Here is a 57,671-nt window from a genome sequence, read left to right on the forward strand (position 1 = left end):
CGAAGCCGATACTATTGGCGGGACTGTACTGCACGCATTTGGCCATATGCCAAGCCGTGGTGAAACGATTGACATAGAAGGTTACCAATTTAAAGTAACCAACGCCGACAATCGTCGTATTTTGCAACTGCAAGTCACCGTTCCTAAGGCTGATGATAACGACAGTGAAGAAACTGCTAACTAGACTTACCCTATTAGCAAAAGATAAAAAAGCATGGCTCGCACTCGTTGCGGGCCTTGTTTTAACTTTTGGCTATGCCCCCTTTGAAATTTGGCCCATCGTATTTGTTAGCCTTGGTGCCATAATTTTTTGCGTTAATCCCAATAATACCGGTAAAGCACACGCAAAAACCGCCGCTAAATATGGCTTTATATTTGGCCTAGGCTGGTTTGGTGCAGGTATAAGCTGGGTACATGTTTCTATTGCCACCTTTGGCGGTATGCCGCTTATAGCGTCGCTCTCGTTAATGGCTTTTTTGTGCGCCTACTTAGCATTATTTCCCGCACTTGCCTTTTGGGCAACTACACGCTTTGCCACTGGTCCTAAAAGCTTTGGCGCATTACTAATTGCCTGCTTTGCAATTAGTGAGTATTTACGTGGCACCGTACTTACCGGTTTCCCGTGGTTAAGTTTTGGCTACACACAAACCGACGGACCTTTAAGGCTGCTTGCCCCTTATATTGGCGAGTTTGGCTTAACCCTCGTGTGTATCGCTATTGGCTTTGCACTATATAAACTTACCCAAAAAGATTTTAAAACCCCGGCGGTTACTGCTACAGCTGTTGCGCTTATTTTTACAGGTGCAAATACCACTGGCAGTATTCATTACACAGATAAAAACATGTCAGTATTGCTCGTACAAGGGAACATACAGCAACACCTACGCTTTGAGCCAAGTGAGTTTTGGACCACAATGAGCAAATACCAAGACATGACCCGCCCACATTGGGATGCCGACTTAATAGTATGGCCAGAAGCCGCAGTGCCTGAAATAGAAATGCTTGCCGATTCCTACCTAGCCAATTTAGACAGTGCCGCCTCGTTTAATAAAACCGCCCTCGTGACCGGTATTGTTGACTACCAGCGAGACACCAAAAACATATTCAATACGCTTATCGTGGTTGGTAATAAAGAACGCAGCGACGAGCATGGGCATTATCATTACCTTGATAAAAACCGCTATCAAAAACACCAGCTATTACCTATTGGCGAATTTGTACCGTTTCAGGATTTACTGCGCCCTATTGCCCCGTTATTCGATTTACCTATGTCGTCGTTTACGCGCGGCGACAAAGTTCAAAACAACTTACGCGCCAATGGCTTTAACCTACTACCCGCTATTTGCTACGAAATAGTATTTGCCGATTTAGTTCGCGGTAATTACAAAAGCGACTCTGACCTACTCTTTACAGTAAGTAACGATGCCTGGTTTGGTGACTCTATTGGGCCTTTGCAACACATGCAAATAGCCCGTATGCGCGCGCTCGAACTACAACGCCCTCTAGTGCGTGTTACTAACAATGGTGTAAGCGCCGTATACGACCCTATAAGCCACACTCAACAAACCATGCCTCAGTTTGAAGCTACAACATTGAAAGCCAACATTAAGCTCATAAAAGGCGACAGCGTGTACAGCCAATACGGCAACATATTTGTGTGGGGATTTGTGTTGTTGATGGGTCTTGGTGGTTTTGGGGTTAGGTTTAGAAGTTAAGCTCGCTATTTAAGATGTAGGGCCTACATATTTAGCTCTACATTTTTAAAGTGTTTAATTAGCTTCTAAAGCCATTTCTTCTAAAGATAACCTTAGTAAGTAGCTACACCATCCCCTTAAATTTAGCAGACTAACTTGGTAGTACTCTCTAGCGTTACTCATTGTATTGCTATCTAATAGTGGTACCACACTGCCTGAATATGAATTATCGACAAACCTAGTTCCTTGGTGAAGGTATCTTGATCTTAAACCGTAATATGAATTAATTATTTTAACTAATGGGTCATTATTGCTATCTTTTCCCACATAACTTCTCACTCTATCTGAGATTGAATGTACTTGTTGACCACAACTATCACACTTTTTACTCTTCGAAGCTCCAATCAACGACGCAACTTCTAATGAAGACATATAAAGTATCATTGCATCTTCACTTGATGATGGATGAAGTTTAGCTGCATTAGAGAATCTTAAATCGCTCTGAAAGTAAGTATTCCCCTCATCACTTGCCTCCCCTATTCTCGGAGTTGGGGAATATGTATCTAAGGTAAATGAATCTAAAGATCTGCCTGATGAAAAATGAGCATAAGAATTCAAGAGTAATTGAATTTCATAAGAGTAAATATCATTACTCAGTATGTAATCAATAAGGAAACAGGTTTTTTCTGAGATTTGAACTAAGCTATCAGCTATTGGTTTAGCATCAATCCAACTTATATCTCTAGAGTATTTATTAATTTCAATACTTGAAAACGATGAATCATTGTCACTTTGAGTATCTCGAATAATCAAACAGTTTGTACTAACAGTTAAAATTTCAATAATCGTTTTAATTTTTTCTGCTGCTTTAGCTTCTGCATCTACAGCATCATAACCATTAATATCAACTATCAATTTAATTGAGCTATTACCTGTTGGTTTTAAAACAAAACTTTTACCTGAGTATGCGGCAATAGAACCCCTAATAACTTCAAGAGAAGTACTAAATCTGAATTTAGAAATCAGTTTTTTATAATCTAAACTATTTTTAACTAGCTCTCTAATAACTTTTAAGTCGCTTATAATTTCATCACTTTCGATATAATCAGAGAACATGACCGCGACTAAATTTCCTTTTTGTTTATACCTGACCGAAACCTCGAAAGAACCTTTAGCTTTATAGTCCATACGTCCTAAAATTATTTGTTTAAAACCTAGCTTTTTATACGGAGAGTAATGCCAAGCACACTTACCTAAGTGATCTCTAATACTTGCCCATAAAGATCTCAAAAAATGATTACTTTCATTTTCATTATTTAATCCTTCAAGTAAGACTTCCAAATAGATATACCTATAGTTTAATTAAATTATGTTAATTGGAGTTAGTCCTTCACTGCTTCTTCTACCGTTTCCACATTTACAACTTGATTCAAGTTACCTTTAATAACCACCGTCGCTGATATTTTATCTTGAATGGCTTGCCTGTTTGGGTCCCAATATATCTGTAAAAAGCCCAATAAGCCCGTTGCAAAGCCTGCACCGTAGCCGCCGTAGCGACCAAAACAATCTAATAAACCTAATGGCTCACCGCTTAGAGCGACAACACGGATATTACAAACCTTTTTACCCGGCGTTTGGCCGCGCCAAAGTAACGAGAACAACGTAAAGTAAACAGCAGCCCAGCCAAAACCTAAGCCCAAGTCTTGAATAATGCCTTTGCTCCACTGCAAAATACTATTTGTGCTTGTTTGTGCAGGTTTTTCTTCTATTAACTGTGCAGGCTTTATTTCGTTATTTTCACTGAGCACTAATAGTTGTAAAAGTACGGTAGCAAGTTGTGGGCTTTGTAGGTCGTCCATTTCTGCTAATTTGGGAACTTGCCCAATTAAATTATCAAACGCGTTTTGTTGGCAAGGTTGCTCACAGCTTTCATCAGCTGTTTGCGCTAAATAAGTATTTACCTGTTGTTTTTCTGTGGCGGTAAGCTGAATTTCATCTTGTATTTTTACGCCCTGAACAGCTAAACCTTGATCAGCGTTATCGTCTTCTAGGTAATCAATGCCAATTGAAAGTACAGTAAGTGCGCTTACAAATAAAATACTTGCTGCCGTTATTTTTAAGATTCTTCGCCACACATTCGACATTTTTGGAAGGTATTGCTGTGCAGTGCCTTTATAAAAGGCCATAGCCGCGACAAATGCTATTAGAGCAGCGCTAAGCTTGGCCGCTAAAAATATCAGTGCAACATCAATAATAATCGCTAGTGCACGCTGAATAGGTGTAGCTAAAGGCAAGCCCAGTAAAGCGCTGTCAATTTTAAAAGCGTAGGGTGTAATAACTTCTCGGGTTTCAGAATTTGATAATTCTAATTGTTCTATTTCTGTGGCTTTCATTTATTTTCTTGTTATTAAAATAGGTAACCCGGTTAACTTACGCGTTTTTTATTTTTTGCTCAAGGTAAAGCTATTAGAATCAATGCACAAAAAAGGGCTGCATAAAATGCAGCCCTTCATGTTTTTACTCAATGTTAATTACTTACTAGCAAGGCTATACCGTTGGATAATCGGTATAGCCTTGCTCTGCACCACCAAACAAAGTGTCGGGGTTGTGACTGTTAAGTGGCTTGCCTTGCTTTAAGCGTGCTGGTAAGTCTGGGTTTGATACAAACGGGCGACCAAAGCCAATCATGTCGGCCCAGCCTTCGCTAAGTGCTTTGTCAGCGCGCTCTTTGGTGTACTTACCTGCGTAAATTAATACACCACTGTAGGCTTTGCGAATAGCGTATTTAAACTCAACACTCATCAAAGGTGCGTCATCCCAATCGGCTTCGGCTATATGCATGTAACCTACACCGGCTTTATTTAATGCCTCAGAAACCGCTAAATAAGTTTCCTCAGGGTTTTCGTCTACAGTGCCATTAAGAGTTGTTAACGGGGCAAGTCTTACGCCTACTTTATTGCTACCAATTTCGTCGCTAACAGCATGTACCACTTCAATTAAAAAGCGTATTCGGTTTTGCACACTGCCACCATATTCATCGGTGCGAGCATTTGACTCTGAGTCTAAAAATTGATTAATAAGGTAACCATTTGCAGCATGAAGCTCTATGCCATCAAACCCTGCATTAACTGCATTTTTAGCTGCTTGGCGAAATTCACCTATGACATGCGTAATATCTTGTTTGCTCATTTCGCGTGGGAGTTGGGTGTCTACAAACCCCGGTGCGCCGTTTGTATCTACAAATACTTTTACGTCTTTTGCGGCAATGCCCGAGGCTGAAATAGGCTGCACGCCACCAGTGTTGTCACTGTGGGTAACACGGCCAACATGCCAAAGCTGAGCAAACATCACGCCACCAGCGCTATGTACTGCGCTTGTTACTTTACTCCAGCCTGCAACTTGCTCATTTGAATAAATACCCGGAGTCCAAGCGTAACCTTTACCAAGCTCACTAATTTGTGTGCCTTCGCTTACAATTAGTCCGGCACTTGCGCGCTGTGCGTAATATGTTGCCATTAAGTCGTTAGCTATATCGCCAGGCTGTGTTGAACGCGAGCGAGTCATTGGGGGCATAACAATACGGTTTTTTAATGTTTTACCTGCAAGTTCTATTGGTTCAAAAAGTAATGTCATAATGCCTCCTAAGTTTGATTGCGCTCATAATAACGTAACCAAGCACATGCAAAAACAACAAAAACTGCAAAATAGTTTTGTTGTATCTGCAATAAAGCCACAAAGTAAAACACATTAACTTTAGGTGAACTAAATGTATTTTATTGACTCATAACAGCACTATTATGTTGAGGATTTGATGTGAATAAAGGGAATGCATGGCCGTGGGTTATCTCGTTTTGTATACACGCTATTGTGTTGTACTTTTTGTTTTCGCAATCTATTAAAGTTGCGCCGCCAAAGGAAAAGGAAAGCGCAATAATACAGGCCTATGTTACAGTTAATTTAGCTAGCCTACCTAGGCCAAGCCCAGTTGTTACAACAACCAATGCGCCTGATATAAAACCTGTAAACACTAAAACTGATGCACCAAATTCAGCAACCTCTAACACTACACCTATAAAAAAAGATTCTACAAAAGCCAAAGTAAGGGTAACTAAAAAAACGCAAGCCAAAACCATCACGTTACCAAAGGCACAAACAGAGCTTAAAAAAGACCCTGTAAAACCTGTTGAACCCCTGGTAGCGGCGCCTTCAGAGCCTACAACAAAAGCTTCTCAAACATTTAAAAAGCTAAATCCATACGCGCCGCTATTTGGCTCTCCTGTAAATAATATGACTCATAAAAAAATGGTCTCCTTTGGTGAAGATAAAAGCTCTGAAAATGATGAGATAAACAATAAGCCCACAATTAAAACACCAGTAAATCTGATAATTCAGAAGTTATTAACCAAAATACAACAGGCACACGACGATTAGAAAAATTTAACGGTAAATGCTATTTAATTGATACTTCAACCGTATTTGGTAGTAATGGCATGCCTCAAGGTAGCGGTAAACCCTGTCCTGAGGATAAAACTGATAAAGAAATTATGTTTGAAAATATCATGAAAAAATGGAGCCGTAAAAATAATTAACTTTAAATAAGTGAACAAATAATATGTTTATCCGTATTGATAAGCTTAAAGTAATTAGGAGTAAGCCATGATCACCAAACAACTATCCTCACTTTTTGTATTTAATTTATTAGTTGTAAGTGCACAAGCTAATGCAAACTAGCGCTGGTACGTTGTTAACGACTCAGTAATGGGCGGTGTATCTAATAGCCAAGTAACACAAACCCAAGAAAGTTTGCTTTTTACAGGCAATGTTTCGCTTGATAATAACGGCGGTTTTGCATCAATACGTACAGAGCTAAGTACACAAAGCCAAAATACTAAAGCTATAGCGCTGCGTGTTAAAGGTGATGGACAAATCTATCAGCTTAGGCTCAGAACTACCAATTACCTTGATGGCGCAGCGTACACTCACTCATTTAAAACAGTAAAAAATGAATGGGTAGATATAAACTTTGCTCCGAGTGATTTTACTTTAACGTATCGCGGCCGCGTGCTTGAGCAACAACCGATTATTGATTTTGACGATATAAAACAGCTAGGCTTTATGATTGCAGGTAAGCAAGAAGGTAAGTTTAAACTTGAAGTGGGTAAAATTGAGTTTAAAAGCTAATCAAGCAGCAAGCTTTGGCATTGAGCGGTGTAATCATGAGCGCGAATGGTTGCGCTACTTTCGGTGTACTATTTAGCCCTACTAGCAAAAAGCCCCACTTTATTAAAGTAGGGCTTATACCAATTTATTAAACTAACTCATTGCTTACTTAGTGCTTTGGTTATCTTGTGAGAGTGCAATAAGTGCAAGCGCCGCATTTAGACGAGTATTTAAATTATTATAAATAGTCATTCCAAACACACCGATAATACAAACTATTAAACCCATTTGTAGGTTAACGCTCATCTCTAGTAAAAAAACAGCTGCAACTAGTAAGCATAGCGCTAATGCATAAATAATAGATTGAAAGGTAAAGTTAATATCACCTTTGGCTATTTTAAGTAATTCATCTTTATTCATAATTTACTTCCTTGTTATTTAATCCCTAAGACTCAATTGCCAGTAACTCTACTTCAAAAATAAGTACTGAGGCAGGAGGAATACTCCCTACACGTTTTTCGCCGTATGCTAATTGGTGCGGTACATAAAAAATGTATTTATCGCCTGGGCTCATCAGTTGTAAGCCCTCAGTCCAGCCTTTAATCACTTGGTGCAAGCCAAAACTAATCGGTGTTTTACGCTCTACTGAGCTGTCAAACACCGTGCCGTCGATTAGTGTGCCGTGGTAATGCACGTTAACCATACTTGTTGGGCTTGGTGTGTTTTCACTCTCACCTTTATGCAGTATTTTGTACTGCAAGCCAGAAGCTGTTTCTACTACACCTTCTACTTTTGCGTTAGCGGCTAAGTAATCGGCCCCTATTTGTGCATTTATGCCTGCTTGTTGTTTTGCTTTTTTACTATTTTGAAATATTAAAAAACAAAAAATGGCGATAACCACCGCCAAAATTATATTGATCATTATTAACCTTTTTCGTTATCTAGTTCTTCGTCTTTTTCGTCATCATTATCGCCATTAACTATGTCGGCAATTTCTTTAAGGCGAGCAAGCGCAATTCCGTTTACTGAGTTTTCTGGATACTGGTCATCAATAATATCGCCAGCTTCTATATCCATTAACAGGTTAAGCGCTTGGTCTACGGTTTCAACTGCGTAAATATTAAATTTACCCGCTTCAACTGCATTAAGTATTTCATCATCAAGCACTAAGTTAACTTGGTTTGATTTAGGAATGATAACGCCTTGCGAACCTGTTAAGCCACGCATTTTACACAGTTTGAAAAAGCCTTCAATTTTTTCGTTTACGCCACCAATAGCCTGTACATCACCATGTTGGTTAATAGAGCCTGTCAGTGCAATTGATTGGCTAATAGGTAGGCTTGTAATAGACGAAATAAGCGCACACAACTCTGCCAAAGATGCACTATCGCCATCTATATAACCGTAGCTTTGCTCAATAGCGATATTAGCGCTAAGCGTTAAGCTAAAGTGCTGCGCGTATTTATTACCTAAATAACCGGTAAGTAGCATTACCCCTTTTGAGTGAATTGCTTTACCAAGCTCGGCTTCACGTTCAACATCTATTACGCCATCGGCGCCAGCATAAACCGTTGCCGTGATACGCGCAGGGGTACCAAATGAGGTATCGCCAATGTGTAATACGGTTAAACCATTTACTTTACCAATGGCTTGGCCGTCGGTTGCAATAAGTGTGTGACCTTCTTTTATATCGCTTAGCATGTTTTCACTAATTTGGCCGGTACGGTATTGCTTACCTTCAATGGCTTCATCAATATGATGCGCATCTACAACAGTTAATTTATCTTGTTTTGCGTAGTAACTTGCCTCTGCAACTAGTTCAAGTACATCAGCAAAGCGCGCAGAAAGCTTATTGTGATGCTCTGCTTGGCGGTAGCTAAACTTAAGTAAACGCACCATAGCTGCTTGTGTGGTACTGCACTTTAATGTTTGCTCGCAGTACTCGGTAACTTTAGTTATAAATTGGTACTGTAATTTATCGCTACTTGGTAAGTAGTAATCAAAGTCAGCTAATACTCTAAATAACTCTGCAAACTCTTCATCGTATTCACCTATGGTGTAATACAGTTCGCGCGAGCCTAATAAAATAATTTTTACATCAAGCGGTATAAGCTGCGGGCGAAGTGTAAAACTACTACCTACTGAGCTATCTTGATACGGTAAGTCGTTTTTAATTTGATGCGTTTTAAGCGAAAGTTTTAAACCATCCCACACTTGAGGGTTAGCCATTACCTTTTCAGCATCCATAATTAAATAACCGCCATTAGCACGGTGCAATGCTCCCGGCTGAATAGAGCGATAACTGGTAATTAAAGACCCTTGCGATGTGGAATACTCAATTTTACCAAATATATTACCAAATGTTGGATTGGGCTCGTACACCACGGGTGCTGCATCGTCTTCTTTAAACTCAACTAAAATATTAGGTGCAAAAAAGTCGGTAAGCATGCCTTTACGATCAAAGTCTTCTTTGCTTTCTTCGCTTTCGTCTTCGTCATCGAGCCACTCAAGTACCGCGTCTATAATTTCAACGCGTATATCTTTTAAATAACGCAGTACACCAATATGAGTTGCATATTTATGTTCTAAGTCTTTTAAAAGCGGTTTTGTGGCCTGCTCTGCAGTCGACTTTTTAAGATTACGCTGTTTTTCTTTTGATTCGCGCTTCCAGCGTGGCAGCTCAATTAACGCTTCTATTAATGCATCTTCTAGCTTTTCAATTTTTTCAAAAAACTCTTCGCGTAACGTTTCTTCAAGTTCGCCAAATTCGCTATCGCTTAATTGTTTACCATCTACAAGCGGTGCAAACCCAACTGAGTTTTTTTCTTCGACTAATGCAACACTTTGCTCAAATGCCGCAATTTCTACTGCAGTAATAGCGCTGTCGTAGGCATCGTTAAATTCACGGTCGATTGATTTTTTTTTGCGTTGGTATCCTGGGTTATCAAATGCAGCAGGAAATGTGTCGAGTACCTCATCTAAAAATGAATCTATGTCGTCACTAAGTTGCTTGCTTTGACCTGCATGCATAAACAGCGCGATAGGCTCTCTGTGATCATCGTAATTATTTACGTATAACCATTCGTTTGGTGTTGGGCGGTCTTTTGCGTGTTGCTTAAGTTTATCTTTAACAAGCGTAAAGCGCCCATGGGCAGCCTCGCCCATTACATAAACGTTGTAACCAGGTAGTTCCATCCCTAAAGAGAAATCTAAGGCACTTTGGGCGCGTTGTTGGCCTATAAATGTTAGTTGCTCGGGGTATGGATTGCTCATACACGTATGTACGTGATTAGTAGAAATACTCGGTGCGAGCTTTGAAACAGATAGTGGCAGCAATTTTTTCGTCATTCTAACTTCTTTTTTTACCAACATATTCGCTGGCCTTTGGGCGTATTAAGTGGCCCGCAGCCACTTAATAATTATATTTAAGGGTGCAGCGCCTTACGACTAAAATAGATTCCATCACATTCAATACACGGTGTAATTTGTGTCGCGTGATAAACATCGTAACTATGGGTGCAATTCTTACATACTAATGTGCCCATGGCTATCCATTCGCCTGCGTGATACACACCATTGTGCTTAAAATCTTGACTAAGAGATTGCCACTCAAGCTGAGTTTTATCTTCTATGTGCGAAAGCTCAAACCATAAGGACTCTTTAAGCTCTTGCCATGCAAGCGAATTATAGTGCGATTCGTTTTCTTGGACATGTTCTATATCGCGCTGTAAATAACTTTTATATAAAGCGTATCTTTCTTGCCCTAAATCTTTAAGTGCCTGCTCAGATTCAACAAATCGAGTAACTGCGTCTTTTACTTCATGATCTTTTACATCTTTTAGCCATTTGGTTAAATCGCCAAGCCATGCTTTATAATCTGCCATTTTTTACTCCTTCAAAATTGCTGTTAAATCACCCTATAACTTAGATAAGTATAGGTTAACCTGAACTGAAGGTTAGAATTTATCAAAACCGCGTTTTTGACGCTGTGAATAGCACTTTATTTGGGGTATCCTAATGGCAATTTTTTATTAGTTTGCAAGAAGTCTGGAACCATAGATGCAAGAGCAATATAACCCGCAAGATATAGAGTCAAAAGTACAAAGCTACTGGGAAGAAAACCAGGTATTTAAAGTCACTGAAGATGAGAGCAAAGAAAAGTATTATTGCCTTTCTATGTTTCCTTATCCGAGTGGTCGACTGCATATGGGTCATGTACGTAACTACACCATTGGTGATGTTGTTTCTCGTTTCCAGCGCCTGCAAGGCAAAAACGTAATGCAACCTATGGGTTGGGATGCGTTTGGTTTACCTGCAGAAAACGCTGCTATTAAAAACAAAACAGCACCTGCTAAGTGGACATACGAAAATATTGACTACATGCGTACACAGCTTAAGCAATTAGGTTTTGGTTATGACTGGGATCGCGAAATTGCGACGTGTCATCCAGAATACTACAAGTGGGAGCAATGGTTTTTCACTAAGCTTTACGAAAAAGGCTTAGTGTATAAAAAAATGTCGACGGTTAACTGGGATCCAGTGGATCAAACAGTATTAGCTAACGAGCAAGTTATTGACGGTCGCGGTTGGCGTTCAGGCGCTGTGGTTGAGCAAAAAGAAATTCCACAGTGGTTTATTAAAATTACCGACTACGCACAAGAACTGCTTGACGATTTAGACAAGTTGGAAGATTGGCCAGAGCAAGTTAAAACAATGCAGCGTAACTGGATTGGCCGCTCTGAAGGGTGTGATATTGAATTTAAACGCACCGATAACGACGAAACTTTTAGCGTATACACAACTCGTCCAGACACCTTTATGGGTGTTACGTATGTTGCTGTTGCTGGTGGTCACCCTATTGCACAAGAAGCCGCTAAAAATAGCGATGCTGTTGCAATGTTTGTTGAAGAATGCAAAAACACCAAAATTGCCGAAGCAGACATGGCAACAATGGAGAAAAAAGGCATAGCAACAGGCTTTTACGCAACTCACCCATTAACGGGCGAGCAAGTACCAATTTGGGTCGCTAACTTTGTATTAATGCATTACGGCTCAGGCGCTGTTATGGCGGTACCTGCACACGACCAACGCGATTTTGAATTTGCAACGGCTTACGGCCTAGATATTAAACAAGTAATTGCACCGGTTGAAGGCTCAGGTCTTGAAGTAAACCTTGAGCAAGAAGCATTTACCGATAAAGGCGTACTTGTAAATTCAGGTGAATTTGATGGTCTTGATTTTGACGCCGCGTTTAAAGCCATTGCCGACAAGCTTGAAGCACTCGGTGTTGGGGAGCGTAAAGTAAACTTCCGTCTACGTGACTGGGGTGTTAGCCGTCAGCGTTATTGGGGCTCTCCAATCCCAATGCTTAGCGACGAAGAAGGCAAAGAACTTGCTGCAACAGAAGATATGCTACCAGTTCGCTTACCAGAAGATGTGGTAATGAATGGTGTAACGTCACCTCTTAAAGCAGACCCTGAATGGGCTAAAACAACAGTAAATGGCGCACCTGCGTTTCACGAAACTGACACGTTTGACACCTTTATGGAATCATCTTGGTACTACGCACGCTACTGTAGCCCACGCTACGACGAAGGCATGCTAGATCCAGCGGCTGCTAACTATTGGTTACCAGTAAACCAATACATTGGTGGTATTGAGCACGCTATTTTACACTTATTGTACTCGCGATTTTTCCATAAATTATTACGTGACTTTGGTTTAGTAAATTCAGACGAGCCGTTCGACCGCTTACTTTGTCAAGGTATGGTGCTTGCTGAAACATTTTATCGTAAAGATGAAAAAGGCGGCGATGTATGGATTTCGCCAAGCGATGTAAATACCGAAACCGACGACAAAGGCCGCGTAACTAAAGCATGGCATAAAGAAGACGGTGAGCCGGTATTCTCATCAGGCATGAGTAAAATGTCGAAGTCTAAAAACAACGGTATAGACCCACAACAAGTAATTGCCCAATACGGTGCAGATACAGTACGTTTATTTATGATGTTTACAGCACCACCAGAGCAAACGCTTGAATGGTCAGACTCAGGTGTTGAAGGCGCACATCGCTTCTTAAAACGTGTATGGAAATACGCAGTAGACGTTAAAACAGTAGGTTACCAAGCACTTGATAAATCAGCGCTCACTAACCCGCAAAAAGTATTACGTCGCGACTTACACAAAGCAATTGCTAAAGTGACTGATGATGTTGAACGTCGTCAAACCTTTAACACCGCTATTGCAGCCATTATGGAGCTTTCTAATAAGTTATTAAAAGCACCACTGAGCGACAAACAAGATGTAGCGATTGCTAACGAAGCACTTGAAGCATTAGTTATTATGCTTGCACCTATTACTCCGCATTTATCACATGAGCTTTGGAAAGAGCTTGGTAAAGAAGGCGAGATTTTAGATGCGCAGTGGCCAAAAGTTGACGAGTCGGCTCTTGTTGAAGATGAAAAACTAATCATCGTACAAGTAAACGGCAAGCTTCGCGCTAAGTTAACAGTGGCAGCCGATGCCACTCAAGAGCAAGTAGAAGCCCTTGCGTTTGCAGAATCTAACGTAACTAAATTTACGGATGGCGCAACTATTCGTAAAATCATTTACGTTCCAGGTAAACTACTCAACGTGGTAGCTAACTAATATGGCTGCATTTAACGCCATTAAAAATGGACTAGCCTTAGTGCTAGTCTGTTTTTTGTTATCAAGCTGTGGCTTTCATTTAAAAAAAGCTTCTAGCTTGCCTGATAACTTAAAACAGCTAACACTTGTAGGCGATGATGAAAAATCGACTTTATTTACTGAGCTTAAAAAAGAGCTTAAAGCGAGTAACGTAGAGCTAGTATCGTCAGCTAAAAATAAAGCCCAATTGTATTTACGCAAAGAAAGTATTGAACGCCAAACTCTTTCGCTGTTTCAAAATGGTCAGGTTGCTGAATACGAACTTGCTTATGGCGTGTCGTATGTAGTTAAACTCCCAGGCGAAAAAGCGATAGAAAAACGTTTTGAGCTTTACCGTAATTACCAAGACGATCCGGATCATGCATTAGCAAAAGCAAAAGAGCTTGAGCTACTCATTAGCGAGATTCGTGAGCAAGCCAGTCGTCGTATTGTTAGAGAGCTGTCGCAACTATAATGCGCTGCTATGCTAATCAACTACCGAGTGAATTAAATAAAGGGCTAAAGCCCTTTTATTTAGTATTTGGTGAAGAGCCTTTTCAAGAAGCGCAGTGCGTACAACAAATTCGCGACTGTGCTAAGCAACAAGGTTTTGATGAAGTAATTAAGTTTACTTTAATGCAAGGATTCGATTGGCAAGAAATCATAGCCCAGTATCAGAGCATGTCGCTGTTTAGCGCCCGCACTATTATTGAGCTTGATTTAAACCAACAAAAGCCAGGCGTTATTGGCAGCAATACCTTTAAAAAAGTAGTTGAGCTGGTTAATCCCGATACTATTTTAATTGTTAAAGGCGCTAAAGCCAGTCAAGAAGTACAACGTGGTGCGTGGTTTAAAGCCCTTGATAAACTAGGCGTGTTCGTACCTTGCTACCCACTTACGGGCTCTCATGTAAAACGATGGCTTGATGAGCAATGCCAACGTTTATCACTTAATATGCAAAGCGACGCCAAAGTAAGCTTAATAAATGCCACTGAAGGCAACTTATTAGCCTGTTTTCAGGAGCTTGAAAAGCTCTCGCTACTACACGGCAATGCATTAATTACTCAGCAACTAGTTATGCAAGGGCTGTTAAATCAAGCCAAGTTTGATATTTTTGATTTAAGCGATGCACTATTAAATGGCCACGCTAAACAAGCTATAAAAGTACTAAACAAACTTGCCAGCGATAACACCGAAGTGGTGAGTATTTTGTGGGCTATAACCAAAGAGCTTAATACACTTATAAGTGTGCAACTTGGTTTATTAAATGGCGAACCCATAGCAAATTTATTTAAACAAAAAGCAATTTGGAAAAACCAACAAGGTCCAGTTCAAAACGCAATTAACCGTTTAAATATGCACACACTGGAACAAATAAACAGTGATGTTGCGTTGTTTGATGCCAGTTACAAGCAAGGTAATTTAATTGCACCTTACCAAGCGCTTGCTCATATTTGTATTAAATTTTGCCAGCCGCTCAACATTCCTATGCCGTGCCACGCGGTTAATTAATAAATAATGGGTGTTAAATGATCGCAATTTTTGGTGGCACTTTCGACCCCGTCCATTTAGGCCATCTAAATATGGCGCAGCAATGCGTTAATGCGTTTAATTTAGATACGCTTTATTTTATGCCCTGTGCACTCCCTGCACATAAAGCAGCTCCGGGAATTAGTACGCAGCACCGTATTAATATGCTAAACGCAGCTATTGCACCTTATCCTCATTTTGAACTCGATTTAAGAGAGCTTAACCGAGCTGGTCCATCGTATTCGCTACTTAGTTTGCAAGAACTTCGTAAAGAGCACCCCACTACACCTATTTTATTTTTAATTGGTATGGACTCGTTTAACAATCTCGATAAGTGGTTTGAGTGGAAGGCAATAACACAGCTTTGCCATATTGTGGTGTACCAGCGCCCAGCTCAACATTGCACTGTAAAAGGTGAGCTCAAAAGCTATATGCAACACGCAAATGCTGGCGAAGTAGCGGCACTTAAACACTCACTTGCAGGTAAACTTTATTTTTTACCGGGCGAAATGCTCGATGCGGCCTCAAGTACAATTCGCAAGCAGCTAAAAAAAAGTAATAAAAAGAATGAACTATTGCCCGATGCAGTGAGTCATTACATAGAAGTGCATCAGCTCTATCAAATTGATGCTTAAAAACTCCTAGCGTGTTAAAATGCGCGCCATTAAATTTTTAAATTGAGACAAAACCTTGGATTCAAAACAACTACTCGCCTTTGCTATGGACAAAATTGACGATATGAAAGCGCGTGACATCGTTCATATTGACGTAACTGAAACATCAGATATTACAGATTACATGGTAATTTGTTCTGGTACTTCTAAACGCCACGTACAGTCAATTGCCGATCACTTAGCAAAAGAAGCGCGTCATGCAGATTCAGAGCCACTAGGTTATGAAGGTGAAGGCGACGGCGAATGGGCACTGGTTGATTTAGGTGATGTGGTTGTACACGTGATGCAAAACGAAGCACGTAGCTATTACGATCTAGAAAAACTGTGGGGCTAAACGCTCACTCATTTTAGACAATGCTTGGAAGTAATACGTGAAAATACAAATGATTGCTGTTGGTACTAAAATGCCAGCATGGGTAGAAACGGGATTTGCAGAATATCAGCGCCGTTTCCCTAAAGATATGGCGCTAGAGTTAATCGAAATTCCAGCCGGTAAACGTGGTAAAAATGCAGATATAAAGCGTATTTTACACATTGAAGGTGAAAAAACATTAGCGGCTATTCCAAAAGGCAATCGTATTGTAACGTTAGAGGTAACAGGGAAAGCACTCGATACTCACCAACTTGCTAAAAATATGGAAAAATGGCAACTCGATGGCCGCGATGTAAGTTTACTTATTGGCGGACCTGAAGGACTTGCTCCAGAGTGTATTGCAGCGTCTGAGCAAAAATGGTCGTTATCTAATTTAACATTGCCGCATCCTTTGGTGCGTATAATTGTTGCAGAGAGCCTTTACCGAGGCTGGAGCTTAAATAACAACCATCCTTATCATCGCGAGTAACCCCTTGCCATGCTAAAACATAGACCCACTATTCGTGACCACTCCGCAGAAGCAAACTTATTTGCTAGGCGAGCATTCGTGGGTTTTGTTTTTGTATTAGGATTAGTCGCAGTATTGCTTTCTAATCTTTATACTATTCAGGTCGAAGATCACCAAGACTACCAAACCCGCTCCAACGATAATCGTATTAAAGTTATTCCTATTGCACCCAACCGTGGTTTAATTTACGACCGTAACGGTGTGCTACTTGCTGAAAACAAACCTGTTTACAACCTTGAGGTCATCCCCGAAGAGGTAGACGACCTTGACGAATCGCTTGATCAAATAAGTAAAATAATTGCGATTACAGAGCAAGACAAACAAGACTTTTTAAAAGATATAAAACACACCCGTCGTTTTAAATCACAAGTATTAAAAGCTCGCTTAGACGAAACAGAGGTGGCGAAACTTTCGGTTAATCAACATAAATTCCCTGGTTTTAGCATTGAGGCACGCCTTGCACGCTACTACCCATTTGGCGACACACTAACGCATGCGCTCGGTTACGTTGCCAAGCTTAATAGAAAAGAGCTAAACCAATTAGAACAAGAAGACCGTGCAACCAATTACCGCGCCACACATGATATTGGCAAACTCGGCATAGAAAAATATTACGAAGAAACACTGCACGGTAAAGTAGGCTCACAACGGGTAGAAGTTAATAACCGTGGCCGTGTAATACGCACCCTGAGCATGACCCAACCGCAACCTGGTAGCGACCTAGTACTTACTTTAGACGTGGGCTTGCAACAAATAGCACAACATGCGCTTAAAGATATGCGTGGCGCTGTTGTAGTTATGGACGCCAAAGATGGCGGCGTGCTGGCACTTTATTCAAACCCAAGTTACGATCCAAACTTATTTGTACACGGCATTAGCAGCAAAAATTATAAAGCGCTGCTTAACCAAGACCGGCCATTAATAAACCGTACTACGCAAGGTCGTTATGCGCCGGCCTCTACTGTAAAGCCCTTAATGGCTGTATTAGCGCTTGAAGAAAATATAGTAAATGAAACAACATCAATGTGGGATCCAGGCTTTTTTGAAATACGAAACGTAGAGCATAAATGGCGTGACTGGAAACGTTGGGGCCATGGTCATGTAGATGTATACAAAGCCATTGAAGAGTCGTGCGATACCTATTTTTACGATGCGGCTTATCGATTAGGCATTACTAAAATAAGCGATTTTATGGCCCGTTTTGGCTACGGTGATTTGTCAGGTATTGATATTCACGAAGAAACTACTGCTATTCTACCTTCAAAAGAATGGAAAGAAGGACGCTTTAAAGAGTCTTGGTGGCCTGGTGATACTATTTCGGTAGGCATTGGCCAAGGTTACTGGACTGCCACACCAATTCAAATTGCAAATGCAACTAACATATTAGTTAATCGTGGTATTAATCATCCCCCTCATTTGGTGCAAGTAATAAAAAAAGATAACGACATAACGCAAATTAACAACGAAGAAAAACCTCCTGTTATTTTAAAAGATCCGCGCCATTGGCAAGTATCGTTAGATGCAATGCATAATACAGTACAAAAAATATCAGGCACAGCCCACAAAGCATTTAAAGGGACTAACTACGACTCGGCTGGTAAAACCGGTACCGCGCAAGTAGTTAGTATTGCCCAAGGTGAGCGTTACGATGCAGAATCTCTTAAAGAGCGCCAACGCGATAATACAATTTATGTAGGCTTTGCACCTTATAGCGATCCTAAAATTGTGGTTTCTGTTGTGTTAGAAAACAACCACGGCGGTATTCAAATAGCTCGCCAACTTATGGATTACTACTTTGCAGCCAACCCTGTTAATCTTGCAAGGAACGAGACACCATGACCGCTTTGCACGATAAACGCTCTATTTGGATGCGTATGCACCTAGACCTACCGCTGCTTATTGCACTACTTATAATGATGGCTGGCAGCATAATGGTTGTTTACAGCGCAAGCGGGCAAGAGTCTTCTATGATGATCAGGCACATGACCCGCATGGGCGGTGCGATTTTTGCTATGATTGTTTTAGCCCAGTTTTCGCCTGCCACGTTAAAGCGGCTAGTGATCCCACTTTATTGTGTTGGGTTATTAATGCTAGTCGGTGTACTTTTATTTGGTGTAAGCTCAAAAGGTGCGCAGCGTTGGCTCAATTTAGGGGTGACACGGTTTCAACCTGCAGAATTAATGAAGTTGGCTGTCCCGATGATGGTAGCTTGGTATATAGGTAGAAACCACTTACCACCTCGCCCGCTACACTTAATTATTGGTTTTATGATTGTAATGCTCCCTACATTATTAATTAAAGAACAACCCGATTTAGGTACCGCTATACTTATTGCAAGCTCAGGTATATTTGTATTATTTTTGTCTGGTTTGAGTTGGCGTTTAATAGGCTTTTTAAGCTCGATTGTAGCGCTTGCTGCATGGCCATTTTGGCACTACGGTATGCACGATTATCAAAAACAACGTGTACTCACCTTTTTAGATCCTGAGAGCGATCCGCTTGGTTCGGGTTATCATATTATTCAATCGAAAATTGCTATTGGATCTGGCGGCATAGAAGGTAAAGGCTGGTTGCTTGGTACACAATCGCAATTAGAGTTTTTGCCAGAGCGCCACACCGACTTTATATTTTCGGTTTTAAGCGAAGAATTTGGCTTATTCGGCGTATGTGTTTTACTTAGCCTGTACTTATTTATTATTGGTCGTGGTTTATACATTGCTGTTAATGCACAAGATGCATTTGGTAAATTGCTCGCAGGCGCACTCACCCTCACCTTTTTTGTATATGTATTCGTAAACATAGGCATGGTATCGGGTTTATTACCTGTTGTAGGCGTACCTTTACCACTGATTAGTTATGGTGGTACATCGATGGTGACGTTAATGGCAGGCTTTGGCATTATTATGTCAATCGCGACAGATAAAAGGATGCTTTTAAAATAATGCGACACACGAATCAGTTTATATTTACTACATTATTAATTTTACTTTTAAGTGCTTGTAGTAGTGGGCCAAGTAGCCGTTATAGTATGCGTCATGATGCAGCGCCATTAAGAGCTCCAACTACACTTGAGATGCAAGACGCTATAGTTACCGAAACCACTAAAAGTGCTAGCGCTAGCCGCCCATACACAGTGCTTGGTAAAAGCTATTCGCCCATGCTTGATGAGACGGGTTATAGTGAGGAAGGCATTGCCTCTTGGTATGGTCGTAAATTTCATGGTTATCACACCTCAAATGGTGAAACGTATGATATGTTTGCCATGACCGCAGCGCATAAAACGCTGCCACTACCTAGCTTTGTTAAAGTAACCAATACAGCAAATGGTAAATCGGTAATCGTACGCGTGAACGACCGTGGCCCATTTCATGACGATAGAATAATTGATCTTTCGTACGCAGCCGCTTATAAGCTTGGCTACTACACCCATGGTACAGCAAAGGTTAAGCTAGAGGCCGTTACGCTTGCGGGCGCAACTGCGCGTCAAACCTATATTCAGGTAGCTGCAGGTAGTACACTTGCTAATATTGAAGCACTTGCCAGCACATTGCGAGAGCAATACAAATTACCAACAAATATTGTGCAAAAAGACGATATTTACAGACTGCATTTAGGGCCAATAAAAGATACCCCTCATGCAAACGAAGTATTAAAAAAATTAAAAGAAAATCAATTTCAAAACGCGTTCTTGCTTTACACTCAGTAAGACTAATACCCAAACTATCCCAAGATGCAGAATTCAGCGTTGCACTGGGGCTTAATATCTAGGCGTTACTTTGTAGAAATGGTAATCCCTTTTAAAAAGTAACAACACAGAGAGTAAGCTCCAGTGAAACGCCCTAAGGGTTGGTTTAAAAACGATTTATACTGCGTTATTGATTTGAACAATAGAGTAACTATTATTTGCAATCAATGCCTTGCCTAAATCGTTTTTAACTCCAACGACGCTCGCATCTCGGGGTAGTTTGGGTATAGAATGGCGTAACGCGAATCTTTAACTTTAACCATTAATGAGTATGATGAAATCTATTAAACATAAAATCCTCAAAGGTGTATGCGGCCTAGTTTGTACAGCCGCCGTATTCTCAGCCAGCGCCCAAATTATTCCGGCACCACCTCAAGTTAATGCGAAAGGTTATTTTTTAGTCGACTTTACAACTGGTAAAGTTATTGCTGAAGGTGAAGCCGATACACAGCTAGCACCTGCAAGTTTAACTAAAATGATGACCAGTTATGTAATTGGTACTGAAATTAAAGCAGGTAATATTGCCACTACCGATATGGTAACGGTAAGCGAAAAAGCATGGGCTAAAAACTTTCCAGAATCTTCAAAGATGTTTATTGAAGTAGGTAAACAAATTAGTGTTGATGAGCTTAACCACGGTATTATTATTCAATCAGGTAATGATGCATGTGTAGCAATGGCTGAGCATATTGCTGGAAGCGAAAGCGCATTTGCTGATTTAATGAATGCCCATGCTGCTAAATTAGGTATGAGCAACAGTCACTTTATCAACAGCCACGGCCTTGATACTGACGAGCACTTCACAACTCCACGCGATATGGCGACACTTGGTGCTGCTCTTATTCGTGATGTGCCAGATGAATATGCACTTTATAAGCAAAAGTCATTTACTTATAACGGCATTAAGCAATATAACCGTAACTCATTATTATGGGATGAAAGCTTAGATGTTGACGGCATTAAAACAGGGCATACATCAGAAGCTGGTTACAGCCTAGTTACCTCAGCTACTAAAAATGATATGCGTTTAATTGCTGTTGTTATGGGTACTTCAAGCGAACGAGCTCGTAAAGTAGAAAGTAAAAAGCTACTTAACTATGGTTTTCGTTTTTATGAAACAATTACTCCGTACAAAGCAGGCGATAGCTTTGCAGAACAACGTATTTGGATGGGTAACAAAGAGAACGTATCTTTAGGTATTTTAGAAGATACACCAATTACTATCCCACGTGGTCAGCATAAAAACCTTAAAGCTAACTTTGAGCTAGATAATACGCTTGAAGCACCACTTGCTAAAGGTACTAAAGTAGGTACGTTATTCTTACAACTAGAGGGCGAAGATATTGCTCAATACCCACTAGTTACACTTGAAGAAGTGGAAGAAGGCAGCTTCTTTAGCAAAATTTATGATTACTTACGCTTACAGATCATGCAGTAATTTATATCTCCCCTATTAACTAGGTAACTAATTTAAACGTCTCCACTGTGAGGCGTTTTTTTTTGCTTGAAAAATGTTAGAATGCGCCCCATATAAGCAAGACTGCTAATTGCCTATCTGTATTAAGCTTCAAGCTTGCATAGAGTCCACACTTTTGTATGAGGAGTCACCGTCGTGGTTCAACCTGTTAAAGATACTAAATTTGATGAGTACCTAGAGTACCCTTGCCCATTTACATTCAGAATAATGGGTTTAGCTAACGTAAACTTAACTGATCAAATTTTAGCTAAGTTACAACCAATAGCACCTGGCGATTACGCCCCTAAAGTAAAACCAAGCAGCAAAGGTAATTACGAGTCAGTAAGCCTTGTAGCAACAGTTACTAGTGGCAAACACATTGAAGAAATTTACAACGTGATCAGCAATATTGATGACGTACGCCACATGCTTTAATCCATAGTTGAGATTTGTTGTGAACGAAAACACTTTGATCGTACGCCAACTGGGTCGTCAGCGTTATATGCCAATTTGGCAAAAAATGCAGGACTTTACCGACACCCGTGATGAAAATACGCCAGATGAAATTTGGCTTGTAGAGCACGAGAGTGTATTCACCCAAGGTCAGGCTGGTAAGGACGAACACTTACTAGCTCCTGGCGACATTGAGGTGATTAAAGTTGACCGTGGCGGGCAAGTAACTTACCACGGCCCAGGCCAGCAAATGATGTATGTATTATTTAATCTACGTCGTTTAAAGATTGGTGTACGTGAACTGGTTACTTGGCTTGAAGAGTGCATTATTGAATCACTCGCCGAGTATGGTATTGAAGCTTATGCTAAAGCTGATGCACCAGGTGTATACGTTAATGACAGTAAAATTGCATCCCTTGGTTTAAGGGTTCGTCGTGGTTGCTCGTTTCATGGCTTAGCATTAAATGTTAACATGGACCTAAGTCCATTTTTACGCATTAACCCATGTGGTTATGCGGGCATGAATATGGTGCAAACTAAAGAATTAGATGGTCCTCAAAACCTAGAAAGTGCGGGTGAAGGATTGGTGAAACACATGATCAAGAAGCTTAATGCAACACAGGTTAAGCATACTGAAGGGTTTGAAAACGAATGAATAAACCAGTCAAAATGGAACCAGGTGTAAAACTACGCGACGCAGAAAAAATGGCGTTGATCCCAGTAAAAGTTTTACCTACAGAAAAAACTGAAATGTTGCGTAAGCCAGAATGGTTAAAAATTCGCTTACCTAAATCAACCGATCGTATTGACGGTATTAAAAAAGCGCTACGTAAGCATGGCTTACACTCGGTATGTGAAGAAGCTTCGTGCCCTAACCTATCTGAATGTTTTAACCACGGTACAGCTACCTTTATGATTTTAGGTGCTATTTGTACTCGTCGTTGCCCATTTTGTGATGTTGCTCACGGTCGCCCATTAAAACCTGATGCCACTGAACCTGAAAAGCTAGCACTTACTATTAAAGATATGAAGCTAAGCTACGTTGTAATCACTTCAGTTGACCGTGATGATTTACGTGATGGTGGTGCACAGCATTTTGCCGATTGTATTCGCGAGATTCGTAAACATAATCCAACTATTACTATCGAAATTTTAGTACCTGATTTTCGTGGTCGTATGGACCGCGCACTAGAGATATTAATCGAGACGCCACCAGATGTGTTTAACCACAATCTTGAAACTGCGCCACGTTTATACAAACTAGCTCGTCCAGGCGCTGACTATAAATGGTCATTAGAATTACTTCGTCGCTTTAAAGAAGCTCACCCAGAAGTAAAAACTAAATCAGGCTTAATGGTTGGTTTAGGTGAAGAAATTAGCGAAATTGAAGAAGTACTTCGCGATTTACGTGCTCACAACGTTGACATGCTAACTGTAGGCCAGTACCTACAACCTTCTAAGCATCACTTACCGGTTAAGCGCTACGTGCCACCAGTAGAGTTTGACGGCTTAAAAGCGTATGCTGACGAAATTGGCTTTACTCACGCCGCTTCTGGCCCGTTTGTACGTTCAAGCTACCATGCTGATCAACAAGCAGCGGGTAAAGAAGTGAAATAATCACATTTATCAAAAAATTAAAAAAGCCGTTAATGATGCATAATCATTAACGGCTTTTTCATGCTAATTGATAAAATAGCTTACTGCGCTATCTTACCTCTTGTGATAGAAAAATCAGCAAACCTAACACGTTCTTCATCAACTCGAAGGCTGTCGGTTTCAACAATCGAGCGGTATATTCCCCACTTAGGACGAGCAAAATCATCATCATTAAAGCCGCGCCACATATCTATGTTTTGCTCGCTTATATTAAATATCTCTGCATTATCGCTTAAGCGCGTTAACGTCATATCAAACTTGCCATTTTCACTAAATGTAGCTTGTACAAATACCTCGACCCATTCATCTGTAATGAGTGACCAGTCGGTTTCAATGAGGTTTTTATCAAGACCCGTGCTGTTGCCGTTTTCATCAAACCCTGCGCTATATCGCACTTGCAGCTGATTACCTGTACTGTTTTTTTGTGCTCCAGAGAGCGTAATAACAGGCTGGTCGTCGTTGCCATTAGTATTATCGTTGCTGTCATTTCGAGCTTTTATTTGAAAAAAATGGCTAAACTTACTCGTAAGCTCAAGCTCGCTGCTTACTTTAAATTTCCAGCTATATTGAAATGTCTCACCCTCAAACGCCAGTGTTTCTTGTGGTGATTTATCGTAGGTTTTTATTTCGTTACGTTGTCTATCACTTACGCCTTTGTCTTTATCTTGGTCATCATCTCGGTGAGCTAAAAAGACAAAATGGTTACCAATTATCGTATCGGTATCTTCAATAATATGGACAACACTTTGATGATTGCCAGCATATAAGTCTGGAGATTCAATTGACCCTTCGCCGAAGGCATTTTCAATAAGCGTGTATGCGTCAAGCCCCGAATTAACGCCATCTGATCGCAATAAAACGTGTGATATTTTCTCAAAGCCATCAGCTTGAGCTATTGGTGCACCTACAATTGTTATGATAATTTGTGCGCTGGTACCATCTACAGAGTTTACTGTTATTGTATCTTGTAGTGTTTCACCTTCACTTAAAGATGTTATTGAAGCGTTTAAATCGTCAAGTGTGTATGACCAATCTCCACCAGCATTTAAGCTAAAAAAACCATAGCTTGTAGCGCTATTTTCTTGTGCTACAAAAGCAGCTTCACCTGATTGTTGATCCGTAATAGTTAACGAGCCTGTTATTGCATCATTACTATCGCTAATAACTTCACCTAGAGTGTTACCACCAATTGTTGCAGGAGTTTGTGAAGAAATCGCTTCATTATTTTGCACCGTAGGATCAGAGCCTGAGCTGCCACAACCAGTAACTAAACAAGATAGAAGTATAGCTGTAACTGTATTACAGGGTTTAAGGGTATATTTAGACATGAGTAGTTCTGCGGTTAATAGTAAGTTAATTAAATATGAATTTACCAATTTATTGTACAAATAACCACAACTCAATTACCAATTAACATTACCAATTTACTGATATTTTAAATTTAATTATAAAATCTATTATTTTCATAGTGATACAAAAAATTATTTCTATAGAGTGTTTATTTATATTTGTTTTAAAATAAAATTAGGTTAAACCTGAGTTACTTGAGATAATTAATACTGACATAATTATTTAGGTTCATTATGAAACTATTAGTTCGTAACTTGTCTCGTGCTACCACTGAGCATGAGCTTCGTACTTTATTTGCAGAGCACGGTAAAGTGACTACTTGTAACTTGGTACTTGATAAAGAAACTGGCCAATCTAAAGGTTTTGCCTTTGTAGAAATGCCAAACGACATAGAAAGTAAAAGCGCAATTACTGCACTTAACCAATCTACTGTTGATAAAAGTAAGATCCGCGTAAAACTTGCAGACGCATAAAGCTAACTGCAACCTATGCAAAAAAACCAGCTAATGCTGGTTTTTTGCTTTTAGTGCCCAGTATTATAAAAGAAGCAGACAGCACAAAAAATGTCTCCTGCTCAGCTAATATTGCAGCAGCAAAAAATGCAATGCCACTAGCTATAAATACCCACTTTTTTACATTGGCCCATTATGTGCTCCTTTAGATTGTTCGTTATTTATACGCCTTATAATATCAATCTGCAATTGAATGAAAAGTTCTCTATAAAAATTCGACATCGCTGCGGTGCTTCCTTTATATTGAAAGCCTAATTAAATAACAATATGAAGACTATGGCATCTACTCTTTTAAAAAGCGCTAGCCTAAGCTTGCTAGTTGCACTCTTTGGCTGCTCAGAGCCTGCAAGCGAACAAACTCCATTAGAAAATACAGCAGGTGTAAGCCTTAGCAATATTAAACAGCATATTAAAACGCTAGCCTCTGATGACTTTGAAGGCCGAGGCCCGCTTACTCATGGTGAAGTAAAAACCGTAGGCTACTTAAGCGAGCAATATAAAGCGCTGGGTTTAACCGGTGCTTATAAAGGTAAATACTTACAGCCTGTAAAAATGGCAATGGTGACAGCTAATCAGGATATGCAGTTAAAGGTAGGTGATTTAAGCTTTGAATCAGGTAAAGACTTTACCGCACGTACCGAGCAACTTCAGCCATTAATTGATGTACGCAATTCTGACGTTGTATTTGCGGGCTATGGTATTAATGCACCAGAATATAACTGGAATGACTATAAAAATATTGATGTAACTGGTAAAACTGTGGTTGTGCTAGTTAACGATCCAGGCTTTGCTACTCAAAACGACGCCCTTTTTACTGGTAATGCAATGACCTACTACGGTCGTTGGACTTATAAATATGAAGAAGCCGCTCGCCAAGGTGCAAAGGCTGTATTTATTGTTCATGAAACCGCGCCTGCGGCATATCCTTGGGGCGTAGTTGAAAGTTCAAACACCGGCACTAAATACACGTTAATGGATAACAATTTAAACGCGTCTAAATTACCGGTTATGGGCTGGCTAACACTTGATGCGACCGAGCAAATGTTTAACGCCGCAAAGCTTAACTATCAAGATTTAAAACAAGCAGCATTAAATAATGACTTTAAAGCGACGCCACTTAACTTAAAAGCAAACCTTGCCTTTAAAAACGAAGTATCACATGCCAAATCGCATAACGTAGTTGCACAAATTACAGGTAGCGAATCACCTGACGAATACGTTGTTATTAGCGCTCACTGGGACCACTTTGGTACTAAACAAACTGATACTGGCCCTAAGATTTATAATGGCGCAGTAGATAACGCTTCAGGCACTGCAGCCACGCTTGAAATAGCACGTATAATGAGCGAAATGAACAAGCAAAAACCATTTAAACGCTCAATTATTTTTGCTAACTTTACAGCAGAAGAAACAGGGTTAATTGGTTCTGAAGAGTTTGCATCGGGTGCGGTTGTACCTACAAAACAAATGGTCGGTTTATTAAATATTGATGGCATGAACGTGCTTGATGGCACTGACTACATTTTACAATACGGTAAAGATTTATCGACAATGGAAAACTACTTATCAAAGGCTGCAAAATCACAAGGCCGTGTTGTTAAAATGGATCCTCGCCCGCAAAATGGTTTGTTTTTTAGATCAGATCATTTCTCGCTTTCTAAGCAAGGCGTGCCTAGTTTATTATTTATGAGTCTGGGTGATACCGATCCTGAGTACATTGCGCATAAATACCATAAAGAAGCAGACGACTACTCAGCTGGTTGGTCGTTAGGTGGTGTTAAGCAAGATATAGATCTTATTGTTGATATAGCCACACAGCTTGCAAATAATGGCGATTGGCCAAAGTGGACGAGCGAGTCTGACTTTAAAGCCAAACGCGCGCAAGATAAGCAATAAATAGCTATTAAATAGTTATGTAATATAAAAATCCTCCTACTTGGAGGATTTTTGTTTTTAACGAGCGCGCATTAATAGCGTTTCGGCCTTTGCCCCTAAATAAACATAAATAGCCAGTGCAATTAAAAGCCCTACCACTGCCAGCATCATCGCTATGGCAGGCATTAAATATTCCGATTGCCCCAACGCCGCTTTAAACATAGTTAACAGCGCCTCAATTGATATAGCAATCAACACAGTAGAGATAAACCGTGTAATAGTGCGCCGCGTAGACGAGTGCCTAAAAATATCCTTATGCATCAGGATTTCTTCTTCGAGTATTGTTTTACCTAAATCAAATACTGCCAATGCCAAGGTGATGTAAATAATGATACTAAAGGGTTCAAGTGGGTCTGATGAGGTATCTACATGAGTTAATAGAGCGTATATATCACTAAAAACGATATTTAGTAAAAATAATACTAAGCAAAATAAGCACGCCACAATAATACCGTAACCCGCCTTGAAGTAAGGCGACATATTAGCGCGCGCAGTATCACCCATTACAAACTCAATAAGCTGCGTTAAGCTCACATCAACAACCAAGTAATGTTGATTATTAATTGGTTTTTTTAGCTCTTTAATCGCCGATATACATAAATGGTTAGTCGCTATAGAAATATAGGGATCAGTAAAGCACACTTTATCACTTGCTTTAGCGTTCAAAAAATAGGGTCGCTCACTTAAATCTTGTTGATTACCACTTTCACCTAATTTTTTGCTGTATGCGCGTTTAAAGCAGACGTTATTACCCTGCTGCAAACCTTCTGCATTTAAACAATATTGTAATTCTAAAAATGGGTACTGCTTAATCAGATAGCGAGTATCACGTTCTTTAGTTAATCCGTCCTCAATACTCATTAAAATAGATTCAAGTAAACTGTGTATTACATGCTCATATTCGTGGTAGCGCTCAACACTACTGATATAACTCATTCGCGCCATTTTAAATACTCATTAACCTAAGTTATAAATAGATTTGCAAGTTTAAAACCAACAATAAAATAACTTAACAATCAGTAACTTGACACTATTCAAACTCAAGTTTTGCACTACTTTGGTGACTAAATAGTAATATATTAAATTAAATGCACAAAAAAGCAGCTAAGTATTAATTACTTAGCTGCTTTGTGAGTATGACTGGTAAGGTTCTACATAGAGCTTATTACTGAACCTTCGAAAACTCTTCTTTAGATAACTCGCCATTACCATCTGTATCTAATTGATCAAAAAGCTGTACTAGTTGCGAGTTTACTTGGGCTTCTGTTTTGCTAATTACGCCGTCGCCATCTGTATCAAAAGAATCAAAATCTACCGCAGCAAACGCCGCTGAAGAAGAAGCTAGGGCTACAAGAGCTAAAGTTTTGTGTAATGTTTTCATAATCGTTTCCTTAGGCTTTGAGCCTGATTAGGGGTAAGAAGTCCTTTTCAAAGATCCTTTAGGAGTAAAGTGTCTATAAATTAATATTCAAAAAAATCATTTTCTGTCGGACCACCGCTACTTTGAACATTCAGCTCGTCAAATTGCTCTATCACTTGCGCCGATTCTTCAGAGCGACTAATTGAAGCGTTGTCGTCTGCATCGCGTGTTTCAAAGTCTGTGTTTGCAAATACTACTGACGAAGAAACAATAGCCATAAGTACAAATGTTGATTGTAGCTTTTTCATAATTTAATCCTTCAAAAGTATGCGGTGTCCTAAATAAATTTGCTCTATAGTGCTCTCTAGTCACTTCCTGGTTATTCTTTTTAGTAGGCTCCCTTGCCTACTTAGGTTGTCTTTGGCAACTCAGAATTTAGATAACATCACAGAGCATTAACTGCTTAAGGCTTTAATTTTAGGCCTTAGAAAACTCATCTTCAGATAGCTCACCATCTTGGTTTGTATCGAGTTCTTCAAATTTGCTTAAAAGCTCAGCATCTACTGAAGCTTCGGCTTGGCTGATTGCGCCATTACCATCTACGTCTAGCGTATCAAAATCTGTTGCTGCAAAAGCCGCTGATGAAGAAGCTAGCGCCATTAGTACTAATGTTGATTGAAATGTTTTCATAATAGTATTCCTTCATTGGGTTGTTGCGATTAAGGCCTTTGGCTTTCATCACGTTTTGCTTAATACACTCTAGGTATTACAACTTCGGTGCCACTTTTTATTTATTATTTAAAAACAATGAGTTAAATGATATAAAGCGAGAAAAGCTTAATTTGGGGAGGTGTTATTGTTGCTATTTAGCAACAGCCATTTAACTAAAAATAATAAACCATTATAAATCAATTGGTTAAGTTTAATTAAAAAGACACACTTTTGCTAAAAAGCCAATAAGGGGGGCGTTTAGGTTAGCCTTCAAAATAAACTGAATATGAACATGAAAATTACATCGGATTTATTTTCGGCTATTAAATAATTAATTTATTTATAATCAGTAAGTTATATTGTTTTTGAAATTTATTATAAAAATTTTGGAAAGATATTTTGAAATTAACTATTTTGTTGCCAAATGGCGAATTTATCTAGTAAGGTTTCAATGCTAAAGCTAAGTTGTAGCATTAAACTCATAATTTAATGCGCTGTAAAGCATAGGTTTGCTTAAATTAAGCAAACCTACATCGTGTGCCAGCCAGCTATTGGAGTGAGGTAAATTATATAGATTTAAACTACTTCCACCCTTGCAGCCACTTTTGGTTATCTTTTAAATCTCGCCAACTAATTGGATATTGATTTTTTGACATAACAGCCTCAGTAATACATTCAATTACATTGCCGTCTTCATCAAATTCCACCTCAACAATAATGAAGTGTTTTTCTTTATTTATAGAAGGTGTTGCGGTCCATTTACTATTCAATAATTTTTTAGGGTTTAGTTTATTCATTTAATGTAACCACTCTTACTCATAGCTTATATAAGGCAACTATACGACCCCAACACCTACTTAGTTCAGACTACTCTGCAACTAGCTTGCCTTTGTGCATTTGCATTTGGCAATGAAAGTCATATTCACCGGCTTCAAGCGCAGGTAGTTTAACCGTATTGCCATCACCCATTGCCAGCGTTTTACTTATATCAAGCTGTGGAAATACCACTGTTTCGGCGCACGGCGCGCTGTCTTTTCTATCAAAGGTAAGTACAACCTCTTTGTTGGCTGCCACTTTAATGTGTCCTGGCTTATAAACACCGTTATCAACGACTATCGTTTCTTTGTTGTCATCACTTTGTGTTTGCTCTGGTTTGTATAGCCAAAACCAATAAATAATTGCAGCTATTAACAGTGCACCACCTATATTAATCATCAACATAATGTACTCCTTTGCTTAAATTACGATTTATTTGGTTTGAAAAAACGTAAGCGATTAGCGTTACTTACCACTGTAAGCGATGAAAGTGCCATAGCTGCACCTGCAACAACAGGGTTAAGTAGGATGCCAAAAAATGGATACAACACGCCGGCTGCAATCGGAATACCCGCCACGTTATAAATAAAGGCACCAAATAGGTTTTGTTTAATATTTGAAATAGTTGCATTACTCACTGCAATTGCATCAGCAAGGCCATGTAATGAACCACGCATTAAGGTAATGTCTGCACTTTCTATTGCAACATCGGTACCTGTACCAATTGCAAATCCTACGTCGGCTTGTGCAAGTGCGGGAGCATCGTTAATACCATCACCTGTCATACCCACTATTTCACCATTTGCTTGGCGTTTTGTTACTTCGTTTACTTTATCATCGGGCATTACTTCTGCAATAAAGTCATCAATACCAACTTGTTTAGCAACGGCTTGTGCAGTGGCTTTGTTGTCACCTGTTAGTATAACTAGGTGGATACCTTTATCTTGCAGGCGTTTAATAGCTTCAACTGAATCCTCTTTAATTGGATCGGCTACTGCAATAATAGCGTGGAGCTTATTATTACTTGCAAAATACATGGGCGTTTTAGCATCACTGGCAAGTGTTTGAGCTTGCTCGATTGCATCATCAACGGCCACGTTGTATTTATCCATTAGCGCTTTATTGCCAAACAACAATGTTTGCCCGTCAACACTGCCAGTGACACCTTTACCTGTAATTGCATTAAAGTCGGCTACTTTACTTAAAGCTAAGCCCTGCTTTTTAGCGTGTGCCGTAATTGCTTGGGCTAGTGGATGCTCTGAGCTACTTTCAAGGCTTGCAACAAGTTGCATTACTGTATTTTCATCACTGTTATTAAAGGTAACTACATCAGTAACTTGCGGTGTGCCTTGAGTAATAGTGCCTGTTTTATCTAAAATCATGGTGGTGATTTTAGATGTTGTTTGCAGCGACTCACCATTTCGAATTAATATTCCTGACTCTGCAGCTTTACCAATACCCACCATAACCGACATAGGGGTTGCGAGTCCTAGCGCACAAGGACAAGCAATAATAAGTACAGTGGTAACCGCAACAACGGCATAAGCAATTGATGGCTCAGGTCCAAAGTTTAACCATGCAAGGCCTGCAAGCACCGCAATAATCATGACTGTTGGTACAAATATTCCTGATATAACATCAGCTAAGCGCCCTATTGATGGCTTTGAGTTTTGTGCACGCTTTACCATATTGATAATATTGGCAAGTGTGGTTTCGCTACCAATGTGCGTGGCTTTAAATAATAAAGTGCCACTTTTATTAATACTTCCGGCAACGACTTTGTCGCCCGTTTTTTTGCTTACAGCCATTGGCTCACCAGTAAGCATTGACTCATCAACCGTACTGCTGCCTTCAATAACATCGCCATCCACAGGGATTTTTTCACCCGGGCGTACGCGTACTTCATCATTTTTTACAACATCACTAATGTCGATGTCTTGCTCTTGACCATCGCGAATAACGCGTGCAGTTTTTGGTTGCAGGCCAATTAAGCGTTTAATTGCTTGTGAGGTGCGCCCACGTGCTCTTACTTCAAAAGCGAGCCCTAAACTAATTAAACCGATGATCATCGATGATGCTTCAAAATATACGTGCCTTGCGACTTGTGGTAATAAGTTTGGTGCTATTACTACGAACATTGAATACAACCACGCAGTACCTGTACCAAGCGCTATTAATGTATCCATATTGGCAGCATGGTTTTTAAATGCCTGCCAAGCACCGTTGTAAAATTGCTTACCTGATATAGCCATAACCACAAGCGTGACTATACCCACTAAAAACCAGGCTATTCGTTGTGTGTCGGTGGTCACACTCATATCAAAAATAAGCCCGTATATCATTAACGGTGCACCGACTCCTAACGCTAATATCATATTACGCATTAGCTTTTTGTAATGTGCCTCATCCGATTTTGCTTTTTCATCAAGTGCATCTTGATCAGACTCGTTACTCATTGGCTTAGCTGAATAACCAATGTTTTCGACTGCTTTAATAAGCGTGCTTTCGCGGGCTTTACCTTCTACACGGACAGTACGCTGTGCAAAGTTCATTTCTACATTTTGCGCACCTTGCACGCTATTAAGGGCTTTTTCAATTTTAGCCACACAACTGCCGCAATTAGCACCTTCAATAATAAAGTTTTGCGCGGTGTCTTTTGTATTAGTCGTCATTACGCTGCTCCTTATTTGCAGAATCGTTTATTGGATCAACAAAAGATTCTATTAAACTACATACGTCACTGGCATTTGCACCATCGGCTGATGTATCCCATTGCGCCAGAGCTGCATGCATTCTGTTTCGTAATTTTAATGTTTCTTGAAATAGTGCTTCGGTTTCTTCTAGGCGTTTAGTAATGAGTTTACGCGTTAACGGACAAGGACAATTCCCCTGCTCAGACTCGCCTATAATGTGTTGAATATCTTTGAGAGAAAAACCAAGTTGACGAGAGCTAATAATAAACTTTAAACGCTGCTGGTCTTGCTTTGTATATTCTTGATAACCATTTTCTTCACTGCGTATTGGATGAAGTAACCCAATTCGTGTGTAATGACGAACAGTATCTGCAGTCACGCCCATTAACTTGGCAAGTTGTTTAACATACATAATTTAACTCCGTCATGTTTCAATAGCTTCATAATAAACCTAGGTGCAACACATAGGTCAATGGCTATTTTAAAACTAACAAAATAATACTAATTGGCTTAATTAAGTGCTCTATTTAAGACAATAAATCGAGTGGATAACAAGGCAAAGGTTTCGTTATTTAGTTGTTATTATTAATTGCCCCTGCATTCATGCCGTCGTATATAAAAAATGTTTATGCAGTTAGCGCCGTACTTAATCCCTCAAATTGATTAAGTATTGTTGCTCATTGGCATAATGACACAAACATAATTAACTTAAGCTGATATTGGCCGTGTATTATCTGAAGGGGATGTAATTTAGCAGAGAAGCGCCTAAGTAAGGCGCGTATTAATCTAAGGGCGTGTTAATCATTGGTGATTTAATTTATGCAGACTGTTTGGTCTTTAGGCAAGGCAGAGCCTATGTAGTGTGGTTACCCCCCATAAACAGGCGATAACGCAGCATAAATACCAAACATGCGCTGCCCTAGTTTGATTCGCTACGGCTTTGCTCTAATTCGTCGCTTAGTTGCTGCGCTAAAGTTTGTATTTTAGGCATAGCATCTTTCATTAAGCTTTGTGACATTTGCATAGACTCTTGCATTACAACAGGCATTTTTTCGAGTATTTTTTGCCCTGTATCTGTTTTATAAAACGCTAACATATCGGCAATCTCTTGCTCACTAAAATGCTTGTCGTATACATTGACCATCATTGGCTGCATTTTAGCCCAGCTCATTTCGGTTTTTAATACCTTCGTCATGTCGCCGTAGTACTTATCAAAAATAGCTTGCTCAGAAGGCTTAACACCCATTTGGTCTGACATGCCTTTCATCATACCTTCAACCTGGCCGTACATAGAATCAACCATTGAATCTAAATTCATTACACTAATGAGTTCATCTATTTTTTGCTGCTTAGTATTTTGTTCAGCATATAAACTACTAGAAAAAATCAGTAATGATAAAAGTAGTACCTTACCCATAATAATATCCTTTCATATAAATAATTAATTTATAGTCACATGAATAGTTTGTATTGTAAAGGGTACAAGCAATCATTAAAAAGGCCGAATAAAATGAATTTATTCGGCCTTTTATAAATTACTTTTTGCGTTAGTCGTCTTCTACATTATCTAGGCCTTTAGTGCCTTCTTTGGCTTTTAGCTTATGATGAATAGCTGACTTTATTAGCATGTAACCACTAATCGGTGCTGTAATTAGTAAAAATATAGTAATGAGTATTTCTTTAACACTTAGGCCATGCTCTGAACTTGCAAAATAAACCATAGCCGCAATTAACATACTCGCCATGCCTAACGTGGTTGCTTTAGTTGGTCCATGCAAACGCATAAAAAAGTCAGGTAGTTTAATTAAACCTATTGAGCCAATTAAAATAAACGTACCACCAAATAACAATAATATTGATACAACCCATTCGCTGATCATGTTTTCACCTTATTCAATTATATCGCCACGTAGTAAATACTTACACACTGCAACCGTACTTATAAAGCCGAGCATGGCAATGAGCAGTGCAGCTTCAAAATAAAGCCCTGTATCCATACTAATGCTGTATAAAATAATCAGTGCGATGACGTTAATGTACATAGTATCGAGCGCTAAAACACGGTCAGGCACTGACGGACCGATGATCAATCGCCATAAATTAAGCAATAATGATAAGCCAATCATCGAAAAAACAATGAGTAATACAGTATCTAACATTGAAATATCTCCTTTAGTGGAGCTTCGTAGCGTTGTTTTATTTGTTTGATAAGTGCTTCTTCATCTTTAAGATCAAGCACATGTATCAGTAAGTAGCGTTGCGTTGGCTCTTCACCTTCAGGTAACGACTCAGCAATTGGATAAACCTCTGCACTCACAGTACCAGGTGTAAGCGATACACAACTAGCCAATATAGTAATTGGCATGTCGTGTGTTAAATCTATAGGAACTTTTATAAAGGCCGGACGCAATTTGTTTGATGGTCCAAGTATAAGTAAAGCCACTTGTAAATTTGCAACAACAATATCGTATAGCACTATAAGTAACTGCTTAAGCGCCAAGCCTGGCTTTAAAATCAGTGGCTGAGGGTCTCGAAACGAAAAACTCAATATAGGGATAAGTATCGCAAAAATAGTCGCTAATACTAAGTGCCCTACCGATACGCTATTGTTTAACAATAACCAAACCATAAACAAAAATAAGCTACGAAATGGCGTTGGTAACCAACGAAAACGGGCTTGTAATCTCATCACATGCCTCCTTTAAGTACAGCATTAATACCGCCGCTTAGATCATGTAACTGAGTAGCAGCATTTAGCATATATTCACTTATTGGTCCGCCCAAAATAACTAGCAATGGCGAACATGCAAGTAAAGCTATAATTACAGTTACCTGCAACGGGTGTGCACTTGCACAATCGGCATTTTCGCTACTTTTGCTTCTATGCTCCCAGAACAAAGTTGTGCCAGCGCGCGAAAGCGCTACTAACAACGCAAAACTTGTTACTAAATATACTGGCCAAAATAGTAAAGCTTGCTCACTGTTTAATGTCGCTTTAAGTATCCAAATTTTACCTACAAAGCCTGACAGTGGTGGCATACCAACTACCGTTAAAGACGCAATAATAAAGCACACACCTAATAAAAATGGCTGTTTTACAGAGCGACCTGCTACTAGTCTATCGCCAACTTTACCGCGCTGGATTGAAACTAAGTCTGCTAGTAAAAATAGTGCGGCGCTAACAAGTGTTGAATGCACTAAATAATATAAAAGTGCAGCAGTGGCATTTACATTTTGCAATGCTATTAGCGCAACCAGCGTACCTACCGATACTAATACTAAGTTAGAGGTGAGTTTACGTAAGTCTTGTGCTGCCATCACACCAATTGCACCTACTATAATGGTCGCAATTGCTAAGCCCCAAAGCCAAGGCTGCGCCATGTGTTCAAGCGCTCCGGCTTGTTCACCAAATATCACCGTATAAACACGAAGCATAGCGTAAACGCCTACTTTAGTCATAATCGCAAACAATGCAGCAACCACAGGTTTAGCACTTGCGTAAGTATTTGGAAGCCATAAATGCAGAGGTAATAGTGCGCCTTTTAAAGCAAATACTATTAATAGCAGTAAGCCGCCTGCTTTTGCTAGATATACATCATCACCTGTAAGTAGTGATACCTTTTGCGTCATGTCTGCAATATTAAGCGTACCAAGCACACCGTACAAAATACCCAAACCAATTAAAAATACGCTTGAGCCAACTAAATTCAATATTACATATTGCAATGCCGCGCGAGTATTTTGTTTATCACCTGCGTGCATTAACAATGCATAAGATGCAATCAGTAGCACTTCAAAAAATACAAATAGGTTAAATAAATCGCCAGTTAAAAACGCGCCATTTACACCTAATATCAAAAAGTGAACAAGTGGGTGATAAAAGCTGCCTTTTTCATCATCGCCAGCACTACCATATAAAATAGCGCCCAAACCTAAAAATGAAGTTAACGTAACCAATAAGGTAGACAACATATCGGCTACTAAGACTATTCCAAATGGTGCAGACCAATTACCAATAGCGTAAACGTTAATACCTGTATTATTAACATGTACAAGTAAAAGCACACTAATGGCAAAAGTAGCTATTGCCATTACAATTGAAACTAAGCGGCGAATTTTAACGCTTTTACCACATGGTGGCAGCAATAAAATAACAGCCGTCAGCATAGGTAATAAAATAGGGAGCGAAGCTAAATGTTGGATCATTTTTGCTCCTTATTATCTGCAGAGGTGTTGGGCACATAACCATCAACATGGTCGCTACCTAAATCGGCGCGTCCACGTATTGCCAAAATAACCACGAATGCGGTCATCGCAAAACCAATAACAATAGCTGTAAGCACTAAAGCTTGAGGTAGAGGATCGGCGTATTCTGTACCAGTACCAAGCACTACCGCTTTATTAATAGTAAGACGACCTGCTGAAAACAAAAATAAGTTAACAGCATATGAAATCATAGTAAGCCCAAGTACTACAGGGAACGTACGAGCTCTTAGCAGTAAAAACACACCGCAACTGACCAATACTCCAACGCAAGATGCGTACAATAATTCCATTAAATATTTACCTCTTTTTTCTGGGTATCTGCCGTCATATTACCTAAGCTTGCCAAAATCATTAGCGTAGCGCCTACAACCGTTAAGTAAACACCTAGGTCAAATGCAATCGCGCTGGCAAGCTCTGTTTTACCGACAAACGGAATATCAAAGTAGTCAAACCAAGTTGTTAAAAATGGCTTATCAAAGAACCAGCTACCCACACCAGTGAACAGTGAAATACCAATGCCTGAAGCTATGATTTTACGATAATTAACATCAAAACGTCCGTTTATCCATGCTGTACCATGCGCCATGTATTGCAAAATAAACGCGATTGACGTTACCAGTCCAGCAATAAAGCCACCGCCAGGTAAGTTATGTCCGCGTAAGAAAATATATGCAGAAACCAATAACGCAAGCGGTAATAAACTTTGTGAAATACTCGCCAGTAAGATTGGATGGCGCTCTCGTGCCCATGGGCGCCCTTCGCTGTCACTTGCTGGCATAAATAATGGGATTCGAGAAAGTACTTTAAATATACCTAATGCGGCAATGCCTAATACGGTAATTTCACCAAGCGTATCAAAGCCCCTAAAGTCGACTAAAATAACGTTAACTACATTAGTACCACCGCCACCAATTTTAGCGTTAGCAATAAAGAAGTCTGAGATTGAATCTAATGGACGTGTAAGTAATGCATAACAGATACTCGCTATAACTACACCTAACGTAGAGGCAATTCCTAAATCTCGAAGTACGCGTAATGAACTTGATTCTTTTGGCGTATGCTGGGGCAAGAAAAACAATGCCAGCATAAGTAAAATAATAGTAACAACCTCAACAGTTAACTGTGTAAGTGCTAAATCAGGAGCAGAAAAGCGTGTGAATACAACCGATACCATTAACCCTACGATTGAGAGCATTAACAACGATACCATTCGAGAGCGATGCCAAATAACGGTAGCAAGAGCACCAATAATCAATAAGCCCGCACCAATTGCATTGTGCACATCAACAGGGGTAAGTGGCATGCTGCCAGCAAGTTGTTGCATTTCAAATAATGGCCAACCGGCACACAGTAAGACTACCGCTAACATAATTACTAGGTAGCGCTGCAGCGATCCATTTTCGATACTGCTTACCTTTGACTGACACCAGGCAACAACACTTAAAATTACACGTTCAAACGTTTTTTTAGCATTTAAAGGTGGTAATGATGCTTGAAACTGAAATAGATATTTACGATTAATATAAATAAATAAACCGCCAGCAATCGCCATTGCACTCATTAGTAGAGGCAAGTTAAACCCGTGCCAAATAGCCAATTCGTAAACTGGCATTTCTTTTCCAAGTACAGCTAAAGAGGCCGCAGATAAAATGCCATCAATTGTAAAGTGTGGGAACATACCCACTAGCAAACAGATCACAACTAATATTTCTATTGGTACACGCATATAACGTGGCGGTTCGTGCGGCGTGCGAGGTAAATCAATTGGTTCACCATTAAAGAACACGTCATGAATAAAGCGTGCGGAGTACGCAACAGCTAATGCACCTGCAACCGTTGCCAGTACTGGAATTAACCACGACATAGAACCAAGCACTTGCTGATGCAGCGTTTCTGCAAAAAACATCTCTTTAGACAAGAAACCATTAAGCAATGGAACCCCTGCCATTGCAGCCGCCGCGACCATTGCAAGCGTTGCAGTGTATGGTAAGTATCGCCACATACCATTTAATTTACGCATATCGCGCGTGCCTGTTTCATGATCGATAATACCAACGGCCATAAATAACGACGCTTTAAACGTTGCATGGTTAATTATATGAAATATAGCAGCAACAGTCGCAAGCTCAGTATCAAGCCCGAGTAATAGCGTTATTAAACCCAAATGGCTTATTGTTGAGTAAGCTAACAATCCTTTTAAATCGTGTTTGAATAATGCTATATAAGCACCAAACAACAGCGTAGCTAAACCTGTTAACCCAACAAGTAAGAACCACGTATCGGTGCCAGCTAAAGCCGGATGAAAACGTGCTAACAAAAATATACCGGCTTTTACCATGGTTGCAGAATGTAAATACGCGCTCACTGGCGTAGGCGCTGCCATTGCATGAGGAAGCCAAAAATGAAATGGAAATTGTGCCGATTTAGTAAACGCACCCAATAGCACCAATACTAATGCTACTTCGTATAAATCGTGAGATTGAATTATCGCTTTACTCGCTAGGATAACATCTAGGTCATAACTACCAACAATATCACCTAATAGCATTAAGCCTGCAAGTAACGCTAAGCCGCCCGCCCCTGTTACAGCAAGAGCCATACGAGCACCCTTTCGCGCTTCAGACTTATGCCACCAAAAACTAATTAATAAAAATGAGCTGATGCTCGTTAATTCCCAAAACAACCACAGCTGAATAACATTGTTAGACATAACAATGCCAAGCATTGCGGTCATAAACAGCATTAAATAACTATATAACTTAGCCATTGAGTCGTTGGCACTGAGGTAGTAACGCGTGTAGAGGATAACGAGCAAGCCTATGCCTAAAATCATAAACATAAACAATAAACTGAGGCCGTCTAACCGCAGAGATAGGTCGAGCCCTATTGACGGGATCCAAGCGAAAGAGTAACGAATGGTTTCGCCCGCTAAAACTGCAGGTGCATGGTATAAAGTTATTCCCAAAGCCGTTAAAGGCGCAAGAGCCGTTAAACTAGTGCTTAAATTGCGGGATAACTTACCTGTGCATGCAGAAATAACACTGCCAATTAAGGATAACAAGGGTATCCAGAGCAAAGTCATAATGTAGGGCCTTTTATAATCATAAGTTTATCAGGGCATCTCTTTTTAATACTAAGGGATGCTTTTACTGCCTGTTTTTAAACGACATTAATGACTATAGTTATACTGAAAAACACTGATTTTGTCTATAAAAAGCGGTTCTGTATTGGTGTTTTTTAAACATGAACTAACAATTTATTAAGCCTACAAAAACAATTAATTAATAGTGATAATTGTTAATTTAATATGGCCTTATTTGCAAATGTAAGCGCGCTGGAGTGGCGATAAGAATTACCATTGGTCATATCTAAATGCTTCAACCAAATCTCTCTATACTGCGCCGAGAGCCCTAACTGCTGATATTGCATAATAGACCAATTTTCACTAGGTTTATATGCAACACCACCTATCTGGCAACTCTTTGCTTTATGCCAGCCTATTGGGGGCGACTCATCATGAGAAATAAATAAATTAGGTGCCACAAAACCTGTTTTTGCACACAACCATGCTTGTTTAGTTTTAGGCAAAGCATATTCATCTTCAAAACCGTTAAAATGCATCAACTCATGCAAAAACACACTGTATTTTGCTTTTGAGTTTATTAGCATTGTTCCTTTAGTAACATTAGCCGTTCCATCTTTTTGCATCATTACTATAAAATCAAAATTGTTAGGAAGCTGGTTATTGAGTTTAGCTGATTGCCAGTCACACTTTGCTATTTGATTAGTGCTACTTTTACACTCAAGCATACCTGCAACGTAAACAGGTTTTGAAAAGCAAAAAATATTTTCACGGGGCTCTGGCTGCTTATTATAAGCATTAATAAACTCGGTGAGTTTATATAAGCCACTGCGATGATCGCTCATAGTCAGCACGTTAAACATACATTGCTTATTAGGTTTACTTATATTTATTAAAGATGAAAAACCGAGAGCGTGGATAAACTCACTAGATACTTTACTCTGTGGTGTTTTTAACTGAAGCTTTAGATGATTTAGCACATCCCCAGCTGGTAATTTTTTTTTACTAGCGAGTAACTTTAAATCGCTCCAACGTGAGTGCTCAAGTAACTTTGCTGCTAATATTTTACGCTCTGGGATTGTTAAATCATTTAATGCTCTGAGCCAAAATTGTTTTGCAGTATCGCTCTGACTGTTTTTAATAAGCTTAAGAGAATACATATATTGGGCTGAAGAAATTTTACTGCGGGCTAGTATAGCTAAAGAGGTATTTGGTAACTGCTCTAAGTGATCAGAAAAATAACCAGGTGATTTCCAATAACTTTGTAGCACATTAGCTTTTGCGTTTAAAACATGCCAAAAGCCAATAGCGCCTAGGTGATTACTCGAGCCTGTAACTAACAAACAACATAGTAATACACCTATTAATTTAAAACGCTTAACTTGCGTCAACACCTTGCATCAACTCAAGCTCTAAACGCGCATATTTGTACTCAATAAACTCGTGTACATTAGTTGCTAGCGCAAGCCTAAAGTAGTCTGATGCTAAATACAGCTCACCTGCTGCTTGATGCATTTTAGCTAAATAAAAATAAGCTTCGCATAAACGCTGCGCATATTCTTGCTCAGTTCTAACACCATCACTAATGCCAGATAAAAATGCATGTTCACTCATATCCCCCGTATAAAGAGAAATTAACTGGTACGCCCATTGTGACTCATCAAGCGCAGTGGCATTTTGTTTAAGTGCATCAAGCGCAACGGCTTTATCCTCTTGTGCTTGTGCTAAATAAACCCATAAAACTCGGTACGGATCTTTTGGAGAGCGAGCTAAAAATTCATTAAAATCATTTTTAGCAAGGCCTGCTCTGTCGCCGTAATACAGTGCGATACCACGATTTAAATAGGCGTATTCATGCTCTTCATCAAGTTCTAGGGCAGAATCGAAAAACTCATAAGCTTTTTCATACTGCTGCATAAGCGTATGTTGAATACCTAAAAAATTATACACTTCAGCTAAATCAGGCTTAAGCTTTACTGCGCGATTAAAATCAATACGCGAAAGAGTTGTCATACCTAGACTATCAAAAAGTACACCACGGTCGTAATAAAGCTTAGCTTGTTGTTCTTCGCTTAAGTCGGCTCTATTTAATAGCTCTGAGTAGCGTGCAATAGCAATTTCACTTCTAAAGTCAGAAGCTAAAGGTGCAGTAAATGGCACATTAACAATCGGGGTTGGTTCTGATTCTGTTGTAGTTTGGCAAGCGCTTAAAGACAAAATAGCAAAAGATGCCAAAGCTAAATGTTTGAGTATCATTAAAATCCTTAATACCAAGATATATCGCGATTAATATAAGACAGACCTTGTCCAATAAGGTTTCATTAAAGCATAAAAAAAGGGGCTAAACAGCCCCTTTTTTACTATCTAGCTAATATAACTAGATTAATAAGTTAGCAATTACGCGTCAGTTGGCGCGTCAGCTGCAGGTGCTGCTGATTCCATTGCTTCTTTAATACTTAGACGTACACGGCCTTGGCGATCTACTTCTAGTACTTTAACTTTAACTTCTTGACCTTCAGAAAGGTGATCAGCCACGTTATTAACGCGCTCAGTACTAATTTGAGAAATGTGTACTAGACCATCTTTACCAGGAAGAATGTTTACAAACGCACCGAAGTCTACGATACGTACAACTTTACCTTCGTAGATAGTACCTACTTCAAGTTCAGCTGTTAATTGCTCAATACGGCTAATTGCATTAGCTGCACTTTCGCCATCTGTAGCGGCAATTTTAATTGTACCGTCGTCACCGATTTCAATCGTTGTACCAGTTTCTTCAGTAAGCTGACGAATAGTTGCGCCACCTTTACCAATAACTTCAGCGATTTTCTTCTGTGGGATTTTCATTGTGTATATGCGAGGAGCAAACATTGATAGCTCTTCAGAAGGAGCAGAAATCGCTTCATCCATCACTTCTAAGATATGTAAACGTGCAGCTTTTGCTTGTTTAAGCGCAATTTGCATGATTTCTTGAGTGATACCTTCGATTTTGATATCCATTTGAAGTGCAGTAATACCTGCAGCAGTACCGGCAACTTTAAAGTCCATGTCACCTAAGTGATCTTCATCACCTAAGATGTCAGAAAGAACAACGAATTTATCGTCTTCTTTAACTAGACCCATCGCAATACCGGCAACAGATGCTTTAATTGGTACACCCGCGTTCATAAGTGCTAGAGAAGTACCACAAACAGACGCCATTGAAGAAGAACCGTTTGATTCAGTAATTTCAGATACTACACGGATTGAGTAAGGGAACTCAGTAAGTGTAGGCATTACAGCTGAAATACCACGCTTAGCAAGGTTACCATGGCCGATTTCACGACGCTTAGGAGAACCAACAAAACCAGTTTCACCTACACAGAATGGAGGGAAGTTGTAGTTAAGCATAAAGTGGTTTTTATGAGTACCAGTTAAATCGTCGATTAACTGTGAATCACGTTCTGTACCAAGTGTCGCTGTTACTAACGCTTGAGTTTCACCACGTGTAAAGATAGCAGAACCGTGAGTACGCGGTAATACGCCAGTCATTACGTCTAGTGCACGAATCATATCTGGTTCACGACCATCGATACGTTTTTCGCCAGCAGCTATACGGCCACGAACGATTTTCTTCTCAAGTGAACCGAAGATTTTGCCAATTTCTTGTTTGTCTAAAGACTCGCCTTCAGCAAGTTCAGCTGTTAATACTGCAACAACTTCATCTTTAGCTTCACCAAGAGCTTCTTTACGCGCTACTTTATCAGTGATTAAGTAAGCTGCGCCTACTTTTTCAGCAGCAATAGTTGCTACTTTATCTTCTAGTGCAACATCTTTCTCAGGTGCAGTCCAATCCCAAGTAGGCTTGCCTGCTTGCGCTTTAAATTCTTCGATTGCAGTAATGATCGCTTGAGATTGCTCATGACCATATACAACAGCGCCAAGCATTACGTCTTCTGCAAGTACGTTAGCTTCTGATTCAACCATAAGTACCGCTTTATCAGTACCGGCTACCACTAAATCAAGTTGGCTTTCTTCAAGCTCTTTTAATGTAGGGTTAAGTACGTATTCGCCGTTGATGTAACCAACGCGAGATGCACCAATTGGACCACTGAATGGGATACCAGAGATAGCAAGTGCTGCTGAAGTACCAATCATCGCAACCATATCAGGTTGGATTTCAGGGTTAACAGAAACAACAGTAGCAATAACTTGTACTTCGTTTACAAAGCCGCTTGGGAAAAGTGGACGAATTGGACGGTCAATAAGACGTGCAATAAGAGTTTCGCCATCGTTAGGACGACCTTCACGCTTTAAGAAACCACCAGGGATACGACCAGCAGCGTACATACGCTCTTGGTAGTTAACTGTTAGTGGGAAAAAGTCTTGACCAGGTTGTGCTTCACGCTTACCAACAACAGTTACTAAAACTGAAGTGTCGCCAATGCTTGCAAGTACAGCGCCGTCTGCTTGACGAGCGATTGCACCAGTTTCTAGAGTCACTGTATGTTGACCTAGTTTGAATTCTTTAATAATTGCTTGCACTTAAAATATTCCTTAAATGTATTCTAATAAGTTGTCATCAAAGTACCAATTACAGTACATAATTGTATTCAGTTGGAAATCAATTAAGTACTACAATTGGCAATGATGTGAATAATTGCAGATAAACCTTTTTACCTACGCGCATAGTATATACCAAAGCTACTTCAAAATGCGAGTCTAGGGTGTGTTGATCTTTGTGGATTGGAATTTGTTCAATCTAGGGGCGATTTAATCACGGCGCGAGATTTGTAACCTAGTGGGCTAAGTAAAAATCGAGTAACAAAGAGTTAATCGCCCCTAGGATGAACCCGCAGGGCAGCGCATGTTTGGCATTAATACTGCGTTATCGCCTATTTATGGCGAATAACCACACTACATAGGCGCTGCCTTGCCTAAAGACCAAACATACAGCTGCAAAATTAATCACGAAAGGTCAACACACACTAGCTACTAGATTTAAGCTGGGCTAATGAGTGGGTAAATACAACGATGCTTGATAAGCTATGAAATAGGAGTTTTACAATATAATTCAATAAGTTTATAAATTTGTTTTATTTTCAAACACAAATTTTAGGCACAAAAAAAGGAGCTAAAAAGCTCCCATTTCTATAATCTAGTTCTTAACGACGTAGGCCAAGTTCTTTGATTAGTGCAGTATAACTAGTGATATCTTTACCTTTAAGGTAATCAAGTAGTTTACGGCGAGTGCTTACTTTACGAAGCAGACCACGACGTGAGTGGAAGTCATGCTTGTGATCAGCAAAGTGACCTTGAAGCTTGTTGATATCATAAGTAAGTAATGCTACTTGTACTTCTGATGAACCTGTATCGCCTTCTGCACGTGCAAATTTAGCAATGATATCGATTTTTTCTTGATTGCTTAGTGACATAGTAACTCCAAAAATTAAATTTAAAAGGTGTCTTAGCCGATCACTAATTCAGCCAAAACGATTAAGCCGGCGTATTCTACCAACTGTGGGAATAACTACAAGTTAATTATTCCCATCTACAACTAATAAGCCACTGCTGGGCACACTAATTGCTTATTCAGGCTTTACGTAATCATCTTGCTGGCTAGCAAGACCACGTTTAACCTTTAAATGGCCACTTGAGTTGCGCTCGCCAGTACCAATAAACACACCATCCGCAACAACTTTAATTGCCCCCTCAGGTAAAGCTTCAGGTAACTCGACTGCTTGCCCATGACTAAATACTTTGCCCTGCTCTTTCGAAATTTCAATAACAGGTAAATCAGTTAAAGCAGTGTCTATAGGTAATAACAACGAGTCTAAATAAGTAGAAGGCGCAAGCTCTTCTGCTTTCGCTTTAGCAAGCAACGCTTCAATTTCATCAAGCGAAACCATTTTATCTGCCGGATACTGACCAACAGCAGTTCTGTGAAGCATTATAACGTGTGCGCCACACCCTAGGTTTTCGCCCAAATCATCAACGATTGTACGAATATACGTCCCTTTTGATACATGAGCCGTCATTTGCAATACGTTGTTTTGTTCATCAAATTCGTCAAACGATAAGCTAAACACATTTATTTTTCTGCATTTACGAGGGACTTCAATACCCTCTCGTGCGTACTTATATAATGGTCTACCTTGATACTTAAGTGCTGAGTACATTGATGGATATTGATCTGACTCTCCAACAAAAGCTGCAATTTCTTTTGTTAACTGCTCACGCGTCACATTCACATCTTTCGTGCTTACGATTTCGCCATCAGAATCTGATGTTGTTGTACGCTCACCCAGTTTTGCACGAACGATATAGGTTTTATCTGTATCGAGTAAAAACTGCGTAAACTTAGTCGCCTCACCAAAACAAATTGGCAGCATACCTGTAGCAAGCGGGTCTAAAGCCCCAGTGTGGCCAGCTTTTTGTGCAAAATAAACACCTTTCGCTTGCTGCAGAGCTTTATTTGATGAAATGCCTTGCGGTTTGTTTAACAACAAAATACCGTCAACTGCACGGCCTTTACTGCGCTTTGCCATCTGTATCAGTGCCTTCTTCGCTATCTGTATCTTCTACGTGCTTAGTACTTTGTTCACTATCTGAAATATCAGCATCAACACTTTCTACATCTTCATCGACATGCTTTGCGTTATCTTCGCGGATAATAGAATCCACTAAATTAGAAATACGCATACCTTCCATCAGTGAATTATCAACTACAAACTTTAACTCAGGCATTATACGAGCACGAATACGCTTACCAAGTAACGAGCGAATATAACCCGTTGCTTCATTAAGTACTTTAGCGCTTTGCTTAGCTGCATCTTCATCTTGTGTGTTAAACACAGTGATGAAAATTTTGGCATAAGATAAATCACGCGATACTTCTACCGCTGACACTGTCACCATACCTAAGCGTGGATCTTTAATTTCGCGTTGTAAAATTACAGCAATTTCTTTTTGGATTTGCTGTGCAACACGATCAGTGCGAGAAAATTCTCTCATTGCATTTGTCCTAAAATCATAACTTATTGAAATTTAATAATAAGCTAATTAAATAATGGATACACAAATGGGGGCTAAGCCCCCATTTATTAGTTTAGCGAGCTAACAATTAAAGAGTACGTTGTACTTCAACTGTTTCAAATACTTCGATTTGGTCACCAACACGTACGTCATTGTAGTTCTTAACGCCGATACCACATTCCATGCCGTTACGAACATCAGCAACATCGTCTTTAAAGCGACGAAGTGACTCAAGTTCACCTTCATAGATAACCACGTTTTCACGTAGTACACGGATTGGAGCGCTACGTTTAATAACACCTTCAGTAACCATACAACCAGCAATTGCGCCAATTTTTGGAGACTTGAATACGTCACGAACTTGCGCAAGACCAATGATTTCTTGTTTAAACTCAGGTGCTAGCATGCCTGACATTGCTTGCTTAACTTCTTCGATTAAGGCATAAATTACGCTGTAATAACGAAGGTCTAAGTTTTCAGTATCAATCACTTTACGAGCAGAAGCATCAGCACGAACGTTAAAGCCAACTACAATTGCGTTAGACGCTGCAGCTAGTGTCGCATCAGTCTCAGTAATACCACCAACACCAGAACCTACAATCTTCACTTTCACTTCATCAGTAGAAAGTTTAGTTAGTGAATCAGAGATTGCTTCGATAGAACCTTGAACGTCTGCTTTAAGTACCACGTTAACTTCAGAAACATCACCTTCAGTCATGTTAGTAAACATGTTTTCAAGCTTAGCTTTTTGTTGACGTGCTAGTTTAACATCTCGGAACTTACCTTGACGGTATAAAGCAACTTCACGCGCTTTACGCTCGTCTTTAACAACAGTTGCTTCGTCGCCCGCAGCTGGAATACCAGAAAGACCTAAAATTTCCACTGGAATAGATGGACCTGCCGACTTGATGTCTTTACCGTTTTCATCGCGCATTGCACGAACACGGCCATACTCAAGACCACATAATACAATGTCACCTTGGTTAAGCGTACCAGATTGAACAAGTACTGATGCAACTGGACCGCGGCCTTTATCAAGACGAGATTCAATTACAACACCTGCAGCCATACCTTCGGTAGGGGCAGAAAGCTCTAAAAGCTCAGATTGCATAAGTACGGCTTCAAGAAGGTCATCAATACCTAGACCAGTTTTAGCTGAGATATGAACGTACTGCGTATCGCCGCCCCATTCTTCAGGGATAACGTCTAGCTGAGCTAGTTCGTTTTTAACGCGATCTGGATCTGCGCCTTCTTTATCCATTTTGTTTACAGCAATGATTAAAGGAACGCCAGCTGCACGTGCGTGCTGTACCGCTTCTTTAGTTTGTGGCATAACACCATCATCTGCTGCAACCACTAAGATTACGATATCTGTCGCTTTAGCACCACGAGCACGCATTGATGTAAATGCAGCATGTCCTGGAGTATCTAAGAAGGTAATCATATTGCCATTTACATCAACATGGTATGCACCAATATGCTGTGTAATACCACCGGCTTCGCCAGAAGCAACCTTCGCAGAACGAATGTAATCTAGAGTCGATGTTTTACCATGGTCAACGTGACCCATTACAGTTACTACTGGAGCACGAGGCTCTGACTTACCATCTTCATGGCGGTCGTTAAGTACTGTTTGCTCTAATTCGTTTTCTTTAACAATGATAACCTTGTGACCCATTTCTTCTGCAACTAGTTGTGCAGCTTCTTGGTCGATCACTTGGTTAATAGTAACCATGTCACCCATTTTCATCATTGTTTTAACAACTTCAGCGCCTTTAACAGCCATGCGTGATGCAAGCTCAGCTACTGTAATTGTTTCGCTAATACGCACTTCATTTTTAACATCAACAGTTGGTTTTTGGAAACCATGCTGCAGCGATGCTGGTGCTTTTAATTTAGACTTGTTACGGCCTCTTGACGCTGCAAATTTATCTTTTGCTGGCGCTTTTTTCTTTTTCTTAGCACGGCGAGTGCCTTGCTCATCACGAGCATCGGCAACATCTTCTGCTTCACGTGCATAAGTTGAAGTCGTAAGATGATGATCCGCTGTTTCTTCGCGTTTCTTACGTTCTTCTTCTTCTTTCTTCCAGCGTGCTGAATTCTCTTCAGCTAGCTTTCTTGCCTCTTCTGCTTGACGTTTCGCTTCTTCTTCAGCTTTCTTCAATGCGGCCTCTTCTGCTTCTTTTTGCAGACGCTCAGCTTCTATGCGATCTTTCTCAGACTTAGCACTTTGCTCTGGGGTCATCTGCTTTTGTTTCGCTTTACGCTCTGCATCAGCTTTGCGTTTAGCTTCTTCTTTGGCTTTACGGTCAGCTTCTTCTTTCGCTTTACGTTCTGCCTCTTGTTTCGCTTTTAATTCTGCGGCTTCTTGTTCAGCTTTTTGTTGCTGTTCAAGACGGGCTTTTTCTTCAGCGGCTAAGCGTGCTTGCTCTTGTTCTTGTTCCATTGCGCTTTTCTTCACGTAGGTACGTGTTTTGCGAACTTCAACTTGAACATCTTTAGCTTTACCCGTAGAACCAGTCACACTTAATGTGCTTTTGCTCTTACGTTGTAAAGTCATACGCGCTGGGCCATCTGAACCTGTACCACCATGATGCTTACTTAAATGATCAAGTAACGTTGCTTTTTCAGCTTCTGTTACGTTATCAGTTGCTTGCTTAGTGATACCTGCTTGTGAAAACTGCTGTAGCAATTTATCAACAGTTGTACCTATATCGCCGGCTAGTTTTTCAACATTTACTTCTGCCATAGTGTGTAATACCTCCGTTAATAAATTACTCGTCTGCAAACCAACAAATGTTTCGTGCAGCCATAATCAGTTCACCCGCTTTTTCAGATGAAAGTTCTGTGATATCAACTAATTCGTCAATACCTTGCTCTGCCAAGTCTTCAAGTGTAACAACACCTTTGCTTGCCATAACAAATGCTAAGTGACGCTCTAAGCCTTCAAGCGCAAGTAAGTCTTCAGCTGGCTCTGCGCCATCTAAGCTTTCTTCCGTTTTAAGTGCTTTAGTTGTCAATGCATCTTTTGCGCGTGAACGCAATAAATCTACAGTCTCTTCATCAAGACCATCAATTTCTAAAAATTCAGACGCAGGTACATACGCCACTTCTTCAAGTGTCGAGAAACCTTCGTTAATAAGTAATGATGCAAACTCATCATCTATATCTAAATTTTCAGTGAATAAGTTAAGTAACTTATCAGATTCAGCTTCATTTTTGGTACGCATGTCTTCAACAGTCATTACGTTTAGTTCCCAGCCAGTTAATTGGCTTGCTAAACGAACATTCTGACCATTACGACCAATTGCTTGTGCTAGGTTATCGGCTTCTACAGCGATATCCATTGAGTGAGTGTCTTCATCCATTACGATTGAAGCAACTTCTGCTGGCGCCATTGCATTGATAACAAATTGTGCTGGGTTGTCATCGTAAAGTACGATATCAACACGTTCACCACCAAGCTCAGACGATACAGCTTGAACTCGTGCGCCACGCATACCAACACATGCACCAATTGGATCAATGCGTTTGTCGTTAGATTTAACAGCAATTTTAGCGCGTGAACCTGGATCACGTGCAGCTGCACGTAACTCAATCATCTCTTCGCCAATTTCTGGCACCTCAATGCGGAATAATTCCATTAGCATTTCAGGTTTAGAGCGCGTTACAAATAATTGTGCACCGCGTGCTTCAGGTTTAACTTCATATAAAAGACCACGGATTCGATCACCCGGGCGGAAGTTTTCACGTGGCAACATGTCATCACGGTAAATTACCGCTTCTGCGTTGTTACCTAAATCAAGTACGATTGCATCGCGATTTGCTTTTTTAACAACACCCGTTACCAGCTCGCCTTCTTGATCTTTGTATGCTTCAACAACTAAAGCGCGCTCAGCTTCACGTACTTTTTGTACGATAACTTGCTTAGCCATTTGTGTTGTAATACGGTCAAATTTGATTGAGTCGATTTGCTCTTCAACATAATCACCCATTTGCAAATCAGGTTCTTCAACCTGTGCTGCTTCTAGAGTGATTTCGCTGTATGGGTTCTCTAAAGAACCATCTTCTAATACAGCGGCAATTTGCCAGCGACGGAACGTATCGTAATCACCGGTTTTACGGTCAATTGCTACACGTACTTCAATTTCGCCATCGTGTTTTTTCTTTGTCGCTGTCGCTAGAGCGAACTCTAGAGCTTCAAAAATCTTTTCTTTTGGAACCGCTTTCTCATTGGAAACGGCTTCAGCAACCAATAATATCTCTTTTGCCATGGGTAATGCCTCGCTTGCCCTATTCCTTCGCACTCGAATTTAAAACTTCGCGATTAAATTCGCACGTTCGATGTTACTAAGCATGATCAGATGCTCTGCACCATCGCTAGATAGTGTGATCATATCGCTGCTAACTGCTACTAAGTCGCCTTTAAAATTACGACGACCATCCTGTGGAAGTTTAGTACGCACGCGTACTTCCTCTCCTTGCGCCTGCTCGTAGTGATCTTGTTTGAATAATAGACGATCAACACCAGGAGACGATACTTCCAAATCATATTCATTTGTAATTGGGTCTTCGACGTCTAAAATCGCACTAATTTGGCGACTGGCATCCGCACAGTTATCAACTGAGATCCCATCCTCATGAGCAATATATACTCTTAAGGTAGAATGGCGACCCGCTTGTACAAATTCAAGACCATGCAACTCAAAGCCTAACATTTCTACCGCAGGCGTTAACATGGTTACTAAATCTTGTTCAAGTTTTGTCACGAAAATCCTCCATACAAACAAAAAAAGGGCTTATAGCCCTAAAATACTGAGTTTAAATTTTAATTTGATAGCAATTGCCACAAATCGTAAGGTGCAGATACAACAACGCCCCGAACCAAGCGGGGCGTCACACCAATAAAGCATAAAACTGTGTGGCCGAGGGCCAAGCTTGGTTGCGAGTCAGTAAACTGACCTAATTAAACTACATAGCCTAAAACGCAAAACGCGCATTACTTAGAATGCGCGATATAAATTAGTAAGGTAATACCTACTAGTAGAATTGGTTGCGGGAGCCGGATTTGAACCGACGACCTTCGGGTTATGAGCCCGACGAGCTACCAGACTGCTCCATCCCGCGCCAATAGATATCAAACCTTAAATTTAATATCGCTGTTAGCTGTTATACAACACGCTAAACAATGGCCGCTATTATAAGGATGTACAGGATAATTAGCAACTATAATACGCAATTAGTTTATAAAATTTGCAATTCGTCAAGATGCTAATTTAATGTATATGTAAGTAACATAAGTAATCAGCCAACTTTATAAAATTCCCATACTTGAGTCATAAAATGTAGTAGCTTATTATTTCAGGATAAAAATCAGATAAACTGAAGTTTAATAACTCTTAAAATACGTTTTAAAGGCTCACTAATTACCAGAAAGTAAATAGATATAACAAAAAGCCATACTTTCACACTAAAAAAACGTGCAGAATTTGAACTGCCCGCTATAATCAACTTTATTCCTACTTGATAATAATAGTTATTACTCACTGCAACGAGATAAAAATGAATCAACAACAATCAGCATTATTAAATAACTTAACAATTATTAAGCCTAACTTTCATGCGTTTACGGCTAAGTTTCATAGTAAATTAGCCCAATCTAGTATTGAGATGAATTACCCGACGGCCTTACAGTTTAACGAAAAGAGCTTTACCCTCTTTTGCGTGTTAGAACGAATTGTTAAACATTTAGATAAACCAGCATCGGTAGCTCCTTTTTTAGCTCACCATTTAATGTATCTAAAAAAAAGCGGCGCTTCACACAGTGACATTGCCCTTTTATCTAACGCTTTTTACGAAACCCTTGAAGAGCACCTTGGTAAGCATTTTACTACTGAGAGTCAACTCGCTTGGAAAAAAGCGCTTAGGTACTTTGAAAGCTTTGCAAGCAATGTTCTTTTCAACGTTACCAACGTGGTTTCGTTACAACAAAGAATGCAGCAAAAGCAAAGTAATAAAATTTAGATATTCAATTGGGGGGAGACTTAATTTACTTAATCTCCCCTTAATTATGCTCATTTTAACACCATGGTCAAAAACGCCTTGATATGCGGTTAAACTTTTTTGCCCTATTGCTAACAGCACAATGTATTGTGTTATTTAACGCTTCTATTCGTTTTACTAATCCATTATTAAACTCAAGAAACAACTAATCCCCAGCATTGAAAACAGCAAACTATTGTCGTTATGCACTTAATTACTCCTATTTGCTTGTTATAAAATATTAAAACGATCGTTTAATTAACTATGTCCGTATAAAAAAATTTGGCTTTACTATGACCTATCATAAAACACTTAGATTAATATTAGGCGATCAGCTAAACCCATCTCATTCATGGTATAAACAAAAAGACGACGACACGCTTTATCTCATCGCAGAATTAAAACAAGAAACCAACTACGTTAAGCATCACATTCAAAAACTGTGTGCTTTTTTTAATGCTATGGAAAACTTTGCAACTGCATTAAAAACGGCAGGATTTAATGTTTTGCATTTAACACTTGACGATACAGCTGACGACAAAGATTTAATTGAATTACTCAAGCGAATTGCTGATAAATACCAATGCGAAACTATTGAATATCAATATCCTGATGAGTTTAGGCTTAAGTCTCAATTAGCTAAGTTTAAAAGTGATGGCTCATTTGATGTAATTGCCACAGATACTGAACATTTTTTATTACCGTTCACCGATATAAAAACACGCTTTACAAAAAACAAGCATGTGACAATGGAGCACTTCTATCGTGCTATGCGTAAGCAGTTTAATATATTAATTGATGATACTAAGCCAACCGGTGGCAAATGGAATTTTGACAGTAATAATCGTAATAAATTTTCCAAAGCTGACTTAGCGTGTATACCAAAACCTAAGCTATTCAATAATGATGTTAAGAACATCATTTCTCGCTTAAATAAGCACAAGATCGTTTACTTTGGCGAAATAGCCGATCAGAAACTAGAGTGGCCAACAACGCGTAAACAAGCCATTGAATCTCTCGAATACTTTTGCGAGCATTTACTTAGTTGCTTTGGTCACTTTCAAGATGCGATGACAGATCAAAGTAAAAATAATACCAGCTTGTACCATAGCCGATTATCGTTTGCCCTAAACGCAAAAATACTCCACCCGTTATATGTAATCAAACGTGTAATAAGAGAATACGAACAAAGACCAAGTGAAATATCCCTCTCGCAAGTAGAGGGCTTTACTAGGCAAATATTAGGTTGGAGAGAATATGTACGTGCCATTTATTGGATTAACATGCCCGACTACGCTGTTAAAAATCAATTACAAGCCAAAAACACACTACCATCTTATTTTTGGAACAGCTCAACAAAAATGAATTGCCTAAGCCACTCATTAAAACAAAGCCTTGAAACCGCTTATGCCCACCATATTCAACGCCTAATGGTTATTGGAAACTTTTGCATGCTTACAGGAATAAACCCTGATAACGTAGATAACTGGTACCTAGGTGTTTATATTGATGCCATAGAGTGGGTAGAGATGCCCAACACCCGAGGAATGAGCCAGTTTGCCGATGATGGAATAATTGCGACTAAACCTTATGCTGCAAGCGGTAACTACATTAATAAGATGAGCGATTACTGCAAAAGCTGTCAGTACGATGTTAAACAAAAAGTAGGTGATAAAGCTTGCCCGCTAAATAGCCTGTACTGGCATTTCATGAATAAACACAGAGACAGGCTAGAAAAGAACCCACGTATTGGTATGGTATATAAAAATTGGGATAAACAAGAAAAAACACTCCAAGAACAAACGCTGCAACAAGCAACCTACTACCTTAATAATTTAGAAGCGCTGTAAACAAAAAAGCCGCCTCGAATGAGGCGGCTAAGTAATCAGGGGAATATGTACTTTAGAAGATTATTTACCTTCTATTAGATTGCTATTACCAATTTCAATTTTACGTGGTTTTAGCGCTTCAGGGATTTCACGTTCTAAGTCAATACTTAGTAAGCCATTGGCTAAATCTGCGCCAAGTACTTTTACATGATCTCCTAACTGGAATTTACGTTCAAAGTTACGCTCAGCAATACCTTGATGAATAAATTTACGCTCTGCGTTTTCATCTTTATTTGCTTTAGTACCTGTAACTTTTAATGTGTTATTTTCTGACTCAATGGTTAATTCGTTATCGCTAAAACCGGCAACGGCCATAGTGATTCTGTATTTGTCTTTATCGAGTGCTTCTATGTTGTAAGGAGGAAAACTTGGCTGCTTATCTGTATTAGCTGCCGCATCCATAAGTGATGCTAAATGTTCGAAGCCGATAAATGAACGATAAAGTGGTGATAAGTCTACTGTACGCATAATAATATCCTCATATTTAAGCGATATTTTGCATGTGCTCTTCTATTGAACAAGCTCAAGCAAAGTTTAATTAATAGTATAAATTTCAATTGTTTAAGTTTAATTAAGGACCCATCAGGCGTCCTACTTAACTATATATGGACGGTAAAATTGTTTTCAAGAGATTAATTTAAAAAAATTAAAAATAAATAAAAAAAGCACTAAAAAGTGCCTTTTGAAACCATGAAAATGAATGTTATTTAATAAATGTGCCTCGGATTGGATAGTCGTTTTCTCTAGAAAACTTAATTCCACCTAGCAGTTGCTCTAAATCAGGACGAACAAATGGGCTGTTTGATATATCGACCATTTGAAGCTGATTTTTTTCATTAAGTACAAAAATGCCTGGCTCAGCAAATGGATGATCAGTTTCTGCATCACTGCGAGGCTCGCTAATATGTAGCCCTAAATCGGTCATTTGTTCGATTGTTAAACCATAGTAAATTGGGAAGTTAATATCTATTTTTTCAAGATGTTTATTAAGCTGCTCATGGCTATCACCACTTACTGCAACCACTTCAACACCAGCATCTTTAAAGTCTTTATGAACTTTAGCAAGCTCGTTAAGTTGCGCAGTACATTTAGGGCAGTGCTGGCCTCGATAAACAACAATCATTTTCCAGGGAGAGTCACTTACTCTATCAACTAAATCTACCTTATTCTCATCAACATCTCTCACTACTAGTGATGGCATAATATCCGCAGGTTTTAAACTAGTGTTACTCATTGCGATCTCCTTTTACTGTTTCAGATTAAAAATTAATTTGCTCTTACCCATAGAGCTTAGGGTAACTTTTATTAATTCAACCTGAAAAGTGTAATTAAAAATCGATTATAACTTTAAGACCATCCCTTTATTTTTCTATAAATGGTAGATGCACTAACCCCTAGATAAGCAGCAGCAAGAGGAATATTGTCTTCACAACTTTTAATTGCATTTTCAATCGCCCTTTTTTCAACTTGCCACAAAGGTTCTATATCGTGAACAGACATAGGCGATAATTGAACACTCTGCTCGTTTGTATTGTGAACTGACTTAGCGGATATCGAGTGCTTCACAGCCCCTAACCCAAATGAGCTTGGTAGCATGTCTTTTTCAATTACATCGCCATCATTAATAACAACGGTGTTTTCAATTACATTTTGTAGTTCGCGAATATTTCCTGGCCAATCGTAATTACAAAAAAGCGCCTTAACTTCATCAGAAAAACCAGTAAAATGCTTTGCATTATTATCGCTTTTTTGTTTCAAAATATACTCAGCAAGCAGTAATATATCGCCTCCGCGTTCTCTTAAAGGGGGGAGCTTTACGGGGATAACATTTAAACGGTAATATAAATCTTCTCTAAAACGCCCTTCTGCAACCTCTATGATAGGGTTTCTGTTTGTTGCACAGACTAAACGAACATCGCTGTGTAATACTTCACTACTACCCACCTTACTAAAAATGCCTGTTTGTAAAAAGCGTAATAACTTTGCTTGTAAGTTAAGTTCCATTTCACATAATTCATCTAAAAATAAGGTACCGCCGTTGGCCACTTCAACAGCCCCTTTTCGATCGCTTAATGCCCCACTAAAC

55 protein-coding genes, 1 tRNA gene and 1 pseudogene (2 of these 57 only partly in view) are annotated in these 57,671 nt (G+C 39.6%); 21 read left to right on the plus strand and 36 right to left on the minus strand.

Annotated features, from left to right (window positions below):
- On the plus strand, positions 1-184 hold the final stretch of the coding sequence (gene corC, locus H5161_RS08530) for a CNNM family magnesium/cobalt transport protein CorC (RefSeq protein ID WP_002958541.1). 701 nt of this gene lie to the left of the window's left edge; the window shows 184 of its 885 coding nt (coding positions 702-885); its start codon lies off the left edge, out of view; the stop codon is at positions 182-184.
- Positions 165-1,715, plus strand: coding sequence for an apolipoprotein N-acyltransferase (gene lnt, locus H5161_RS08535; protein ID WP_182769088.1), 1,551 nt, complete (start codon positions 165-167; stop codon positions 1,713-1,715). The genes corC and lnt overlap by 20 nt, the downstream gene beginning before the upstream one ends.
- Before the next feature lie 54 nt (positions 1,716-1,769).
- Here the strand turns inward: lnt and H5161_RS08540 are convergent, their stop codons facing one another.
- The 3 genes from H5161_RS08540 to H5161_RS08550 all read right to left on the minus strand — a co-directional run bounded on the left by H5161_RS08540 (position 1,770) and on the right by H5161_RS08550 (position 5,327).
- Positions 1,770-3,035, minus strand: a complete 1,266-nt coding sequence (locus H5161_RS08540; protein ID WP_182769089.1) for a hypothetical protein — start codon at positions 3,033-3,035, stop codon at positions 1,770-1,772.
- Between the two features lie 41 nt (positions 3,036-3,076).
- Positions 3,077-4,087, minus strand: coding sequence for an RDD family protein (locus tag H5161_RS08545; protein WP_182769090.1), 1,011 nt, complete (start codon positions 4,085-4,087; stop codon positions 3,077-3,079).
- A 154-nt stretch (positions 4,088-4,241) separates the two neighbouring features.
- On the minus strand, positions 4,242-5,327 hold the full coding sequence (locus H5161_RS08550; protein ID WP_182769091.1) for an alkene reductase: 1,086 nt from the start codon (positions 5,325-5,327) through the stop codon (positions 4,242-4,244).
- Positions 5,328-5,507: 180 nt separating this feature from the next.
- On the opposite strand from H5161_RS08550, the gene H5161_RS08555 reads away from it, so the two are divergent.
- Positions 5,508-6,125 carry a hypothetical protein gene (locus H5161_RS08555; protein ID WP_259398684.1) on the plus strand — a complete coding sequence of 206 codons (618 nt, stop codon included), beginning with the start codon at positions 5,508-5,510 and terminating at the stop codon, positions 6,123-6,125.
- A 225-nt stretch (positions 6,126-6,350) separates the two neighbouring features.
- Positions 6,351-6,875: pseudogene (locus tag H5161_RS08560) on the plus strand (CIA30 family protein).
- Between the two features lie 144 nt (positions 6,876-7,019).
- Here H5161_RS08560 and H5161_RS08565 read toward each other — a convergent pair.
- The 4 genes from H5161_RS08565 to H5161_RS08580 all read right to left on the minus strand — a co-directional run bounded on the left by H5161_RS08565 (position 7,020) and on the right by H5161_RS08580 (position 10,738).
- Positions 7,020-7,274 (minus strand): hypothetical protein, encoded by a 255-nt coding sequence (locus H5161_RS08565; RefSeq protein ID WP_002958531.1) that lies wholly within the window; start codon positions 7,272-7,274, stop codon positions 7,020-7,022.
- A gap of 25 nt (positions 7,275-7,299) precedes the next feature.
- Complete coding sequence (locus H5161_RS08570; RefSeq protein WP_182769092.1) at positions 7,300-7,776, minus strand: FKBP-type peptidyl-prolyl cis-trans isomerase; 477 nt, start codon at positions 7,774-7,776, stop codon at positions 7,300-7,302.
- A 2-nt stretch (positions 7,777-7,778) separates the two neighbouring features.
- On the minus strand, positions 7,779-10,202 hold the full coding sequence (locus H5161_RS08575; protein ID WP_259398685.1) for a Lon protease family protein: 2,424 nt from the start codon (positions 10,200-10,202) through the stop codon (positions 7,779-7,781).
- Between the two features lie 77 nt (positions 10,203-10,279).
- The gene (locus H5161_RS08580) at positions 10,280-10,738 is read right to left on the minus strand and encodes a zinc ribbon-containing protein (protein WP_002958528.1); all 459 of its coding nucleotides are present in this window, start codon (positions 10,736-10,738) and stop codon (positions 10,280-10,282) included.
- A 175-nt stretch (positions 10,739-10,913) separates the two neighbouring features.
- Between H5161_RS08580 and leuS the strand changes: the two genes are divergently transcribed.
- From leuS to lipA, 13 genes are all read left to right on the plus strand, one after another.
- Positions 10,914-13,502: a leucine--tRNA ligase gene (gene leuS / locus H5161_RS08585; RefSeq protein WP_024594703.1), complete on the plus strand. Its 2,589-nt coding sequence runs from the start codon at positions 10,914-10,916 to the stop codon at positions 13,500-13,502.
- A gap of 1 nt (position 13,503) precedes the next feature.
- The gene (gene lptE / locus H5161_RS08590; protein WP_182769094.1) at positions 13,504-13,995 is read left to right on the plus strand and encodes an LPS assembly lipoprotein LptE; all 492 of its coding nucleotides are present in this window, start codon (positions 13,504-13,506) and stop codon (positions 13,993-13,995) included.
- Positions 13,995-15,032, plus strand: a complete 1,038-nt coding sequence (gene holA, locus H5161_RS08595) for a DNA polymerase III subunit delta (RefSeq protein WP_002958525.1) — start codon at positions 13,995-13,997, stop codon at positions 15,030-15,032. The genes lptE and holA overlap by 1 nt, the downstream gene beginning before the upstream one ends.
- 17 nt (positions 15,033-15,049) lie before the next feature.
- The gene (gene nadD / locus H5161_RS08600; RefSeq protein WP_024594705.1) at positions 15,050-15,685 is read left to right on the plus strand and encodes a nicotinate-nucleotide adenylyltransferase; all 636 of its coding nucleotides are present in this window, start codon (positions 15,050-15,052) and stop codon (positions 15,683-15,685) included.
- Between the two features lie 55 nt (positions 15,686-15,740).
- A complete protein-coding gene (rsfS, locus tag H5161_RS08605; protein WP_002958523.1) occupies positions 15,741-16,058 on the plus strand; it encodes a ribosome silencing factor in 318 nt (105 codons plus the stop codon).
- Between the two features lie 37 nt (positions 16,059-16,095).
- The gene (gene rlmH, locus H5161_RS08610) at positions 16,096-16,566 is read left to right on the plus strand and encodes a 23S rRNA (pseudouridine(1915)-N(3))-methyltransferase RlmH (protein ID WP_002958522.1); all 471 of its coding nucleotides are present in this window, start codon (positions 16,096-16,098) and stop codon (positions 16,564-16,566) included.
- 9 nt (positions 16,567-16,575) lie between these two features.
- Positions 16,576-18,444 (plus strand): penicillin-binding protein 2, encoded by a 1,869-nt coding sequence (gene mrdA, locus H5161_RS08615; protein ID WP_182769095.1) that lies wholly within the window; start codon positions 16,576-16,578, stop codon positions 18,442-18,444.
- Entirely contained in the window at positions 18,441-19,547 is a 1,107-nt protein-coding gene (rodA, locus tag H5161_RS08620; protein ID WP_039489315.1) for a rod shape-determining protein RodA, read from the plus strand. The genes mrdA and rodA overlap by 4 nt, the downstream gene beginning before the upstream one ends.
- A complete protein-coding gene (locus H5161_RS08625) occupies positions 19,547-20,311 on the plus strand; it encodes a septal ring lytic transglycosylase RlpA family protein (RefSeq protein WP_024603580.1) in 765 nt (254 codons plus the stop codon). The genes rodA and H5161_RS08625 overlap by 1 nt, the downstream gene beginning before the upstream one ends.
- Positions 20,312-20,624: 313 nt before the next feature.
- Positions 20,625-21,788: a serine hydrolase gene (locus H5161_RS08630; protein WP_002958518.1), complete on the plus strand. Its 1,164-nt coding sequence runs from the start codon at positions 20,625-20,627 to the stop codon at positions 21,786-21,788.
- Between the two features lie 174 nt (positions 21,789-21,962).
- Positions 21,963-22,241: a DUF493 family protein YbeD gene (ybeD, locus tag H5161_RS08635; RefSeq protein ID WP_002958517.1), complete on the plus strand. Its 279-nt coding sequence runs from the start codon at positions 21,963-21,965 to the stop codon at positions 22,239-22,241.
- Between the two features lie 19 nt (positions 22,242-22,260).
- On the plus strand, positions 22,261-22,914 hold the full coding sequence (lipB, locus tag H5161_RS08640; RefSeq protein ID WP_010554695.1) for a lipoyl(octanoyl) transferase LipB: 654 nt from the start codon (positions 22,261-22,263) through the stop codon (positions 22,912-22,914).
- Positions 22,911-23,876, plus strand: a complete 966-nt coding sequence (gene lipA / locus H5161_RS08645) for a lipoyl synthase (RefSeq protein ID WP_002958515.1) — start codon at positions 22,911-22,913, stop codon at positions 23,874-23,876. The genes lipB and lipA overlap by 4 nt, the downstream gene beginning before the upstream one ends.
- Positions 23,877-23,956: 80 nt before the next feature.
- On the opposite strand, the gene H5161_RS08650 is transcribed toward lipA, so the two are convergent.
- Entirely contained in the window at positions 23,957-25,243 is a 1,287-nt protein-coding gene (locus H5161_RS08650; protein ID WP_182769096.1) for a VCBS domain-containing protein, read from the minus strand.
- A 255-nt stretch (positions 25,244-25,498) separates the two neighbouring features.
- On the opposite strand from H5161_RS08650, the gene H5161_RS08655 reads away from it, so the two are divergent.
- Both H5161_RS08655 and H5161_RS08660 read left to right on the plus strand, forming a co-directional pair.
- A complete protein-coding gene (locus H5161_RS08655) occupies positions 25,499-25,738 on the plus strand; it encodes an RNA-binding protein (protein WP_002958513.1) in 240 nt (79 codons plus the stop codon).
- Positions 25,739-26,053: 315 nt separating this feature from the next.
- Positions 26,054-27,673, plus strand: coding sequence for a M28 family metallopeptidase (locus H5161_RS08660; RefSeq protein WP_182769097.1), 1,620 nt, complete (start codon positions 26,054-26,056; stop codon positions 27,671-27,673).
- A 57-nt stretch (positions 27,674-27,730) separates the two neighbouring features.
- Here H5161_RS08660 and H5161_RS08665 read toward each other — a convergent pair whose 3' ends face one another.
- The 25 genes from H5161_RS08665 to H5161_RS08785 all read right to left on the minus strand — a co-directional run bounded on the left by H5161_RS08665 (position 27,731) and on the right by H5161_RS08785 (position 52,781).
- Positions 27,731-28,657, minus strand: coding sequence for a PDC sensor domain-containing protein (locus tag H5161_RS08665; RefSeq protein ID WP_182769098.1), 927 nt, complete (start codon positions 28,655-28,657; stop codon positions 27,731-27,733).
- 220 nt (positions 28,658-28,877) lie between these two features.
- Positions 28,878-29,093, minus strand: a complete 216-nt coding sequence (locus H5161_RS08670) for an EF-hand domain-containing protein (RefSeq protein WP_024597051.1) — start codon at positions 29,091-29,093, stop codon at positions 28,878-28,880.
- A gap of 80 nt (positions 29,094-29,173) precedes the next feature.
- Entirely contained in the window at positions 29,174-29,380 is a 207-nt protein-coding gene (locus H5161_RS08675) for a hypothetical protein (protein WP_007378760.1), read from the minus strand.
- A 169-nt stretch (positions 29,381-29,549) separates the two neighbouring features.
- Positions 29,550-29,762 (minus strand): calmodulin, encoded by a 213-nt coding sequence (locus tag H5161_RS08680; protein WP_007585535.1) that lies wholly within the window; start codon positions 29,760-29,762, stop codon positions 29,550-29,552.
- Positions 29,763-30,364: 602 nt separating this feature from the next.
- The gene (locus H5161_RS08685; RefSeq protein ID WP_007585532.1) at positions 30,365-30,580 is read right to left on the minus strand and encodes a TIGR02450 family Trp-rich protein; all 216 of its coding nucleotides are present in this window, start codon (positions 30,578-30,580) and stop codon (positions 30,365-30,367) included.
- Between the two features lie 70 nt (positions 30,581-30,650).
- A complete protein-coding gene (locus H5161_RS08690) occupies positions 30,651-31,004 on the minus strand; it encodes a cupredoxin domain-containing protein (protein WP_182769099.1) in 354 nt (117 codons plus the stop codon).
- A 20-nt stretch (positions 31,005-31,024) separates the two neighbouring features.
- The gene (locus tag H5161_RS08695; protein ID WP_182769100.1) at positions 31,025-33,271 is read right to left on the minus strand and encodes a heavy metal translocating P-type ATPase; all 2,247 of its coding nucleotides are present in this window, start codon (positions 33,269-33,271) and stop codon (positions 31,025-31,027) included.
- Positions 33,261-33,704: a MerR family transcriptional regulator gene (locus H5161_RS08700; protein ID WP_024595963.1), complete on the minus strand. Its 444-nt coding sequence runs from the start codon at positions 33,702-33,704 to the stop codon at positions 33,261-33,263. The genes H5161_RS08695 and H5161_RS08700 overlap by 11 nt, the downstream gene beginning before the upstream one ends.
- 507 nt (positions 33,705-34,211) lie before the next feature.
- Positions 34,212-34,709 carry a DUF2059 domain-containing protein gene (locus H5161_RS08705; RefSeq protein ID WP_182769101.1) on the minus strand — a complete coding sequence of 166 codons (498 nt, stop codon included), beginning with the start codon at positions 34,707-34,709 and terminating at the stop codon, positions 34,212-34,214.
- Between the two features lie 130 nt (positions 34,710-34,839).
- The gene (locus H5161_RS08710; RefSeq protein ID WP_002958501.1) at positions 34,840-35,172 is read right to left on the minus strand and encodes a Na+/H+ antiporter subunit G; all 333 of its coding nucleotides are present in this window, start codon (positions 35,170-35,172) and stop codon (positions 34,840-34,842) included.
- A gap of 9 nt (positions 35,173-35,181) precedes the next feature.
- A complete protein-coding gene (locus H5161_RS08715; RefSeq protein ID WP_007378493.1) occupies positions 35,182-35,451 on the minus strand; it encodes a K+/H+ antiporter subunit F in 270 nt (89 codons plus the stop codon).
- Positions 35,445-35,981, minus strand: a complete 537-nt coding sequence (locus H5161_RS08720; protein WP_182769102.1) for a Na+/H+ antiporter subunit E — start codon at positions 35,979-35,981, stop codon at positions 35,445-35,447. The genes H5161_RS08715 and H5161_RS08720 overlap by 7 nt, the downstream gene beginning before the upstream one ends.
- Complete coding sequence (locus tag H5161_RS08725) at positions 35,981-37,498, minus strand: monovalent cation/H+ antiporter subunit D (RefSeq protein WP_024595965.1); 1,518 nt, start codon at positions 37,496-37,498, stop codon at positions 35,981-35,983. Before H5161_RS08725 ends, H5161_RS08720 begins: the two co-directional genes overlap by 1 nt.
- On the minus strand, positions 37,495-37,848 hold the full coding sequence (locus H5161_RS08730) for a Na+/H+ antiporter subunit C (protein WP_010554685.1): 354 nt from the start codon (positions 37,846-37,848) through the stop codon (positions 37,495-37,497). Before H5161_RS08730 ends, H5161_RS08725 begins: the two co-directional genes overlap by 4 nt.
- Positions 37,848-40,640, minus strand: a complete 2,793-nt coding sequence (locus H5161_RS08735; protein ID WP_024603510.1) for a monovalent cation/H+ antiporter subunit A — start codon at positions 40,638-40,640, stop codon at positions 37,848-37,850. The genes H5161_RS08730 and H5161_RS08735 overlap by 1 nt, the downstream gene beginning before the upstream one ends.
- Positions 40,641-40,855: 215 nt before the next feature.
- Positions 40,856-42,031, minus strand: a complete 1,176-nt coding sequence (locus H5161_RS08740; protein ID WP_182769133.1) for a hypothetical protein — start codon at positions 42,029-42,031, stop codon at positions 40,856-40,858.
- Complete coding sequence (gene nlpI / locus H5161_RS08745; RefSeq protein WP_002958493.1) at positions 42,018-42,896, minus strand: lipoprotein NlpI; 879 nt, start codon at positions 42,894-42,896, stop codon at positions 42,018-42,020. Before nlpI ends, H5161_RS08740 begins: the two co-directional genes overlap by 14 nt.
- A gap of 141 nt (positions 42,897-43,037) precedes the next feature.
- The gene (gene pnp / locus H5161_RS08750; RefSeq protein ID WP_182715660.1) at positions 43,038-45,164 is read right to left on the minus strand and encodes a polyribonucleotide nucleotidyltransferase; all 2,127 of its coding nucleotides are present in this window, start codon (positions 45,162-45,164) and stop codon (positions 43,038-43,040) included.
- 620 nt (positions 45,165-45,784) lie between these two features.
- A complete protein-coding gene (gene rpsO, locus H5161_RS08755; protein ID WP_002958490.1) occupies positions 45,785-46,054 on the minus strand; it encodes a 30S ribosomal protein S15 in 270 nt (89 codons plus the stop codon).
- Positions 46,055-46,207: 153 nt separating this feature from the next.
- Entirely contained in the window at positions 46,208-47,167 is a 960-nt protein-coding gene (truB, locus tag H5161_RS08760) for a tRNA pseudouridine(55) synthase TruB (protein ID WP_002958489.1), read from the minus strand.
- A complete protein-coding gene (gene rbfA / locus H5161_RS08765; protein WP_002958487.1) occupies positions 47,151-47,633 on the minus strand; it encodes a 30S ribosome-binding factor RbfA in 483 nt (160 codons plus the stop codon). The genes truB and rbfA overlap by 17 nt, the downstream gene beginning before the upstream one ends.
- Positions 47,634-47,742: 109 nt before the next feature.
- Entirely contained in the window at positions 47,743-50,403 is a 2,661-nt protein-coding gene (infB, locus tag H5161_RS08770; RefSeq protein ID WP_002958484.1) for a translation initiation factor IF-2, read from the minus strand.
- Between the two features lie 25 nt (positions 50,404-50,428).
- Positions 50,429-51,928, minus strand: coding sequence for a transcription termination factor NusA (gene nusA / locus H5161_RS08775; RefSeq protein ID WP_182769103.1), 1,500 nt, complete (start codon positions 51,926-51,928; stop codon positions 50,429-50,431).
- 39 nt (positions 51,929-51,967) lie between these two features.
- A complete protein-coding gene (gene rimP, locus H5161_RS08780) occupies positions 51,968-52,423 on the minus strand; it encodes a ribosome maturation factor RimP (protein ID WP_002958482.1) in 456 nt (151 codons plus the stop codon).
- 281 nt (positions 52,424-52,704) lie between these two features.
- Positions 52,705-52,781 (minus strand) — tRNA-Met (locus tag H5161_RS08785).
- Between the two features lie 435 nt (positions 52,782-53,216).
- Between H5161_RS08785 and H5161_RS08790 the strand changes: the two genes are divergently transcribed.
- Together H5161_RS08790 and H5161_RS08795 are read left to right on the plus strand one after the other, a co-directional pair.
- A complete protein-coding gene (locus H5161_RS08790; RefSeq protein WP_002958480.1) occupies positions 53,217-53,678 on the plus strand; it encodes a globin domain-containing protein in 462 nt (153 codons plus the stop codon).
- Positions 53,679-53,989: 311 nt separating this feature from the next.
- Complete coding sequence (locus tag H5161_RS08795) at positions 53,990-55,546, plus strand: cryptochrome/photolyase family protein (RefSeq protein WP_182715661.1); 1,557 nt, start codon at positions 53,990-53,992, stop codon at positions 55,544-55,546.
- A 60-nt stretch (positions 55,547-55,606) separates the two neighbouring features.
- On the opposite strand, the gene H5161_RS08800 is transcribed toward H5161_RS08795, so the two are convergent.
- The 3 genes from H5161_RS08800 to H5161_RS08810 all read right to left on the minus strand — a co-directional run.
- Entirely contained in the window at positions 55,607-56,053 is a 447-nt protein-coding gene (locus tag H5161_RS08800) for an Hsp20 family protein (protein ID WP_024595972.1), read from the minus strand.
- Positions 56,054-56,288: 235 nt separating this feature from the next.
- Positions 56,289-56,819 carry a peroxiredoxin-like family protein gene (locus H5161_RS08805; RefSeq protein WP_024595973.1) on the minus strand — a complete coding sequence of 177 codons (531 nt, stop codon included), beginning with the start codon at positions 56,817-56,819 and terminating at the stop codon, positions 56,289-56,291.
- A 113-nt stretch (positions 56,820-56,932) separates the two neighbouring features.
- Positions 56,933-57,671, minus strand: partial view of a sigma-54 dependent transcriptional regulator gene (locus H5161_RS08810; protein ID WP_084324654.1) — the 3' portion only. Its footprint extends 659 nt past the window's final position; only the last 739 of its 1,398 coding nucleotides appear in the window; its start codon lies beyond the right edge, outside the window — the gene reads right to left on this strand; it ends in the stop codon at positions 56,933-56,935.

The sequence above is a fragment of the Pseudoalteromonas sp. SG43-5 genome (assembly GCF_014164345.1).
GTDB classification, from domain to species: Bacteria; Pseudomonadota; Gammaproteobacteria; order Enterobacterales; family Alteromonadaceae; genus Pseudoalteromonas; species Pseudoalteromonas distincta.

Bases quoted from the DNA above. Each gene is read 5' to 3' on its own strand.
- H5161_RS08630 (WP_002958518.1), top strand. From the start codon at position 20,625: ATGAAATCTATTAAACATAAAATCCTCAAAGGTGTATGCGGCCTAGTT.
- H5161_RS08695 (WP_182769100.1), bottom strand. From the start codon at position 33,271: ATGACGACTAATACAAAAGACACCGCGCAAAACTTTATTATTGAAGGT.
- H5161_RS08715 (WP_007378493.1), bottom strand. From the start codon at position 35,451: ATGTTAGATACTGTATTACTCATTGTTTTTTCGATGATTGGCTTATCA.
- H5161_RS08720 (WP_182769102.1), bottom strand. From the start codon at position 35,981: ATGAGATTACAAGCCCGTTTTCGTTGGTTACCAACGCCATTTCGTAGC.
- H5161_RS08805 (WP_024595973.1), bottom strand. From the start codon at position 56,819: ATGAGTAACACTAGTTTAAAACCTGCGGATATTATGCCATCACTAGTA.
- lipA (WP_002958515.1), top strand. From the start codon at position 22,911: ATGAATAAACCAGTCAAAATGGAACCAGGTGTAAAACTACGCGACGCA.
- H5161_RS08660 (WP_182769097.1), top strand. From the start codon at position 26,054: ATGGCATCTACTCTTTTAAAAAGCGCTAGCCTAAGCTTGCTAGTTGCA.
- H5161_RS08575 (WP_259398685.1), bottom strand. From the start codon at position 10,202: ATGACGAAAAAATTGCTGCCACTATCTGTTTCAAAGCTCGCACCGAGT.
- H5161_RS08650 (WP_182769096.1), bottom strand. From the start codon at position 25,243: ATGTCTAAATATACCCTTAAACCCTGTAATACAGTTACAGCTATACTT.
- mrdA (WP_182769095.1), top strand. From the start codon at position 16,576: ATGCTAAAACATAGACCCACTATTCGTGACCACTCCGCAGAAGCAAAC.
- H5161_RS08565 (WP_002958531.1), bottom strand. From the start codon at position 7,274: ATGAATAAAGATGAATTACTTAAAATAGCCAAAGGTGATATTAACTTT.
- H5161_RS08700 (WP_024595963.1), bottom strand. From the start codon at position 33,704: ATGTATGTTAAACAACTTGCCAAGTTAATGGGCGTGACTGCAGATACT.
- H5161_RS08690 (WP_182769099.1), bottom strand. From the start codon at position 31,004: ATGTTGATGATTAATATAGGTGGTGCACTGTTAATAGCTGCAATTATT.
- H5161_RS08670 (WP_024597051.1), bottom strand. From the start codon at position 29,093: ATGAAAACATTACACAAAACTTTAGCTCTTGTAGCCCTAGCTTCTTCT.
- H5161_RS08675 (WP_007378760.1), bottom strand. From the start codon at position 29,380: ATGAAAAAGCTACAATCAACATTTGTACTTATGGCTATTGTTTCTTCG.
- H5161_RS08725 (WP_024595965.1), bottom strand. From the start codon at position 37,498: ATGATCCAACATTTAGCTTCGCTCCCTATTTTATTACCTATGCTGACG.
- H5161_RS08665 (WP_182769098.1), bottom strand. From the start codon at position 28,657: ATGGCGCGAATGAGTTATATCAGTAGTGTTGAGCGCTACCACGAATAT.
- nlpI (WP_002958493.1), bottom strand. From the start codon at position 42,896: ATGATACTCAAACATTTAGCTTTGGCATCTTTTGCTATTTTGTCTTTA.
- nusA (WP_182769103.1), bottom strand. From the start codon at position 51,928: ATGGCAAAAGAGATATTATTGGTTGCTGAAGCCGTTTCCAATGAGAAA.
- truB (WP_002958489.1), bottom strand. From the start codon at position 47,167: ATGGCAAAGCGCAGTAAAGGCCGTGCAGTTGACGGTATTTTGTTGTTA.
- H5161_RS08705 (WP_182769101.1), bottom strand. From the start codon at position 34,709: ATGGGTAAGGTACTACTTTTATCATTACTGATTTTTTCTAGTAGTTTA.
- H5161_RS08625 (WP_024603580.1), top strand. From the start codon at position 19,547: ATGCGACACACGAATCAGTTTATATTTACTACATTATTAATTTTACTT.
- H5161_RS08735 (WP_024603510.1), bottom strand. From the start codon at position 40,640: ATGACTTTGCTCTGGATACCCTTGTTATCCTTAATTGGCAGTGTTATT.
- H5161_RS08790 (WP_002958480.1), top strand. From the start codon at position 53,217: ATGAATCAACAACAATCAGCATTATTAAATAACTTAACAATTATTAAG.
- lptE (WP_182769094.1), top strand. From the start codon at position 13,504: ATGGCTGCATTTAACGCCATTAAAAATGGACTAGCCTTAGTGCTAGTC.
- H5161_RS08795 (WP_182715661.1), top strand. From the start codon at position 53,990: ATGACCTATCATAAAACACTTAGATTAATATTAGGCGATCAGCTAAAC.
- H5161_RS08580 (WP_002958528.1), bottom strand. From the start codon at position 10,738: ATGGCAGATTATAAAGCATGGCTTGGCGATTTAACCAAATGGCTAAAA.
- H5161_RS08545 (WP_182769090.1), bottom strand. From the start codon at position 4,087: ATGAAAGCCACAGAAATAGAACAATTAGAATTATCAAATTCTGAAACC.
- H5161_RS08710 (WP_002958501.1), bottom strand. From the start codon at position 35,172: ATGATCAGCGAATGGGTTGTATCAATATTATTGTTATTTGGTGGTACG.
- infB (WP_002958484.1), bottom strand. From the start codon at position 50,403: ATGGCAGAAGTAAATGTTGAAAAACTAGCCGGCGATATAGGTACAACT.
- rbfA (WP_002958487.1), bottom strand. From the start codon at position 47,633: ATGAGAGAATTTTCTCGCACTGATCGTGTTGCACAGCAAATCCAAAAA.
- rpsO (WP_002958490.1), bottom strand. From the start codon at position 46,054: ATGTCACTAAGCAATCAAGAAAAAATCGATATCATTGCTAAATTTGCA.
- leuS (WP_024594703.1), top strand. From the start codon at position 10,914: ATGCAAGAGCAATATAACCCGCAAGATATAGAGTCAAAAGTACAAAGC.
- H5161_RS08685 (WP_007585532.1), bottom strand. From the start codon at position 30,580: ATGAATAAACTAAACCCTAAAAAATTATTGAATAGTAAATGGACCGCA.
- holA (WP_002958525.1), top strand. From the start codon at position 13,995: ATGCGCTGCTATGCTAATCAACTACCGAGTGAATTAAATAAAGGGCTA.
- rodA (WP_039489315.1), top strand. From the start codon at position 18,441: ATGACCGCTTTGCACGATAAACGCTCTATTTGGATGCGTATGCACCTA.
- H5161_RS08800 (WP_024595972.1), bottom strand. From the start codon at position 56,053: ATGCGTACAGTAGACTTATCACCACTTTATCGTTCATTTATCGGCTTC.
- H5161_RS08730 (WP_010554685.1), bottom strand. From the start codon at position 37,848: ATGGAATTATTGTACGCATCTTGCGTTGGAGTATTGGTCAGTTGCGGT.
- nadD (WP_024594705.1), top strand. From the start codon at position 15,050: ATGATCGCAATTTTTGGTGGCACTTTCGACCCCGTCCATTTAGGCCAT.
- H5161_RS08570 (WP_182769092.1), bottom strand. From the start codon at position 7,776: ATGATCAATATAATTTTGGCGGTGGTTATCGCCATTTTTTGTTTTTTA.
- H5161_RS08550 (WP_182769091.1), bottom strand. From the start codon at position 5,327: ATGACATTACTTTTTGAACCAATAGAACTTGCAGGTAAAACATTAAAA.
- H5161_RS08680 (WP_007585535.1), bottom strand. From the start codon at position 29,762: ATGAAAACATTTCAATCAACATTAGTACTAATGGCGCTAGCTTCTTCA.
- H5161_RS08655 (WP_002958513.1), top strand. From the start codon at position 25,499: ATGAAACTATTAGTTCGTAACTTGTCTCGTGCTACCACTGAGCATGAG.